Consider the following 57,671-nt stretch of genomic DNA (forward strand, 5'->3'; position numbering starts at 1 on the left):
CCGTATATTACGTTTTCCTCATTCAGAGTCAAGCGATTATTTTTGCTTTTCTCTGCCGGCGTTCATCTCTGAAGCCTGCTGTCACGGCGGTTTGTAGTCCGTTGTTCCGTGTCAGTGGAGGCGCATTATAGGGAGTTCTTCGGCAGTGACAAGAGTAAATTTAAAAAAAATAACCAACCGTGCTTTTTTTCACCAAAACACCCGTCTTTAAGCCAAAAATTGCGCTAATTGTCGTTTTACCAACCACAACCATCCTGCAGATGGCATACTTACTAGCATTAAGAATCAAGGAATATGCGTTATGCCTTTGAGCGCGCAACAGCTGGCGGCACAAAAGAACCTTTCATATGTGCTGGCAGAAAAACTGGCACAGCGGATCCTGGCTGGTGAATACATGCCAGGTAGCATCCTGCCGGGCGAACTGGAACTCGGTGAGCAGTTTGGCGTGAGCCGAACCGCTGTGCGTGAGGCCGTGAAAACCTTAACTGCGAAAGGGATGGTGCTTCCTCGTCCGCGTATCGGTACACGCGTGATGCCCCAGAGCAACTGGAACTTCCTCGATCAAGAGTTGCTCTCCTGGTGGATGACGGAAGATAACTTCCATCAGGTTATTGAGCATTTCCTGGTCATGCGCAGCAGCCTGGAGCCTCAGGCCTGCCTGCTGGCCGCCACGATCGGAACGGCAGAGCAAAAAGCGCGGTTAAATACTTTAATGGATGAGATGGTGCATCTGAAAAAGCACTTTAACCGGGAGCGCTGGATAGAAGTAGATATGGCCTGGCACGAGCATATCTATGAGATGAGCGGTAATCCGTTCCTGACCTCTTTCGCCTCGCTCTTTCATTCTGTCTACCACACTTACTTTACGTCTATAACGCAGGACGAGGTGGTGAAGCTGGATTTACACCAGGCTATCGTTGATGCCATTCAGGACAGCGATGGGCTGCGCGCTATGGCGGCCAGCCAGACACTGCTTGCCACACCGGCACGATAGCAATAAACAACAGGAATTCGAATGACAGTAAAAAAAGCACGCAGCATGGCGGGTTTGCCATGGATTGCGGCGATGGCTTTCTTTATGCAGGCGCTGGACGCCACCATCCTTAACACCGCCCTTCCGGCGATTGCCGAAAGCCTTAATCGTTCTCCGCTGGCCATGCAGTCAGCCATCATTAGTTATACCCTGACCGTTGCGATGCTAATCCCGGTGAGCGGCTGGCTGGCCGATCGCTTCGGCACACGCCGTGTCTTTATGCTGGCGGTAACGTTATTTACGCTGGGGTCGCTGGCCTGCGCCCTCTCCAGTTCGCTGGGTGAGCTGGTTATCTTCCGGGTGATTCAGGGCGTAGGCGGTGCAATGATGATGCCGGTCGCGCGCCTGGCACTGTTGAGAGCCTATCCGCGCAGCGAACTGTTACCGGTGCTTAACTTCGTCACCATGCCGGGCCTGGTCGGGCCGATCCTCGGGCCGGTACTGGGGGGCGTTCTGGTTACCTGGGCCAGCTGGCACTGGATATTCCTCATTAATATTCCGATTGGGATCGCCGGTCTTTTCTATGCCCGCAAGTTTATGCCGAACTTCACGACTCCGCGGCGCAAATTCGATATGGGCGGATTCTTCCTGTTTGGCCTGAGCCTGGTGCTATTTTCCAGCGGCATGGAGCTGTTCGGTGAGAAAGTGGTGGCAACCTGGCTGGCCATCTCCATTATCTTCAGCGGCATTCTTCTTTTTCTTCTTTATATACGTCATGCGCGTCGTCACCCTACGCCGCTGATTTCGCTCTCGCTGTTTAACACGCGTACCTTCTCGGTGGGCATTGCCGGAAACATCGCTTCGCGGCTGGGCACAGGCTGTGTTCCCTTCCTTATGCCGCTAATGCTGCAGGTCGGGTTCGGTTATCCGGCGTTGATTGCAGGCTGCATGATGGCGCCTACGGCGGTGGGTTCGATTCTGGCTAAATCCGGGGTGACCCAATTGTTACGGCGGCTGGGATACCGCAGAACCCTGGTCGGAGTGACGGTATTTATCGGCGTGATGATTGCGCAATTCTCACTGCAGTCGGCAGCGCTGCCGGTGTGGATGCTGATCCTGCCGCTGTTTGTGCTGGGGATGGCGATGTCCATCCAGTTCACCTCAATGAACACCATTACCCTTGCCGATCTCAGCGATGAGAATGCCAGCGGCGGTAACAGCATGCTGGCAGTCACGCAGCAGCTTTCAATCAGTCTGGGGGTTGCGGTCAGTGCGGCGGTATTGCGCTTTTACGAAGGGTTCGACAGCAACAACACTGTCGAACAATTTCACTCAACCTTTATCACTATGGGTGTGCTGACGGTTGTCTCTGCACTGGTGTTTATGCTGTTAAAACCGAAAGACGGTCAGAACCTCATAAAAGAACGGCACAAACCTAAACAGAGCCCCGTTCCATCAGAACAGGAGTAAGCTGCAGCCGCTGCTGTTGCAGTGCGGGCTGGGCGATACGATGGATCAATACATCAATCGCCAGCTCGCCCAGTTCATCCTTGGGCTGATGAATGGTAGTGAGCGGCGGCGTCATATACTTCGCCAGTTCGATATCGTCATATCCCACCACGGCGATATCGTCCGGGATACGAAGTCCCGCCTGATAAAGCGCCTGATAAGCCCCCACCGCCATTGCATCATTACCGATAAAGACTGCCTGCGGACGCTCTTTCTGCGCCAGTAACGACTGCATCGCCTCGAAACCACCGCTAAATTCAAAGTCACCGGTAATTTGATATCCGTCCGGGACAGGTAAACCGGCGCGCGCCATGGCCACCAGAAAACCTTCCAGACGCAGACGGGCCGGAGTTTTATCCAGCGGGCCGGTAATGCAGGCGATACGGGTATGGCCTTTATCAATCAGATGCTGCGTCGCCATGTCCCCGCCCAGCAGCGAGTTATCCTGAATCAGGTCGCTGGTACCGTCGAACGGTGCCCAGTCCATCATCACCGTAGGAACGGAGGGGTAGCGCTGCATAATCTCGGGTGAGGGTTGATGCGTTTCGGTACACAGCAGTAATAACCCGTCGACACGCTTTTGCATCAGCGTCTCCAGGTTGCGGTTCATGCGCTGTTCGTCGCCTTCGGTATTACAGAGCACCAGGCTGTAGCCACGCTCGAAGCAGCTGCGCTCCACACCGCGCACCAGCTCAGAGTAAAAGGGGTTGGTACTGGCGGTAATGAGCATGCCGATGGTGCGGGTCTGGTTAAGTTTCAGACTGCGCGCCAGGGCGGAAGGCGCATAATTGAGGGATTTCACTGCGGCTTCGACCTTCTCCCGGATCGCCTCGCTGACGAAGCGATCCTTATTAATGACATGGGAGACCGTCGAAGTAGAGACGCCCGCCACGCGAGCGACATCTTTCATTGTGGCCAAACGCTACCTCTGCTGACTTAAAAATTCATCGATCTCATTGCGCCATGGAACAGAAGGCTGCGCCCCTGGACGGGTCACGGCAATGGCTGCTGCCGCGTGGGCAAAACGAATCGCGTTATCCAGCGGCTCACCTTCCAGCAGCGCCGTAACCAGCGCACCATTAAAGGTATCTCCCGCGGCGATGGTATCGACTGCTTTCACCTTAAAACCAGGAACGCGACGACCTTCTCCCTCGACGCTGGCCCATACGCCACGGCTGCCAAGGGTAATGATGACCTTACTGATGCCTTTCTGGTGCAAGGCTTTCGCCGCGCGCGCCGCATCGTCATCGTTTTCAACGCGAATACCCGTCAGCTTTTCGGCTTCGGTTTCGTTAGGGGTAATGATATCCACCAGCGCCAGCAGCTCGTCTGATAATACACGGGCAGGGGCGGGATTAAGTACGACAGTGGTGTGATTTTTATGAGCAATTTGCGCAGCCGCCAGCACGCTTTCTACCGGCGTCTCCAGTTGCATCAGCAGGGCGTCGGCCTGTGCAATACTCTCCTGCTGCGCCACCACGCGTTCAGAGGTCAACGCCGCATTCGCACCCGCGTGAATACCGATGACATTCTCACCTTCCGCGTTGACAAAAATCAGCGCCACGCCGGTTGATTCGCCTTCCACCACGCTGACCGGCGCAATATCGATGTTGTCGCTTGCCAGCTGTTTGCGCACGCGCTCACCGGTATCATCATCGCCGGTACAGGCGATAAAGGCGATGTTGGCACCGCTGCGTCCGGCGGCAACCGCCTGGTTTGCGCCCTTGCCGCCAAAGGCGACCTGATAGCGGTTACCCGTTACGGTCTCGCCCGGTGTCGGGAAAGCGTCAAGGTTAAGAATGTGATCGGCATTAATACTGCCAAGGACGACGAGCTTACCTGCGGTTTTCATCATTGAAGTGTCCATCAGAGAGTGCCACCGGGATAACCCGGTGGCGTATGCCACTCTTTTCTTTATATGTTGCCCTTCAGGCAACCGTCGGCTGCCTGAATCGCATATTACTGCTTGATGACCAGTTTCAGGTCAACAGGGTATTTAGCCTGAACTTTCTCGCCCTTCAGCACTTTGTCAGCAGTCTGCACGCCAGTCGCGCCAATCTGCTCCGGCAGCTGAGCAATGGTCGCAGCCAGTTTGCCATCGTTTACCGCTTTTTCACCATCCGGCGTACCGTCAAATCCAACCACCATCACATCAGATTTACCTGCGGTCTGCAGTGCACGCAGCGCGCCCAGCGCCATTTCATCGTTCTGTGCGAATACCGCTTTAACGTCCGGGTGAGCAGTCAGCAGGTTCTGCATAACGTTCAGACCCTTAGTGCGGTCAAAGTCTGCTGGCTGGCTGGCCAGCACGTTGAATTTGTGGGCAGCCACAGCCTGCTGGAAGCCTTCGCCACGCTCACGCGCTGCGGAAGTTCCGGCGATGCCCTGCAGTTCGATAACTTTGGCGCCTTCGCCTGCTTTCTTGGCGATGTAGTCACCGGCGATTTTGCCGCCCAGCACGTTATCAGAGGCAATGTGGCTAACCACTTCGCCTTTAGAGGCCTGACGGTCAAGGGTGATCACCGGGATGTTAGCCTGGTTTGCCATCTTCACGGCGTTACCTACCGCGTCGGAATCGGTTGGGTTGATCAGCAGAATTTTGGTGCCGCGAACGGTTAAGTCCTGCACATTAGCCAGCTCTTTTGCCGGGTTGTTCTGGGAATCCAGGATCACCAGGTTGTAGCCCAGTTTGTCGGCTTCTTTCTGCGCGCCATCCTTCAGGGAGACGAAGAACGGGTTGTTGAGGGTAGAAACCACCAGCGCGATGGTATCTTTCGCCATGGCGTTTGCACTCACAGTTGCGCTCAGCGCGACAGCAGAAACCAGGGTAGCCAGTTTTTTCATGTTCATATCAAAGATGTCCTGTAGTGTCGTCAGTTACTGTTTTTTGTTGTCTACCAGTACCGCCAGCAAAATCACTACCGCTTTGACGATCATCTGGTAATAGGAAGAAACACCTAACAAATTCAAACCATTGTTCAGGAAGCCGAGGATCAGCGCACCGATCAGCGTCCCCACGATACGACCTTTACCGCCTGCCAGGCTGGTGCCGCCCAGTACGACCGCAGCGATGGCATCCAGCTCATAACCCGTACCCGCCGTTGGCTGAGCAGAGGAGAGACGTGCCACCTCGATAATGCCCGCCAGCGAAGCCAGCAGGCCGCACAGGGAGTAGACGATAACTTTGACTTTATTGACGCTGATGCCGGACAGACGCGTTGCCGCTTCGTTACCGCCCAGAGCATAGATATAACGGCCCAGGCGGGTGTGATGCAACATGTACCACGCCGCAAGGAACACCAGACCCATGATCCAGACCGGCGTCGGAATACCCAGCGGGCGGCCGATACCGAACCAGCCAAACAGATCGGCGTTGTCGGTAAAGCCAGTGTTCACCGGACTACCGTTGGTGTAGACCATGGTCACACCGCGCAGCAGTAACATCATTACCAGGGTGGCGATAAAGGCCTGCACGCGGCCTTTCGCCACGATCATTCCGGTGACGGCCCCAATTGCGGCTCCCAGCGCCAGCGCCGCTGCTACGGCCACCAGCGCGTTGACTTCAATCCCTACAATTGAAGCAGCAACCGCGCCGGTGAGCGCCAGCAGGGAACCGACGGACAGGTCGATACCCGACGTCAAAATCACCAGCGTCATCCCCACCGCCATAATGGCGTTTACGGACGTTTGCTGAAGAATATTGAACAGGTTATTAACGGTAAAAAAGTTCGGACTCATGGTGGAGACAATCGCGATCAGCACCAGCAGGGCAATCAGCGATTTTTGTTCCAACAGCCATGCCTTAGTGAAATAACGGCGTCCAGAAACAGCCTGGGTAGTCATCTTCTTACTCCTGATCCACGCGATTAAGCTTGCCCACAGCGGCAGCCATCAGAATTTCCTGGGTGGCCTGCTCGCGACTGAATTCACCGCCGAGATGCCCTTCATGCATGACGATAATGCGATCGCTCATGCCTAATACCTCTGGCATCTCGGAAGAGACCAGAATGATGCTCAGCCCGTCAGCCTTAAACTGGTTGATGAGCTGATAAATTTCTTTCTTCGCCCCGACATCCACGCCACGGGTTGGCTCATCGAGGATCAGCACTTTCGGACGGGTCATCAGGCCGCGGGCAATCGCCACTTTCTGCTGGTTGCCGCCGGACAGCAGACCGATAGCCTGTTCCATCGACGGCGTTTTGACGTTAAAGAGGCGGATAAAATCGCTAACGGCCTGCTGCTCGTCTTTATGTTTCAGGCCTCCGCCACTGCGGCTGAAGTAGCGCAGCGCGGTCAAGGACATGTTCTCTTTCACCGACATGCCCAGTACCAGGCCATCGCGCTTACGGTCTTCGGAGATGTAGACGATACCGTTCGCCAGGCCATCCTGCGGCGTACGGGTAACAACCTCATGGCCATCAAGCGTAACGTATCCGCTGGTGCGAGGGCTGGCACCATACAGCACCTTCATCAGCTCGGTACGCCCGGCGCCCATCAGCCCGGCCACGCCGAGGATTTCGCCCTGGCGCAGCGTAAAGGAGACATTATTTACGCCCGGGCCGCACAGGTTATCAACCTTGAGACGAATATCACCCGGCTGCTTATCAATGCGTGGGTACTGATCTTCCAGCTTACGTCCCACCATCATCTCAATCAGCGAGTCTTCGGTCAGCGTCACCACTTCACGCTCGGCAATAAACTGCCCGTCGCGGAATACCGTCACGTCGTCGCAGATCTCGAAGATCTCTTTCATACGGTGGGAGATATAGACAATGCCGCGCCCCTGGGCTTTCAGCTCGCGGATCACGCGGAACAGGGAGTCGGTTTCGGTATCAGTGAGGGCGTCAGTCGGCTCATCCATCACGATAACCCGGGATTCGAAGCTCAGGACTTTCGCGATCTCCACCATCTGCTGATCGCCAATGGAAAGTTCGCCCACCAGCCGATCGCTTTTGAAGCGCAGGTTCAGCTTCGCCAGCAGTTTGTCGGCTTCGGCATACATCTGTTTCCAGTCGATTTTGCCAAAGCGGTTAATGAACTCACGGCCAAGGAAGATGTTCTCCGCAATGGAGAGCTGCGGGATCAGGTTCAACTCCTGGTGGATGATGCCGATCCCGGCTTCCTGAGAGGATTTCGGGCCGTTGAAGGTGGTCTCTTTCCCCAGCCATAACAGCGAACCGGCGTCGCGTTGATAGATGCCGGTCAGCACTTTCATCATCGTGGATTTGCCTGCGCCGTTTTCACCGACCAGCGCCATCACGCGGCCAGCATAAACGTTGAGTGCAGCACCGGAGAGGGCTTTGACGCCCGGGAACGATTTATCGATCCCTTTCAGTTGCAGTAGTGCGTCCATGGTGGCCTCAGAAAGTGACGCCAGCACAGAGAATGATATTCGCATACGGGGAACACTCCCCGCTGCGGATAACCGCCTGGCTTTCAGCGGTATTTTTCTTGAACTGTTCGTGCGTTATATAACTAATTTTTATGGTGTTTCCCTGGTGTTGTTGCAGTTGCTTGATATGGCCAAGCAACGTTTCGTGGAGCTGCGGATTATGTTGTTTGATTTCCGTTGCGAGAATGGCTTCCTCAACCTGCATCTCGGTTGTCACAACATCCAGCACCTGCATAAACGAGGGCACGCCCTGCGTTAAAGCCAGATCAATACGCGTTGTGCTATGAGGGATGGGTAAACCTGCATCACACACGACCAGCGTATCGGTATGCCCGAGACGGGAGATAACCGATGAGACTTCAGAGTTGAGTACCGTGCCTTTCTTCATATTCTTGCTCCACTAGCGAAACGTTTCGCTGAAGCCAGTTTAATCTTACCGATGCGCAGAAAACCATCATGGCGTTGCAGATTTGTGATCGCCGTCGAAACGTTTCGCTAAGTGAAATGCGGGGGAGTTAAATGCAAAACGGTAACCCTCTGGTTACCGTTTTTTATGTTTGCACCCACCCTCTGTTTTGGAGGGTTAAGGTGAGGGCATCAGGCCGTACCAGGACTTAAATCTCGACCTGGGTGCCTAACTCAATCACCCGGTTAGGCGGGATCTCGAACTGGTCGGGCGCACGCAGGGCATTACGCTGGAGGATAAGGTAGAGTTTGCCGCGCAGACGCAGATACCACGGACGTTTGCCAATGATCAGCGACTCGTGCGACATAAAGAACGAGGTCTCCATCATTCGGCAGCTTAAGCCTTCCAGGCCGCAGCGGTGGAACACTTCTTCCACGTTCGGCGTTTCACGCCAGCCGTAGCTTGCCACCACCCGCCAGAAGGTGGGCGACAGTTGCTCTATCTGCACGCGGCGGACGTTGTGGACATAAGGTGCATCTTCGGTACGCAGCGTCAGCAGGATCACCCGCTCATGCAGCACTTTGTTGTGCTTGAGGTTGTGCATCAGGGCAAACGGAATGACGTTCAGCGCACGCGACATATACACGGCGGTGCCCGGTACGCGAACCGGCGGAGATTTCTCCAGCGAGACGATCATCGCATCCAGAGAATTACCGTGTTCGTGCATCCGGCGCAGCAGGCGGAAACGCTCGCTCTTCCAGGTCGTCATGATAATGAACATGACTAAGCCGAGCGTCAGCGGTAGCCAGCCGCCGGAGATAATTTTGTCGAGGTTAGCCGAGAACAGAGGAATATCGATACACAGGAAACCCACCAGAATCATCGCCACCAGGAATTTATTCCAGTGCCAGTTCCGGTACGCCACCGTGGTGGAGAGGATTGAGGTCAGGACCATCGTCCCCGTAACGGCAATACCGTAGGCTGCCGCCAGGTTGCTGGAGTGCTCGAAGCTGACGATAACAATCACCACCGCGAAATAGAGCAGCCAGTTAATGAACGGGATGTAAATCTGGCCGGACTCCATCTCTGAGGTATGAATGATGCGCATCGGCGACAGATAGCCAAGACGCACTGCCTGGCGCGTCAGGGAGAAGACGCCGGAAATCACCGCCTGAGAAGCAATCACGGTTGCCAGCGTCGCGAGGATCAGCATCGGCACCAGCGCCCACTCCGGCGCCAGCAGGAAGAACGGGTTCTTTATCGCTTCCGGGTGTTTGAGCAGCAGCGCCCCCTGGCCAAAGTAGTTCAGCACCAGCGACGGCAGCACCACAATAAACCATGCCACACGAATAGGCAGTTTACCGAAGTGCCCCATATCGGCATACAGCGCCTCCACCCCGGTGATAGACAGCACCACAGCACCCAGCGCGATAAACGACACGGTTTTGTATTCGAGGAAGAAGTGTACTGCCCACATCGGATTCAGGGCATGCAGCACGTCCGGGTTAGCAATAATGCTGCGTAATCCCAGCACCGCCAGGATCAGGAACCAGGCCAGCATAATCGGCGCGAAGAGTTTCCCCACCAGCCCGGTACCGTGTTTCTGGATCACAAACAGCAAGGTCAGCACAATTATGGCCAGCGGAACGACCCACTCTTCAAGCTGCGGCGCAACAATCTCCAGCCCTTCGATTGCCGACAGCACCGAGATAGCCGGCGTGATAACCACTTCGCCATAGAAGAAGCTGCCCCCAATCAGGCCGATAATCACCAGGAAGGAGGTCATTTTGGGCGAGGTGTTGCGCCCGGCCAACGACATTAAGGTCAGGATCCCACCTTCACCGGCGTTATCTGCGCGCATAACGAAGGAGAGATATTTAACGGAGACAACTAAGATCAGGAGCCAAAAGATGAGAGACAAAAAACCAAACACAGCGTCGCGTTCGACGCCAAAACCAAACTGACCGGACAAACATTCACGAAGCGTATAAAGCGGGCTGGTGCCGATATCACCGTAGACAACCCCAATCGCCGCGAGTGTGATTGCGGGTAATGATTGCTTATTATCAGTGCTCATAGACTAGTCTTTTCGTTTATATAACAAATGTGTGCTTAGTCCCTTGGCCCACAAAAAGCGCACAGTATGCACGATTAATCGTAGAATCGTACCCCTAAATGTACCCGCATTAACATAGCGCAAAGAAAATAGCACCGTAGTTCAGGCTATTACCAGCCCAGAACGAAACGTCTATACTCGCTTCAATTAGCCGGGTTTACGGCGAAGGATGCAAAACAATTATGGCTCACACTCATTTATTAGCAGAAAGAATTTCCCGTCTCAGCGGCGCGCTGGAAAAAGGGCTATTTGAACGTAGCCATGCCATCCGCCTTTGTTTACTGGCAGCACTGAGCGGCGAAAGTGTCTTTCTGCTGGGGCCGCCCGGTATCGCAAAAAGCCTGATTGCCCGCAGGCTGAAATTCGCGTTTCAGCATGCCAGAGCTTTTGAGTATCTGATGACCCGCTTTTCCACCCCGGAAGAGGTGTTCGGTCCGCTCTCTATCCAGGCCTTAAAAGATGAAGGACGGTATGAGCGTTTGACGGCAGGTTATCTGCCGGAAGCGGAGATCGTTTTTCTCGATGAAATCTGGAAAGCCGGCCCGGCGATCCTGAACACCCTGCTCACAGCCATCAACGAACGCCGGTTCCGCAACGGCGCGTTTGAGGAGAAAATCCCGATGCGCCTGCTGGTGGCGGCCTCCAACGAACTGCCGGAAGCCGACAGCAGTCTCGAAGCCTTATATGACCGCATGCTGATCCGCCTGTGGCTCGACAAAGTGCAGGACAAAGCGAACTTCCGCTCGCTGCTGATTAGCCAGCAGGATGAAAACGATAACCCGGTGCCCGCCACACTGCAGGTGACGGACGAGGAGTACCAGCAGTGGCAGCAGGACATCGGCAAAATCAAACTGCCAGATGCGGTATTTGACCTTGTCTATATGCTGCGCCAACAGCTTGATGCCCTGCCGGGCGCGCCTTACGTCTCCGATCGTCGCTGGAAGAAAGCCATTCGCCTGCTGCAGGCCAGCGCCCTGTTTAGCGGTCGCGATGCGGTTGCGCCTATTGATTTGATCCTGCTGAAGGATTGCCTGTGGCATGACGCCAACGGTATGCATCTGATGCAGCAGCAGCTGGAAATATTGATGACCGGGCACGCCTGGGGACAGCAGGAGATGCTGAACCAGCTCGGGGCCATCACCCAGCGCCGCCTTCAGCTTCAGCAGCAGCAAAGCGATAAAACTGCCCTGCGCGTTAATCGTCAGAGCGGTATGTTCGCCCGTCGCCCGCATTACGAATTACCGGCCGAACTGAGCGATACCACGCTGACGCTGCTCCTCCAGCAGCCCCTCAAGCTCCATGATATGCAAGTCATTCACATCACGGTTGAGCGTGAAGCCCTGTCGCTGTGGTTGAGTAAAGGTGGCGAGATCCGCGGCAAACTCAACGGCATTGGCTTTGCCCAGCAGCTTAATATGGAAGTGGACGGCAGTCTGCATCTGGTGATCCGCGACATCAGCCTGCAGGGATCGCGCCTTGCGCTGCCCGGCACCGCCTCTGATAGCGTCCCGGAAGAGATCAAACAGCAGCTGGAAGCGCTGGATAATCAGTGGCACCTTCAGCACACCCGCTTTAGCGAGCAGCAAAAATGCCTGTTTATCCACAGCGACTGGCTGGGGAGAATTGAGTCCAGCCTGCAGGACGTAAGCGCGCAGATCAAACAGGCGCGTCAATGCTGACGCTGGACACACTCAACGTTATGCTTGCCGTCGGTGAGGAGGGCATGATCGAAGAGATCATCCTTACCCTGCTGGCTTCGCCGCAACTGGCGATCTTTTTTGAAAAGTTCCCGCGGCTTAAAACCGCCATTACAGACGATCTCCCGCGCTGGCGGGACAATTTACGCAAAAGACTGAAAGAGACCCGCGTACCGCCAGAACTCACCGAAGAGGTGATGTGTTATCAGCAGAGCCAGCTGCTCTCCACGCCTCAGTTGATCGTCCAGCTCCCGCAAATTTTAACCCTGCTGGACAGGCTTCACTCCCCCTACGCCAGCCAGGCGCGACAACTGGTCGTGGATAACGCCACCTTTACGCCCGCCCTGCATACCCTGTTTTTACAGCGCTGGCGGTTGAGCCTGGTGGTGCAGGCTACCTCCCTCAATCAGCAGTTGATGGAAGAAGAGCGCGAACAGCTGCTCAGCGAAGTGCAGGAGCGCATGACCTTAGCCGGTGCGCTGGAACCCGTGCTGGTGGAGAATGAAAACGCGGCCGGACGGCTGTGGGATATGAGCGCCGGTCAGTTAAAGCGTGGGGATTATCAGTTAATTGTCCGCTATGGCGACTTCCTCGCCCAGCAGCCGGAGCTGATGCAGCTCGCGGAACAGCTGGGACGTTCGCGGGAGGCAAAGTCGGTGCCAAAAAAGGATGCCCCGCTGGAAACCTTCCGCACTCTGGTACGCGAACCGGCGACAGTGCCGGAGCAAGTGGACGGACTGCAGCAGAGCGACGATATTCTGCGCCTGCTGCCACCCGAACTGGCCACCCTGGGCATTACGGAACTGGAATATGAATTTTACCGTCGGCTGGTGGAGAAGCAGCTCCTGACCTACCGGCTGCATGGCGATGCCTGGCGAGAGAAGGTCAGCCAACGCCCGGCCGTACATCAGGATTTCGACGAACAGCCGCGTGGGCCGTTTATTGTCTGCGTGGATACCTCCGGTTCGATGGGCGGTTTTAATGAACAGTGCGCCAAAGCCTTTTGCCTGGCGCTGATGCGGGTGGCGCTGGCTGACAGACGGCGCTGTTTCATTATGCTGTTTTCCAGCGAGGTGGTGGGCTACGAGCTGTCGGGCCAGCACGGCCTCGAACAGGCGATCCGCTTCTTAAGCCAGCGCTTTCGCGGCGGAACCGATCTCGCCAGCTGTTTTCGTGCCATCATCGAGCGGATGCAGGGCGGAGAGTGGTATGACGCCGATGCGGTAGTGATCTCGGATTTTATTGCCCAGCGGCTGCCGGATGAGGTGGTGAGTAAAGTGAAGGTGTTGCAGCGGGAACATCAACATCGTTTCCATGCGGTGGCAATGTCCACACATGGAAAACCCGGCATCATGCGCATCTTCGATCATATCTGGCGCTTTGATACCGGGTTGCGTAGCCGCCTGTTGCGGCGCTGGAAACGTTAATTACAGCAGCGCATCCACGCTGTCACGAACCTGTTGCGGCCATACGCCACACTGGACCTGTCCGATATGGGACAGCTGCAGCAGTAACATGGTCAGGCGAGACTGGCCGATGCCGCCGCCGATAGTCTGCGGCATCTCGCCACGCAGCAGCGCCTGGTGCCACTCCAGCTTCAGACGATCTTCATCACCGGTGATAGCCAGCTGACGCTGCAGCGCTTCGGCGTCGACGCGGATCCCCATGGAAGACAGCTCGAACGCATCTTCCAGCACCGGGTTCCACACCAGAATATCCCCGTTCAGACCCGCCAGGCCGCTTTCGTCTTCGCTGCTCCAGTCATCATAATCCGGCGCACGGACGTCATGGCGCTGACCATGAGACAGCTTGCCGCCGATGCCAATCAGGAATACGGCGCCCAGCTCTTTAGCGATCGCACGCTCACGGCCTTTGGCATCCAGATCCGGGAAACGGGTCAGGAGATCCTGGCTATGAACAAACTGGATCGTCTCTGGCAGGAACGGCGTCAGACCAAACTCTTTACTGACTGCCGCTTCGGTTTCTTTAATCCCGGCATAAATTGCTTCTACCGTCGCTTTCAGCGTACGGGTATGACGCTCGCCATCACCCATTACGCGTTCCCAGTCCCACTGGTCAACGTAAACAGAGTGAATAGCAGTAAGACGGTCTTCATCGGGGCGAAGAGCTTTCATGTGCGTGTAAAGCCCTTCGCCCGCGCTGAAGTCGTGTTGTCCCAGGGTTTGACGCTTCCACTTCGCGAGGGAATGAACCACTTCGAACTGGGCATCTGGCAGTGTTTTCACTTTCACCTGTACCGCTTTTTCGCAACCAGACAGGTTGTCCTGCGTCCCGTCGCCCACGCGGCTTAAGATCGGAGCCTGGACTTCAATAAGACCAAGCTTCTCTTCCAGCTGGCGGGAAAAATGGGATTTAACGAAACTGATCTGGCGTTGTTGTGCGATGTAAGCGGTTTTCATTATTTATACTCCTGCGTCCTGTTGGTATTGATTAAGCAACAAAAAAGAACCGCTTTCAATAATCCAACAATAAAACTCTAACTTCACTTTTGATTCGCTAAAATTACCCGCTAAAATAGAGTGATTCATTAATCTTCATAAGAAAAAGCTATGGAAAATTATCAGATCGACAATCTGGACCGCGGCATCCTTGAGGCCCTGATGGCTAATGCCCGTACTGCCTATGCCGAACTGGCCAAACAGTTTGGCGTCAGCCCGGGCACTATTCATGTGCGCGTAGAGAAGATGAAGCAGGCGGGGATCATCACCGGGGCACATATCGACGTCAGCCCGAAACAGCTGGGTTACGACGTCTGCTGCTTTATCGGCATCATTCTGAAGAGCGCCAAAGACTATCCCTCGGCGCTGGCAAAACTGAATGCGCTGGATGAGGTGACCGAGGCCTACTACACCACCGGCCACTACAGCATCTTTATTAAGGTGATGTGCCGATCCATCGACGCCCTGCAGCAGGTACTTATCAACAAGATCCAAACAATTGATGAAATTCAGTCCACCGAGACGCTGATCTCCCTGCAGAACCCGATCATGCGTACCATCCGCCCCTGATCGGGCAAATTCATTCCCACATTTTCCACAGGTAGATCCCAGCTCGCTCACAGCGTACAATGATCCCTCTTTATATGAGCGAGCGATCTATGGCAGATATTACTCTTATCAGTGGCAGCACCCTTGGCGGGGCTGAATATGTAGCGGAACACCTGGCTGAAAAGCTGGAAGACGCGGGTTTTTCCACTGAAACGCTGCACGGGCCGTTATTAGAAGATCTGCCGATCGACGGGATCTGGCTGTTGATCACCTCCACCCACGGTGCGGGCGATCTCCCGGACAACCTTCTTCCTTTATATGAAGAGCTAAAAGAACAGCAGCCCAACCTGGCGAACGTCCGGTTTGGGGCGATTGGCATCGGCAGCCGGGAATATGACACCTTTTGCGGTGCCGTAGAGAAAGTCGAGACCGAACTGAAGTCCTGTGGGGCACAACAGATCGGCGAGACGCTGAAGATCAACATCCTTGATCACGATATTCCGGAAGATCCAGCGGAGCTTTGGCTGGGTGAATGGAAAAATTTACTCAAAAACGATTAAAGATCGTGCGATCAGATGTGGATAACTCTGGTTAAAAGCTTGGATCAACCGGTAGTTATCCCAAGAATAACCTTTGATGACTTTTTGTGCTGTGTATAACATCGCGATCTGATCCCAGCTTATACGTCACAGGATCACCGATCATTCACAGCAAACGATCCTTTCTAAACGCATGATCTTCTTCGGGAGATCCGGCTTATCCACAGAAACCCGCGATCCTAATAAGAGATCACAATAAAACAGATCTCTAAATAAAAAGATCTTCTTTTTAATAGCCAGGATCCCAGTGCTTTCTCGAACGACTAAAGTTGAGTAGAATCCACGGCCCGGGCTTCAATCCATTTTCTTACCGCTTTACGCGAGGCAGACCACCATGTTTTATCAGGATCCTTTTGACGTCATCATCATTGGCGGGGGTCATGCAGGCACCGAGGCCGCAATGGCCGCGGCGCGAATGGGTCAACAGACCCTGCTTTTGACACACAATATCGACACGCTAGGACAGATGTCCTGTAATCCGGCGATTGGCGGCATTGGGAAAGGACACCTGGTAAAAGAAGTGGATGCGCTTGGCGGCCTGATGGCAACCGCGATCGATCATGCCGGCATCCAGTTTAGGATACTAAACGCGAGCAAAGGCCCTGCCGTTCGTGCCACCCGTGCACAGGCAGACCGTGTGCTCTATCGTCAGGCGGTGCGTACTGCTCTGGAGAATCAGCCGAACCTGATGATCTTCCAGCAGGCGGTTGAGGATCTGATCGTCGAGAACGATCGTGTCGTTGGGGCTGTGACCCAGATGGGTCTGAAGTTCCGCGCTAAAGCCGTCGTGCTGACCGTCGGGACCTTCCTCGATGGCAAAATTCATATCGGACTGGATAACTACAGCGGTGGCCGTGCTGGCGATCCGCCGTCCATTCCGCTGTCGCGCCGTCTGCGCGAGCTGCCGCTGCGCGTCAGCCGCCTGAAAACCGGCACGCCACCACGTATCGACGCCCGCACCATTGATTTCAGCGTGCTGGCACAACAGCATGGCGACAATCCGATGCCGGTCTTCTCGTTCATGGGCAACGTGGCTCAACATCCGCGTCAGGTGCCGTGCTATGTCACGCACACCAACGAGAAAACCCATGATGTGATCCGCAGTAACCTCGATCGCAGCCCGATGTATGCCGGGGTGATCGAAGGGATCGGCCCACGCTATTGCCCGTCGATCGAAGACAAGGTGATGCGCTTTGCCGATCGTAACCAGCACCAGATCTTCCTCGAGCCGGAGGGGCTGACCTCCAACGAGATCTACCCGAACGGTATTTCCACCAGCCTGCCTTTCGACGTACAGATGCAGATCGTCCGTTCGATGCAGGGGATGGAAAATGCGAAGATCGTCCGTCCTGGCTATGCCATTGAGTACGACTTCTTCGATCCGCGTGACCTGAAGCCGACCCTGGAAAGCAAATTTATCCACGGGCTGTTCTTCGCAGGCCAGATCAACGGCACTACCGGTTACGAAGAAGCTGCTGCGCAGGGACTGCTGGCCGGTCTTAACGCTGCCCGCTTCTCTGCCGAGAAAGAGGGCTGGGCACCGGGTCGTTCTCAGGCTTACCTTGGCGTGCTGGTGGACGACCTCTGCACCCTGGGCACCAAAGAGCCGTACCGTATGTTTACCTCTCGTGCGGAATATCGTCTGATGCTGCGTGAAGACAACGCCGATCTGCGCCTGACCGAAATCGGTCGTGAGCTGGGGCTGGTGGATGATGCGCGCTGGGCGCGTTTCAACGAGAAGCTGGAAAACATCGAGCGTGAACGTCAGCGCCTGAAGTCCACCTGGGTTAACCCAACCACCGAATCTGTAGACGAAGTGAATGCTCACCTGTCAGCGCCACTCTCACGTGAAGCCAGCGGCGAAGATCTGCTCCGTCGCCCGGAGATGACCTACGACCAGCTGATCCAGATGACACCGTTCGCGCCGGGTCTGGACGACGTACAGGCTGCCGAGCAGGTCGAAATCCAGGTGAAATACGAAGGCTATATCGCCCGTCAGCAGGATGAGATCGAGAAACAGCAGCGCAACGAAAATACGCTGCTGCCGGAAATGCTGGACTATCGTCAAGTGTCGGGTCTTTCCAACGAAGTGATCGCGAAGCTGAACGATCACAAACCTGTGTCGATCGGCCAGGCTTCACGTATTTCTGGCGTCACGCCTGCGGCCATCTCCATTCTGCTGGTCTGGCTGAAAAAACAGGGTATGTTGCGCCGCAGCGCGTAATCCCCGCCAAACATTTCGTCGGCCCGGTAAGCGGTAGCGCTACCGGGCAATTCTTTTTAAACAGGTATTCACCGTGCTCAACAAACTCACTCGTCTGCTGGATCAAGCCGGTATTTCGCTCACCGATCACCAGAAAAATCAGCTGGTGGGGTATGTCGATATGCTGCACAAATGGAACAAGGCCTATAACCTCACCTCGGTTCGCGACCCGAATGAGATGCTGGTGCGTCATATTCTCGACAGCATCGTGGTAGCTCCTCACCTCCAGGGTGAGCGGTTTATCGATGTCGGCACCGGCCCTGGCCTGCCAGGTATCCCGCTCTCAATCGTGCGTCCTGAGTGCCAGTTCACGCTGCTGGACAGCCTGGGTAAGCGTGTGCGCTTCCTGCGCCAGGTTCAGCATGAACTGAAGTTGGAAAATATTCATCCGGTGCAGAGTAGGGTAGAGGAGTTTCCTGCCGAGCCGCCGTTCGACGGCGTGATCAGCCGGGCGTTTGCTTCACTCAATGACATGATCAGCTGGTGCAAGCATCTGCCTGCGCAGAACGGACGATTCTATGCCCTGAAAGGGATACTGCCGGAAGACGAAATCGCGCAATTGCCGGAAGGGTTCACCGTGGAGTCTGCCATCAAATTGCGTGTTCCACAGCTGGAAGGTGAGCGCCACCTGGTGATCGTTAAGCCAAACAATTTTTAAAATAATAATAAAAAATGTGGAATTTGTGCTGTTCATAGTATGTTAAAAAGCGGGCGGTCGATTAAGAAATAGCCAGTCTTAATTTAACCGCTTTTTTACTATGGATTTTCTTTGGGTTAACGTGAGGGTGTAGTTAACCCACAATATAATAAACTTTGAAAATATCAGCTTGCTAAAAGTAGGATCGGGTAACCAGATTGCAATGTTAAATATTTATTATAAATGTCAATAAAAGGTTTCCGATGTATACAGGGCTGTTTTGAAAATAGTTACCGAAATTACTCTGTAATATCAAAAAGATGAAATATAACGATTTACTGAATTAATTTATTCAACCTTATCGTAAATGTGTATTTTGTGATCTCGTGCACGCTTTATCGCCAACGTTTCCGCGTGGTTTGCAGTTTTGACGAGTCATTCACAGTTTGACGAAAAGTTAAGAAATAGCGCCGGGGAAAAATATTTAAACATTTATTCACCTTTTCGCTACTTATTGTTTGAAATCACGAGGCCGCACCGTATAATTTGACCGCTTTTTGCTGCTTGACTCTGAGCCTTAAAGGAAGTTTTATACGACACGCGACATACCTCGAAGTGAGCAGGAGTAAAAACGTGATGTCTGTGTCGCTCTTGAGTCGAAACGTTGCTCGTAAGCTTCTGTTCATTCAGTTTCTGGCGGTGATAGCAAGCGGATTGCTGTTCTGCCTCAAAGACCCCTTCTGGGGCATCTCTGCGGTAAGCGGAGGTTTGGCAGTCGTTGTGCCGAATATGTTGTTTATGATTTTTGCCTGGCGTCATCAGGCGCATACACCTGCCAAAGGCCGCATGGCCTGGTCCTTCGCTCTGGGCGAAGTGTGTAAGGTGTTGCTGACCTTTGTCCTTCTGGTGATGGCGCTGGCTGTTTTTAAAGTGGTATTTCTGCCGCTGATAGTGACGTGGGTTTTGGTGCTGGTGGTACAAGTTCTGGCGCCAGCTGTAATCAATAACAAAGGGTAAAAGGCATCATGGCTTCAGAAAATATGACGCCGCAGGATTACATAGGTCACCATCTGAACAACCTTCAGTTGGACCTGCGTACATTCTCGCTGGTGGATCCGCATAACCCCCCAGCCACCTTCTGGACGATCAATATCGACTCCATGTTCTTCTCGGTGGCACTGGGTCTGTTGTTCCTGGCCATTTTCCGCGGCGTTGCCAAACGTGCAACCAGCGGCGTTCCAGGAAAATTCCAGACCTTCATCGAAATGATCATTGGCTTCGTCCATGGCAGCGTCAAAGACATGTACCACGGCAAGAGCAAGGTGATTGCACCGCTGGCGCTGACCGTCTTTGTATGGGTCTTCCTGATGAACCTGATGGACCTGCTGCCGATCGACCTGCTGCCGTTTATCGGCGAGCATATCTTCGGTCTGCCTGCCCTGCGTGTGGTGCCGTCTGCTGACGTGAACATCACCCTGTCTATGGCACTGGGCGTATTCATCCTGATTCTTTTCTACAGCATCAAAATGAAAGGTGTAGGCGGCTTCGTGAAAGAGCTTACCTTGCAGCCGTTCAACCACTGGGCGTTTATTCCGATCAACCTGATCCTGGAAGGCGTTAGCCTGCTGTCCAAACCGATTTCTCTCGGTCTGCGACTGTTCGGCAACATGTATGCGGGTGAGCTGATTTTCATTCTGATCGCGGGTCTTCTGCCGTGGTGGTCACAGTGGGTTCTGAATGTGCCATGGGCCATTTTCCACATCCTGATCATTACGCTGCAAGCCTTTATCTTCATGGTTCTGACGATTGTCTATCTGTCGATGGCGTCTGAAGAGCACTGATTCTTTACCAACACTACTACGTTTTAACTGAAACAAACTGGAGACTGTCATGGAAAACCTGAATATGGATCTGCTGTACATGGCTGCCGCTGTGATGATGGGTCTGGCGGCGATCGGTGCTGCGATCGGTATCGGCATCCTCGGGGGCAAATTCCTGGAAGGCGCAGCGCGTCAACCGGATCTGATTCCTCTGCTGCGTACTCAGTTCTTTATCGTTATGGGTCTGGTGGATGCTATCCCGATGATCGCTGTAGGTCTGGGTCTGTACGTGATGTTTGCTGTCGCGTAGTAAGTAGATTTAAACCCTAAGCCACAGTTGTAAATTTAAAGAGGTATTGTGCTGTGAACATGAACGCAACAATCCTCGGCCAGGCCATCGCGTTTGTTATCTTTGTCTGGTTCTGCATGAAGTACGTATGGCCGCCTTTAATGGCAGCCATCGAAAAACGTCAGAAAGAAATTTCTGACGGACTGGCTTCTGCAGAACGCGCTAAGAAAGATTTGGACCTTGCACAGGCCAACGCGACCGACCAGCTGAAAAAAGCGAAAGCGGAAGCTCAGGTAATCATCGAACAGGCGAACAAACGTCGTTCTCAGATCCTGGACGAAGCGAAAGCTGAAGCAGAACAGGAACGTACTAAAATCGTGACGCAAGCGCAGGCAGAAATTGATGCCGAGCGTAAACGTGCTCGCGAAGAGCTGCGTAAGCAGGTCGCGATTCTGGCTGTTGCTGGCGCCGAGAAGATCATCGAACGTTCCGTGGATGAAGCTGCTAACAGCGACATCGTGGACAAACTTGTCGCTGAACTGTAAGGAGGGAGGGGCTGATGTCTGAATTTGTTACGGTAGCTCGCCCCTACGCCAAAGCAGCTTTTGACTTTGCTATCGAACACCAAAATGTCGATCGCTGGCAGAACATGCTGGCGTTTGCCGCTGAGGTAACGAAAAACGAACATATGGCTGAGATGCTTTCGGGTGCACTGGCACCGGAAACCCTCGCCAGTTCGTTCATCGCCATTTGCGGTGAGCAGCTGGACACCAACGGTCAGAACCTGATTCGGGTTATGGCAGAAAATGGTCGTCTGAAAGCGCTCCCGGATGTTCTTGAGCAGTTCGAGCACTTGCGTGCCCTCAGTGAAGCCACCGTTGAAGTTCACGTAACTTCTGCGACTGAGCTGAGTAACGAACAGCTTGCGAAAATCACCGCCGCGATGGAAAAACGTCTGTCACGCAAAGTGAAGCTGAATTGCAATATCGATAAGTCTGTAATGGCGGGCGTAATCATCCGTGCGGGTGATATGGTCATTGATGGCAGCGTACGCGGCCGTCTTGAGCGCCTTGCAGACGTCTTGCAGTCTTAAGGGGACTGGAGCATGCAACTGAATTCCACCGAAATCAGCGAACTGATCAAGCAGCGCATTGCTCAGTTCAGTGTTGTGAGTGAAGCTCACAACGAAGGTACTATTGTTTCTGTAAGCGACGGTGTTATCCGCATCCACGGCCTGGCCGATTGTATGCAGGGTGAAATGATCTCCCTGCCGGGTAACCGTTACGCTATCGCACTGAACCTGGAGCGCGACTCCGTAGGTGCAGTTGTGATGGGTCCTTACGCTGACCTCGCCGAAGGCATGAAGGTTAAGTGTACTGGCCGTATTCTTGAAGTTCCAGTTGGCCGCGGCCTGCTGGGTCGCGTGGTGAACACCCTGGGTGCGCCAATCGACGGTAAAGGTCCGGTTGATAACGATGGCTTCTCGCCAATCGAAGTTATCGCACCGGGCGTAATCGACCGTCAGTCAGTCGACCAGCCTGTGCAGACCGGTTATAAATCCGTTGATGCCATGATCCCAATCGGCCGTGGCCAGCGTGAGCTGATCATCGGTGACCGTCAGACCGGTAAAACCGCGATGGCAATCGATGCGATCATCAACCAGCGTGATTCCGGCATCAAATGTGTGTACGTGGCTATCGGCCAGAAAGCGTCCACCATTTCTAACGTGGTTCGTAAACTGGAAGAGCACGGCGCGCTGGCTAACACCATCGTTGTTGTGGCAACCGCTTCTGAATCTGCTGCACTGCAATACCTGGCACCGTATGCCGGTTGCGCAATGGGCGAATACTTCCGTGACCGCGGTGAAGATGCACTGATCGTTTATGATGACCTGTCTAAACAGGCCGTTGCATACCGTCAGGTTTCCCTGCTGCTCCGTCGTCCACCAGGACGTGAAGCATTCCCGGGCGACGTATTCTATCTGCACTCCCGTCTGCTGGAGCGTGCATCCCGCGTTAACGCGGAATACGTTGAGAACTTCACTAAAGGTGAAGTGAAAGGCCAGACCGGTTCTCTGACCGCACTGCCAATCATCGAAACCCAGGCGGGTGACGTTTCTGCGTTCGTTCCGACCAACGTAATCTCCATTACCGATGGTCAGATCTTCCTGGAAACCAACCTGTTTAACTCCGGTATTCGTCCGGCAGTTAACCCGGGTATCTCTGTATCCCGTGTTGGTGGCGCAGCGCAGACCAAGATCATCAAGAAACTGTCCGGTGGTATCCGTACCGCGCTGGCACAGTATCGTGAACTGGCAGCGTTCTCCCAGTTTGCATCCGACCTTGACGATGCAACCCGTAAACAGCTGGACCACGGTCAGAAAGTGACTGAACTGCTGAAACAGAAACAGTATGCCCCTATGTCAGTAGCACAGCAGGGTCTGGTACTGTTCGCAGCAGAACGTGGTTATCTGGGAGATGTAGAACTGGCGAAAATCGGTAGCTTCGAAGCCGCTCTGCTGGCTTACGCTGACCGTGACCACGCTCCGTTAATGCAAGAGATCAACCAGTCCGGTGGCTATAACGATGAAATCGAAGGCAAGCTGAAGAGCCTGCTCGATTCCTTCAAAGCAACCCAGTCCTGGTAACGTCTGGCGGTCTGTCTTAGGGCAGACCGCAAGGCATTGAGGAGAAGCTCATGGCCGGCGCAAAAGAGATACGTAGTAAGATCGCAAGCGTCCAGAACACGCAAAAGATCACTAAAGCGATGGAGATGGTCGCCGCTTCCAAAATGCGTAAATCGCAGGAGCGTATGGCGGCCAGCCGTCCTTATGCAGATACCATGCGCAAAGTGATTGGTCACCTTGCGAGCGGTAATCTGGAATATAAGCACCCTTACCTGGAAGAACGCGACGTTAAGCGCGTGGGCTACCTGGTGGTGTCTACCGACCGTGGTTTGTGCGGTGGCTTGAACATTAACCTGTTCAAAAAGCTGCTGGCGGATATGAAAGCATGGTCCGATAAAGGCGTTCAGAGCGATATCGCGATGATCGGCTCTAAGGGCGTCTCTTTCTTCAATTCCGTAGGTGGCAATATTGTCGCCCAGGTGACCGGTATGGGTGATAACCCGTCCCTGTCCGAGCTGATCGGCCCGGTAAAAGTGATGTTGCAGGCCTATGATGAAGGCCGTCTGGACAGGCTGTACGTTGTCAGCAACAAATTTATTAACACCATGTCTCAGGCTCCAACCATCACTCAGCTGCTGCCATTACCGGCATCAGACGAGCCAGAGTTGAAGCATAAAGCCTGGGATTACCTGTATGAACCGGATCCAAAACCGCTGCTGGATACCCTGCTGCGTCGTTATGTTGAATCCCAGGTTTATCAGGGCGTGGTAGAAAACCTGGCCAGCGAGCAGGCCGCACGTATGGTGGCGATGAAAGCCGCGACCGACAATGGCGGCAGCCTGATTAAAGAGCTGCAGTTGGTATACAACAAAGCTCGTCAGGCCAGCATTACTCAGGAACTCACCGAGATCGTCGGTGGTGCATCCGCGGTATAACCAGGTTAATTCGTAGAGGATTCAAGATGGCTACTGGAAAAATTGTCCAGGTAATCGGCGCCGTGGTTGACGTCGAATTCCCTCAGGATGCCGTACCGCGCGTGTACGATGCTCTTGAGGTTCAGAATGGTAATGAGAGCCTGGTGCTGGAAGTTCAGCAGCAGCTCGGCGGCGGTATTGTGCGTACCATCGCCATGGGTTCTTCCGACGGTCTGCGTCGTGGTCTGGAAGTTAAAGACCTCGAGCACCCAATCGAAGTACCAGTAGGTAAAGCAACCCTGGGCCGTATCATGAACGTCCTGGGTCAGCCGATCGACATGAAAGGCGACATCGGCGAAGAAGAGCGTTGGGCTATCCACCGTTCAGCACCTTCCTATGAAGAGCTGTCCAGCTCTCAGGAACTGCTGGAAACCGGCATCAAAGTTATCGACCTGATGTGTCCGTTCGCGAAGGGCGGTAAAGTTGGTCTGTTCGGCGGTGCGGGTGTAGGTAAAACCGTAAACATGATGGAGCTGATCCGTAACATCGCGATCGAGCACTCCGGTTACTCCGTGTTTGCAGGCGTGGGTGAGCGTACTCGTGAGGGTAACGACTTCTACCACGAAATGACCGACTCCAACGTTCTGGACAAAGTATCCCTGGTTTACGGCCAGATGAACGAGCCACCAGGAAACCGTCTGCGCGTTGCGCTGACCGGCCTGACCATGGCTGAGAAGTTCCGTGACGAAGGTCGTGACGTACTGCTGTTCGTTGACAACATCTACCGTTACACCCTGGCCGGTACGGAAGTATCCGCACTGCTGGGTCGTATGCCATCAGCAGTAGGCTACCAGCCGACCCTGGCGGAAGAGATGGGTGTTCTGCAGGAACGTATCACCTCTACCAAAACCGGTTCTATCACCTCCGTTCAGGCGGTATACGTACCTGCGGATGACTTGACTGACCCATCACCAGCCACCACCTTTGCTCACTTAGATGCAACCGTGGTACTGAGCCGTCAGATCGCGTCTCTGGGTATCTACCCGGCCGTTGACCCGCTGGACTCCACCAGCCGTCAGCTGGATCCACTGGTAGTAGGTCAGGAACACTACGACACCGCGCGTGGCGTACAGTCCCTGCTGCAGCGTTATCAGGAACTGAAAGACATCATCGCCATCCTGGGTATGGATGAACTGTCTGAAGAAGACAAACTGGTGGTAGCACGCGCACGTAAGATCCAGCGCTTCCTGTCCCAGCCATTCTTCGTAGCAGAAGTATTTACCGGTTCCCCGGGCAAATACGTTGCGCTGAAAGACACCATCCGTGGCTTTAAAGGCATCATGGAAGGCGAATACGATCACCTGCCGGAGCAGGCGTTCTATATGGTGGGTTCCATCGACGAAGCCGTGGAAAAAGCCAAAAAACTTTAACGCCTTAATCGGAGGGTGATATGGCAATGACTTACCACCTGGACGTCGTCAGCGCAGAGCAACAAATGTTCTCTGGTCTGGTCGAGAAAATCCAGGTAACGGGTAGCGAAGGTGAACTGGGTATTTTCCCGGGACACGCCCCGCTGCTCACCGCCATTAAGCCTGGTATGATCCGCATCGTTAAACAGTTCGGTCATGAAGAGTTTATCTATCTGTCTGGTGGCATTATTGAAGTGCAACCTGGCAGCGTGACCGTACTGGCTGATACCGCAATTCGTGGCCAGGATCTCGACGAAGCGCGAGCTCTGGAAGCGAAGCGTAAAGCAGAAGAGCACATTAAGAGCTCTCATGGCGACGTGGATTACGCTCAGGCGTCTGCAGAGCTGGCCAAAGCGATCGCGAAACTGCGCGTTATCGAGTTGACCAAAAAAGCGATGTAACACCGGCTTGAAAGTACGAAAGCCAGTCTGGATCCCAGGCTGGCTTTTTTTATGGCTCTGTTTCACTAAAAATGAAACTAAAACGATGTTTTATTATTTTGTGATTTAGCTCACAAAAAGATTGATCGGCAAAATGTTGAGGAGTAGACTCGTTTTTGTGATGAATGTCACATAACTGAACTCCAAAAACATCAGGATGCCATCATGAAAACCATCAACAAAATCATCGCCCTCTTCAGCAACATGAACGTCTCTTTCGGCACGTTCAATCTGTAATTGCTGACCTGCCGGGTGGCGCCACGCTTACTGTAGTGTGATAAGCGAAGCGCCGCTCAGGTTACAGGGCCTTAACCTGAGTCTTGTCTAACACCTTCCCGTCTGTATTCATGCTTTCACCCTTCACGATAAAGTAATTCGTGTTATCAATGTTTCCCACGACCGCATCATCATACTCACCTGGCTGATTACGGATCGACAGGTTGCCGGTAAACGTCCCCTGTGTTGTTACGTCTCCGTAAGGACTCGGGCGGAAGATATAGTTGAAGCGCTGGTTATCCACCGCAAGGTTGTTCTCCACCACCAGTTTGCCCGGGTTAAAGTTATCGGTGAAGCCGTCCAGATGATTGCCCGTCGCTTTGCTGTTGCGGATCTGGTGCGCCACTGGCTGCCCTTCCCCGCCAAGCTTGAAGCCGTTACTGGTATTGTTGCTGGCGACCGAGTTCTCAATCACCACCACGCCGTTTGCCCCATCTTCAATCTTATTAAACAGATCAAAACCGTCGTCGACGTTGTCGTGGGCATAGCAATTCTCCAGCCGGTTACCTTCCCCCACCCGCATCTTCACCGCAAAGCCATCGGCGTTAATCTTGCCGGGATCTTCATTGGCATATGATTCAGAATCCACCACCCGGTTATAGCTTGCCCACAACGGGCGACCGATCTTCTCAGGGGATGATATCTGGATGCCTGTGTCGTCATTGCGATACGCCGTGACGCGCGCGATCAGGTTATGGCTACCCTGGACCCGCAGGCTTTTGTCCGTGACATCGATTCCCTCGATGTGCCAGTAACTAGCGTCGAGCAGCAGACCATGGATCACCACTTTACCCTCAGCCTGCAGCGTTTTGATCTTATCGCGGCTGCCGCTGGCAGAGAGTGGGATCTCGCTGCGAGGGTAATCGCCGCTTTTCAGCACCAGCTTACCGTCAGGGGCCAGCAGCGCGATGGCAGTGGCGAGATCCAGCGGCGCATCGGGTGTGCCTTTCGCATCTGCTTTGCCGTCTGGTGCGGCATAGAGAAGCGCCGTATTCCTGTTCGCGACGCGTTCCACGGTAAGCTGCTGATTTACCGGCGTGCCCTGAGAGGGGGTAAAGGCCACCGTAAAGGTGCTGGTCTGCTCAAGACGGGTGGGCAGGGTGTACATCTCTCCTGCTTTTACCGCTTTCTCATTACCGATCACCACTTCGTTTTGCCGGACGCTGAATACCCCGTCTTCATTGGCGCGCGCCTGCAACAGGTAATCCCCGGAAGCGCTGACGTTACCGGAAGCCAGCTGCACCAGGAGCGGCAGCGGCTCTGCCTGCCACGGCGTTGAAGGCACGGTATGGGCAGGGGTTGTCGTCAGCGAGGCCTGGGTGACCGTGATTTTGGCATTACGTGATGCGAAGAAGCCAACATAATAGTGCTCCTGGTTTTGCACCGAAATCAGATCGGCGCGTGGCACGCTCTTGCTCACCCAATTGTCGCTGCCCAGCGGTGCCCACGCGGTAATAAACCCGTCGTCCGTTCGCTGGAGTTTGAGGCGAAACTCGGGGGTCTGGCTCAGATCCACCTCTTCTTTATAACTCTGTTTTTTAATCGCAGCCCCGGCATCGCCCCACGGATGGCGAATCCCCTCGCGGGTGATGGCCTGCATTTTTACTCGCTGATGATCTTTTTTATCCTGGGTCATGATAGCGTTCATCACCAGGTTCGACGCCGCCGGGAACTCTTCATATCCGGTTTTTAGCGGCTGTTGACGCGGGTTGCCGAGAACATCGCGCACCAGCAGCCCGGCACCTTCCTGTGCAGCGGGTTTTGCGCCATTCTCAGGTCCAAACTGATCGACCCGGATGTTGGCCTGTAAAACGAAATTCTCGTCTGTCGGTAGCTCGGTATAGAAAAAGGTTAATCCGTCGTGGGAGTTAGCTATTTTTCCGCCACGACTCTCCAGCGTAATCGCTTTTGCCAGATCGGCACTCTCCTGCGGCAGAAGTTTTTTGCCGTCGATAGTGACATCATTGACGCCAATTTTTTCGGGCAGCACGTTGGAAGAAAAATTCACATCGGTTGATTGCCCAAATGCAATGGCTTTCCAGATATGAGGCTGGTCGTTAGCCGTTGCGGAAAAGGCGCTACACATCATCAGGGCCAGAGGTATTTTAGACTTCATCTTATTCTCCTGAGTAATAATTGAGCGCTATTATCATCAGAATAAAACGGTGTTTCTTTTTTACATGTCACATATTTCAATAATTAAAACAGCGTTTTGATTAGGAAGGGCTTTATTCATGACGCGAAAGAATAGCTAACATGCTGTGTGGGCTGGAGACTTCTCTAAAGGACGCTATATTCCATAGGCAAAGTCCTTTACTCTGCTGTAAAAAGAACCGTTAAACTGCCCGCAACCGGTGAGGTTGCCTGTTTTACCGCCTCTCCATTTTATGGCGCAAAATATGTAGAATTTTCAACGCCAAAGGGTTTTACTTTTCACTCAAATTACAGTCAGGACGTGTATGTTGAACAATGCAATGAGCGTGGTCATTCTTGCCGCAGGCAAAGGCACCCGCATGTATTCCGATCTTCCAAAAGTGCTGCACACCCTGGCAGGGAAAGCGATGGTGCAGCATGTTATTGATGCTGCTAATGAAATGGGTGCCAGTCAGGTCCACCTGGTCTACGGCCACGGTGGCGATCTGCTGAAGCAGACGCTGCGTGACGACAATCTTAACTGGGTGCTACAGGCAGAACAGCTGGGTACCGGTCACGCTATGCAGCAGGCGGCCCCGTTCTTCTCCGACGATGAAGATATCCTGATGCTTTACGGCGATGTGCCATTGATCTCCGTCGAGACGCTGGCCCGCCTGCGTGCTGCGAAGCCGCAGGGCGGTATTGGTCTGCTGACCGTTAAGCTGGACGATCCTTCCGGTTATGGCCGTATCACCCGTGAAAACGGCAAAGTGACGGGCATCGTTGAGCATAAAGATGCGACCGACGCACAGCGTGAAATCCAGGAAATTAATACCGGTATTCTGATCGCCAATGGCGCAGACATGAAACGCTGGCTGTCGCAGTTGAACAACAACAATGCGCAGGGCGAATACTACATCACCGACATCATCGCGATGGCGTATCAGGAAGGGCGTGAAATTGCTGCCGTTCATCCGGCGCGTATCAGCGAAACGGATGGCGTGAATAACCGTCTGCAGCTGTCCCGCCTGGAGCGTATTTATCAGGCCGAGCAGGCAGAAAAATTACTGCTGGCGGGCGTGATGCTGCGCGATCCGGCGCGTTTCGATCTGCGTGGGGTGCTCAATCATGGGCGCGACGTCGAGATCGATACTAACGTTATTCTGGAAGGCAACGTCACGCTGGGTAATCGCGTCAAAATTGGCACCGGTTGCGTGATCAAAAACAGCGTGATTGGCGACGATTGTGAAATCAGCCCTTACAGCGTGGTAGAAGATGCCCACCTTGAAGCCGCCTGCACGATCGGGCCATTCGCCCGTTTGCGCCCAGGGGCAGAGCTGCTGGAAGGCGCACACGTCGGCAACTTCGTCGAAATGAAAAAAGCGCGTCTGGGCAAAGGCTCTAAAGCCGGACATCTGACCTATCTGGGCGATGCAGAGATTGGCGACAACGTAAATATCGGTGCCGGTACGATCACCTGCAACTACGATGGCGCGAACAAGTTTAAAACCATTATTGGTGACGACGTGTTTGTAGGATCCGATTCGCAGCTGGTGGCGCCGGTGACTATCGGCAACGGTGTAACCATTGCCGCAGGCACTACCGTTACGCGCGATGTCGCGGAAAACGAGCTGGTCATCAGCCGTGTGCCGCAGGTTCATAAGCAGGGCTGGAAACGCCCTGTGAAGAAGAAGTAAGAGATTTACCCCTCACCTTAACTCGCTCCCCAAAGGGGAGAGAGGATCGTGCGGTATTTGGGGCGAGGGGATAACATAATCCCCCGCCCAAAGGCAGTATCTAATAAATATAACCCCACTCTCTACAAGGCTCGGGGCGCCCAAAAAGGGCACATACAGGTCAGCGACAACGCAGGCGAAAGCCTCTATTCGGAATCTAAAACTATGTGTGGAATTGTTGGCGCAGTCGCGCAGCGTGATATTGCTGAAATCCTTCTCGAAGGGTTACGTCGTCTGGAATACCGTGGTTATGACTCTGCCGGTCTGGCAGTGGTCGATGCAGAAGGGCACATGACCCGTCTGCGTCGCCTCGGTAAAGTAAACATGCTGGCACAAGCCGCGGAAGAAACCCCGCTGCACGGCGGCACAGGCATTGCCCATACCCGTTGGGCGACCCACGGTGAACCTTCGGAAGGCAACGCGCACCCGCATGTCTCTGAACACATTGTGGTGGTGCATAACGGCATCATCGAAAACCACGAGCCGCTGCGCGAAGAACTCACTGCACGCGGGTACACCTTCGTTTCTGAAACTGACACCGAAGTGATCGCCCACCTGGTTCACTGGGAACTGGCGCAGGGCGGTACGCTGCGTGAAGCCGTACTGCGTGCTATCCCTCAGCTGCGCGGCGCCTACGGCACCGTGATCATGGACAGCCGCGACCCGTCCACCCTGCTGGCAGCCCGTTCGGGCAGCCCGATGGTTATCGGTCTGGGAATGGGCGAGAACTTTATCGCCTCCGATCAGCTGGCGCTGCTGCCGGTGACCCGTCGCTTTATCTTCATGGAAGAGGGCGACATTGCCGAAGTGACCCGCCGCGACGTGACGATCTTTGATAAAGCAGGCGAGCCGGTGAAGCGTCAGGATATCGAATCCAGCCTGCAGTACGATGCGGGTGACAAAGGTGCTTACCGTCACTACATGCAGAAAGAGATCTACGAACAGCCTAACGCCATCAAAAACACCCTGACTGGGCGCATCAGCCATGGTGAGGTGGATCTGAGCGAGCTGGGGGCAAACGCCAACGAGATGCTGGCTAACGTCGAGCATATTCAGATCGTGGCCTGCGGCACCTCTTACAACTCCGGTATGGTTTCTCGCTACTGGTTTGAAGCGCTGGCTGGCGTGCCGTGCGACGTGGAAATCGCCTCTGAATTCCGCTATCGCAAATCGGCTGTGCGCCGTAACAGCCTGATGATCACCCTGTCCCAGTCCGGCGAAACCGCTGACACCCTGGCGGCACTGCGTCTGTCCAAAGAGCTGGGTTACCTCGGTTCGCTGGCGATCTGTAACGTACCAGGTTCCTCACTGGTGCGTGAATCCGATCTGGCGCTGATGACCAAAGCGGGCACCGAAATCGGTGTGGCCTCAACTAAAGCGTTCACCACCCAATTGACGGTTCTGCTGATGCTGGTGGCGAAACTGGCTCGTCTGAAAGGCCAGGATGCGGCGATTGAGCACGACATCGTTCACGGTCTGCAGGCACTGCCGAGCCGTATTGAGCAGATGCTCTCTCAGGACAAACGCATTGAAGCGCTGGCGGAAGATTTCTCCGACAAGCATCACGCCCTGTTCCTCGGTCGTGGCGATCAGTACCCAATCGCACTGGAAGGCGCGCTGAAGCTTAAAGAAATCTCTTACATTCACGCGGAAGCCTACGCCGCAGGCGAGCTGAAACACGGCCCGCTGGCGCTGATCGACGCGGATATGCCGGTTATCGTGGTGGCACCTAACAACGAACTGCTGGAAAAACTGAAATCCAACATCGAAGAGGTGCGCGCCCGTGGCGGTGTGCTGTATGTCTTCGCCGATCGGGATGCCGGCTTTACCAGCAGCGACAACATGCACATCATCGAGATGCCGCATGTAGAAGAGGTGATTGCGCCAATCTTCTATACCGTACCGCTGCAACTGCTGGCGTACCACGTGGCGCTGATTAAAGGCACCGACGTTGACCAGCCGCGTAACCTGGCGAAGTCCGTTACCGTAGAGTAATCCCCTCAGGCTCCACCTTCGGGTGGAGCTTTTTTAACCTGCCCCCGCTCGCTTTTTCATCCGTTTTTTCCCGCTTCCGTATATGACAATCCGTCATCTTCAGCTACTTTTTGCTTTGTCACAGAAAGAAAATTTTTCTGAAAAAAATCTGTCATGTTGTTATCTAACTTGCTGATATTAAATCTTTATTTTGCTAAATTCCTGGTGCAAATTTCACTGTCATAAAACTGTCATATTTCGTACATTTGTCTGTCACCTGTTTGTCCTATTTTGCTCATCGTAGCCACTAAACAATGATTTACGAAAATCTTGCAGGAGACATTATGAAAGTTATGCGTACCACTGTCGCAACTGTTGTCGCCGCGACCTTATCGATGAGCGCGTTCTCTGTGTTTGCAGAGGCAAGCCTGACTGGTGCTGGTGCAACCTTCCCTGCGCCGGTGTATGCCAAATGGGCTGATACCTACCAGAAAGAGACTGGTAACAAGGTGAACTACCAGGGTATCGGCTCCTCCGGTGGCGTTAAACAAATTACCGCAAATACCGTTGATTTCGGTGCATCTGACGCTCCGCTGTCTGATGAAAAACTGACGCAGGAAGGCCTGTTCCAGTTCCCGACCGTTATCGGTGGTGTTGTGCTGGCCGTGAATATCCCTGGCCTGAAGTCCGGCGAGCTGGTGCTGGATGGCAAAACTCTGGGTGATATCTACCTCGGAAAAATCAAGAAATGGGATGACGAAGCCATCACTAAACTGAACCCGGGCGTGAAACTGCCTTCGCAGAACATCGCTGTGGTTCGTCGTGCTGACGGTTCCGGTACCTCCTTCGTCTTCACCAGCTACCTGGCGAAAGTGAACGAAGAGTGGAAATCCAAAGTCGGTTCCGGCTCTACCGTTAACTGGCCAACCGGTCTGGGTGGTAAAGGTAACGACGGTATCGCCGCCTTCGTACAGCGTCTGCCTGGCTCAATCGGCTACGTAGAATACGCTTACGCTAAGCAGAACAACCTGGCGTACACCAAGCTGGTCTCTGCTGATGGCAAACCGGTAAGCCCGACGGAAGAGAACTTTGCCAACGCCGCTAAAGGCGCTGACTGGAGCAAATCTTTCGCTCAGGACCTGACGAACCAGAAAGGTGACGACGCGTGGCCAATCACCTCCACCACCTTCATCCTGGTTCACAAAGATCAGAAGAAACCAGAGCAGGGCACTGAAGTGCTGAAGTTCTTCGACTGGGCATACAAAAATGGCGGCAAACAGGCTAACGACCTGGATTACGCGAGCCTGCCGGACAGCGTGGTTGAGCAGATTCGTGCTGCATGGAAAACCAACGTGAAAGACAGCAGCGGTAAAGCGCTGTACTAACAGGATATTTTTGACGAAGATGGCGGGTGGCGCTGGCGCTAACCCGCCCTACGGCTCCACCTGTAGGCCCGGTAAGCGTTAGCGCCACCGGGCATATTCGTAAGACGTCTCAAACAGAAGAGTAATTTATGGCTGCAACCAAGCCTGCATTTAACCCTCCGGGTAAAAAAGGTGACATGATTTTCAGCGCGCTGGTAAAACTGGCTGCGCTGATTGTGCTATTGCTGCTGGGCGGCATTATCGTGTCTCTGATTTTCTCCTCCTGGCCAAGCATCCAGAAATTCGGTTTCTCCTTCCTGTGGACCAAAGAGTGGGATGCGCCGAACGATATCTACGGTGCGCTGGTGCCGATCTACGGCACGCTGGTGACCTCATTTATCGCCCTGCTGATTGCCGTACCGGTGAGCTTTGGTATCGCCCTGTTCCTGACTGAACTGGCACCAAACTGGCTGAAACGTCCGCTGGGTATCGCCATCGAGCTGCTGGCTGCGATCCCGAGTATCGTTTACGGCATGTGGGGCCTGTTTATCTTTGCGCCGCTGTTCGCGACTTACTTCCAGGAGCCGGTAGGCAACGTCCTTTCCGCCATCCCGTTTGTGGGCGCCCTCTTCTCCGGTCCGGCATTCGGTATCGGGATTCTGGCCGCAGGCGTGATCCTCGCCATCATGATTATTCCGTACATCGCGGCGGTAATGCGCGATGTCTTCGAACAAACCCCGGTGATGATGAAAGAGTCGGCCTACGGCATCGGCTGCACCACCTGGGAAGTTATCTGGCGCATCGTTCTGCCGTTCACCAAAAATGGGGTGATTGGCGGCATTATGCTGGGCCTGGGTCGTGCGCTGGGTGAAACCATGGCCGTGACCTTTATCATCGGTAACACTTACCAGCTCGACAGCGCCTCGCTCTACATGCCGGGTAACAGCATTACCTCGGCGCTGGCTAACGAATTCGCTGAAGCGGAATCGGGCCTGCACGTTGCCGCGCTGATGGAACTGGGCTTAATTCTGTTTGTTATCACCTTCATCGTGCTGGCGATCTCCAAAGTGATGATCATGCGCCTCGCGAAAAATGAGGGGGCACGCTAATGGCAACGCTTGAAATGCAAAACACCGTGGAGCTGGCAGAATCTCGCCGCAAAATGCAGGCCAGACGGCGCATGAAAAACCGCATCGCCCTGACGCTGTCGATGGCAACCATGGCATTTGGTCTGTTCTGGCTGATCTGGATCCTGTTCTCCACCGTGACGCGCGGTATCGACGGCATGTCGCTGGCGCTGTTCACGGAGATGACCCCACCACCGAACACGGCGGGCGGCGGTCTGGCAAACGCCCTGGCGGGCAGCGGCCTGCTGATCCTGTGGGCGACCGTTTTCGGTACGCCGCTGGGCATCATGGCGGGGATCTATCTGGCGGAGTACGGCCGTAAGTCCTGGATTGCAGAAGTGATTCGCTTCATTAACGACATTCTGCTCTCTGCCCCCTCGATTGTGGTCGGTCTGTTCGTTTACACCATCGTGGTGGCGCAGATGGAACACTTCTCCGGCTGGGCTGGGGTGATTGCGCTGGCGCTGCTGCAGGTGCCTATCGTCATCCGTACTACCGAGAACATGCTGAAACTGGTGCCGGACAGCCTGCGTGAAGCGGCCTACGCACTGGGAACGCCTAAGTGGAAGATGATTTCTGCCATCACCCTGAAAGCGTCCGTTTCCGGGATCCTGACCGGCGTACTGCTGGCCGTGGCCCGTATTGCCGGTGAAACCGCACCGCTGCTCTTTACCGCGCTCTCTAATCAGTTCTGGAGCACGGACATGATGCAGCCGATCGCCAACCTGCCGGTGACGATCTTTAAATTTGCGATGAGCCCGTTTGCCGAATGGCAGTCACTGGCCTGGGCCGGGGTACTGATTATTACCCTGTGCGTACTGTTACTGAACATTCTGGCGCGCGTTATTTTCGCGAAGAAGAAACACGGTTAATTATTTACGGCGTGGCACTCAGCGGCGCCGGATGAGGAAATGAGTCAATGAGTATGGTCGATACTGCCCCAGGTATTCTTTCGGTTCGTGATCTGAACTTCTACTACGGCAAGTTCCATGCCCTGAAAAACATCAACCTGGATATCGCCAGGAACCAGGTCACGGCATTCATCGGTCCGTCGGGCTGCGGGAAATCCACGCTGCTGCGTACCTTTAACAAGATGTATTCGCTCTATCCAGAGCAGCGCGCCGAAGGCGAAATCCTGCTCGATGGCGACAACATTCTGACCAATACCCAGGATATCGCCCTGCTGCGTGCGAAAGTGGGTATGGTGTTCCAGAAACCGACACCGTTCCCGATGTCCATCTATGACAACATCGCCTTTGGCGTGCGCCTGTTTGAAAAGCTCTCCCGTGCCGACATGGACGAGCGTGTACAGTGGGCTTTGACCAAGGCCGCATTATGGAACGAAACCAAAGATAAACTTCACCAGAGCGGATACTCTCTCTCCGGTGGTCAGCAGCAGCGTCTGTGCATTGCGCGTGGTATCGCCATTCGCCCGGAAGTGTTATTGCTGGATGAGCCGTGCTCAGCGTTGGATCCGATCTCTACCGGTCGTATCGAAGAGCTGATCACCGAGTTAAAACAGGATTACACCGTGGTGATCGTTACCCACAACATGCAGCAGGCTGCACGTTGTTCAGACCATACGGCGTTTATGTACCTGGGCGAGTTGATTGAGTTCAGTAACACGGACGATCTGTTCACCAAGCCCGCGAAGAAACAAACAGAAGACTACATCACCGGACGCTACGGCTGATTCAGGAGTGCGCAATGGATAATCTCAATCTTAATAAACACATTTCCGGCCAGTTCAACGCAGAGCTGGAAAGTATCCGCACCCAGGTGATGACCATGGGCGGAATGGTAGAGCAGCAGCTTTCTGATGCCATCACCGCGATGCACAACCAGGACAGCGAGCTGGCGAAGCGTGTGGTGGAAGGCGACAAACACGTCAACATGATGGAAGTGGCGATTGACGAAGCCTGCGTGCGCATCATCGCCAAGCGTCAGCCGACGGCGAGCGACCTGCGTCTGGTCATGGCGATCATCAAGACCATCGCCGAGCTGGAACGTATTGGCGACGTGGCGGACAAAATCTGCCGCACCGCGCTGGAGAAGTTCTCCCAGCAGCACCAGCCGCTGCTGGTGAGTCTGGAGTCGCTGGGCCGTCACACCGTGCAGATGCTGCACGACGTGCTGGATGCCTTTGCGCGAATGGATCTGGATGAAGCCATACGTATCTACCGTGAAGACAAGAAGGTCGATCAGGAGTACGAAGGCATTGTGCGTCAGCTGATGACCTACATGATGGAAGACACGCGCACCATTCCAAGCGTCCTGACTGCTCTGTTCTGCGCCCGCTCTATCGAGCGTATCGGTGACCGATGCCAGAACATTTGCGAATACATCTTCTACTTCGTGAAGGGCCAGGATTTCCGTCACGTTGGCGGGGATGAACTGGACAAAATGCTCGCCGGAAAAGATCCGAAAGAGTAATGCCTCCCGTAACGCCAGCTAAGCTGGCGTTATATTTAAATATCTAAATATTTCCCCTGCGAATAACTCTTTTCTCTCTCGTGCAATAATATTGCCGACAGTCACATTTCAATATTTTTCCGGTTGTTTTCTTTTCTCTTCTCCCTTAAAACATTCCGACGTTAACGCAAGCCCCAGAAATACGTTAATGCGCTAATTACGTTATTAAGCAAAACTGGATTGTTACCGCTATTAAGCGGGCAAAACCTGAAAGTGATTATCTCCATGCGGAGGTGAATCGCTTTCAGGTTTTTTTATTTTTAAAATAAATAAACAGGAACGCGTATTATGTTCAGGAGAACCCTTATTACCTCGGCCATTTTAATGATGACCCCTCTCGCTCAGGCTGGCGCGGCGTCGTTAACGGTGGAGCAGCGCCTTGAATTGCTGGAAAAGGCGTTAAAAGAGACCCAGGCAGAGCTTCAGCAATATAAGGATAAGGAGATCGTCAAAACACAGGTCACCAGCCCGGCGAAAAAGCCCGATGCTGTACTGGTTAAAACGGAGGACACCCATACCGGGGATATTTATTCCTCTGTCACCCTGAAAGACTTCAGTAAATTCGTGAAGGATGAAATTGGTTTCAGCTATAACGGCTACTTTCGCTCCGGATGGGGCACCGCATCCCATGGTGCCCCAAAATCCTGGGCTATTGGCTCGCTGGGGCGATTGGGCAACGAATATTCCGGCTGGTTCGACTTACAGCTTAAGCAGCGGGTCTATCACGAAGGCAATAAACGCGTCGATGCTATTGTGATGCTGGATGGCAACGTGAGTCAGCAGTACTCCACCGGCTGGTTTGGCGATAACGCGGGCGGAGAGAACTATTTGCAGTTCTCCGATATGTACGTCACCACCCAGGGCTTCCTGCCGTTTGCCCCGGAGGCGGATTTTTGGGTCGGGAAGCATGGCGCGCCGAAGATCGAAATCCAGATGCTGGACTGGAAAACCCAACGAACGGATGCCGCCGCGGGCGTCGGGCTGGAAAACTGGAAAGTGGGTCCAGGCAAGGTGGATATTGCGCTGGTGCGTGAAGACGTGGATGACTATGACCGCCAGCTTAAAAACAAGCAGCAGCTGAATACGAATACCATCGACCTGCGTTATAAGGAGTTGCCGCTGTGGGACAAAGCCTCGCTGATGGTTAGCGGGCGCTACGTCGCGGCCAATCAAAGCTCCAGCGAGAAGTATAATCAGGACAATAACGGCTATTATCCGTGGAAAGACACCTGGATGGTCGGCACCACTTTAACGCAAAAACTGGATACGGGCGGTTTCAACGAGTTTTCCGTCCTGCTGGCGAATAACTCCATTGCCAGCAGCTTCTCGCGTTATGCCGGTTCCAGCCCCTTTACCACTTTCAACGGCAGATATTACGGCGATCACACCAACGGGACGGCGGTACGGGTAGCCTCGCAGGGGGAGATGTATCTGCGGGATGACATCATCATGGCCAATGCGCTGGTCTACTCCTTCGGCAATGACATTTACAGCTATGAAACCGGTGCCCATTCCGATTTCGAGTCCATTCGCGCCGTTGTTCGCCCGGCCTATATCTGGGATCAATATAATCAAACCGGCGTTGAGCTGGGTTATTTCAGACAGCAAAATACCGATCTGACCGGCAATAAATATTATGAGTCCGGCTATAAAGCCACGCTGTTCCATACCTTCAAAGTAAATACCAGTATGTTGACCTCCCGCCCGGAACTGCGTTTTTATGGAACGTATATTAAAGCGGACGAGACGGATTTAGATAATTTCACCTTTGAAGACCAAAAAAAGGATCAGTTTGCCATTGGCGCGCAGGCTGAAATCTGGTGGTAACCGGATCGCATTAAGGAATTTATTAATGAAACGCATGAAAACAGCTTTATCCGTTATTACGCTCTGTTTATCTCTCGGGTCATCGGCGTTTGCGGCAGATCTCCCTGCTGCCCCGAATCCTGCTCATCCACTGAGCCAATATGTCACTCAGGTGAATGCCGACAATACGGTGACGTTTCGCTACTTCGCTCCGGCAGCAAAAAGCGTATCGGTGGTAGTGGGGGTTCCGACCCCGGAAAATATCCATCCGATGACCAAAGACGCCTCGGGACTCTGGAGCTGGCAAGGACCGGTAATGCAGCCCAATCTGTATGAATACTTCTTCAACGTCGACGGTGTGCGCAGCATTGATACCGGCACGGCGATGACCAAGCCGCAGCGCCAGGTGAACACCAGCATGGTGTTGGTACCGGGCAGTATTCTGGATGTTAACCCAGTGCCGCATGGCGATCTGATTACCCTGACCTATCATTCGTCGGCGCTCAAATCGGAGCGTCAGCTGTTCGTCTGGACGCCGCCGGGCTACAGCGGAAAAGAAAAGCCGCTGCCGGTGCTCTACTTCTATCATGGCTTCGGTGATACGGGACGTTCGGCTATCGATCAGGGTCGTATCGCGCAGATCATGGATAACCTGCTCGCGGCCGGAAAGATTAAACCAATGCTGGTGGTGGTACCTGACACGGAAACCGATGCTGAAGGGATTGTTCCTGAAACCTTCGTACCGAATGAGCGTCGCAAAGCGTTCTACCCGCTAAATGCTCAGGCTGCCGATCGGGAGCTAATGAACGACATCATTCCGCTGATAAGCCAGCGGTTTAACGTGCGCGATGATGCCGAAGGGCGCGCGCTGGCAGGACTGTCGCAGGGTGGCTATCAGGCGCTGGTTTCCGGGATGAATCATCTTGAGCACTTTGGCTGGCTGGCCACGTTTAGCGGCGTGACCACCACTACGGTGCCGGATGCGGGGGTCAGCGCACGACTTAACGATCCTCAGGCCATCAATAAGCAGCTACGCAATTTCACCGTCGTGGTGGGCGAGAAAGATGTGGTGACGGGTAAGGATATCGCCGGGCTGAAGCAGGAGCTGGAGAAACGCCAGATTGCATTCAATTATCACGAGTATCCGGGTCTGAACCATGAGATGGATGTCTGGCGACCTGCCTACGCGGAATTCGTCCAGAAGCTGTTTAAATAGCAAAAAGCCGTAAAGCGACTCGCTTTACGGCTTATTCGTTTTAGCGGGTAAGGTGCCAGCCGCGTGCTTTCCACAGTTCTGGCAACTGGGCCAGATCGGTAAAGGTGGTCACTTTCGGATGGTCAAGCGGCGGGTTGTGCGGATCGGCGCAGAAGTAAAACACCTCCATGCCCGCCGCGATCCCCGCCTGCGCCCCTGCGCTGGAGTCATCCACCAGGATGCAATTCTCCACGTTGACGTTCATGGCTTTCGCCGCGTGGAACATCATGGCCGGATCGGGTTTCCAGCGCTGGATATCGTAGCCGCTGAACAGTTTTTCCGGGAAATGGTGCAGCATTTGTAACTTGCCAAGGGAGTGCTGCATTTTGCTCACCGGGCCGTTAGAGACCACGCACATCGGCACAGCCATAGCATCCAGCAAGGCGCTGGCCCCGGCGATTGCTTCCAGTTCTGAGTCGAAGAGGCGCGCGACCTCGGCGCGGTAAACAGGCTCCAGATCCGCTTTCGCGAGGCTGACGCCGTGTTCGGCGTTAATAATGTCGATGATTTCGTAGAGCTTCACGCCTTTAAAACGTTTGAACGTCTCTTCGAGATCGAGCGTGATACCAAATTCCTGGAACATGGTGACATACGCCCGGGAACAGATGACCTCACTGTCGACCAACGTACCATCGCAGTCGAAAAATACCGCATCAATCTGAGACATGCATTTCCCTTTCTTAACAAGTTTAACGTTTACGTACCGCATTACGTTGAGACGCAATCGTTGCCGTATAAGCAAATTCAATGAAAAAAAGTGCTTCTCAACCACCCCTATTGTCGCATTTTGGTATAGGATAGCGACGGATTTTCCCTCCTTGTTCGGAAATAGATAATGAGTCAACAACACACTACCCAGTCTTCTGGCGCGGGTTTGCTTGAGCGCGTGTTTAAACTGCGCGAACACGGCACAACGGCACGCACCGAAGTGATCGCGGGTTTCACTACCTTCCTGACGATGGTCTATATCGTTTTCGTGAACCCACAAATTCTGGGCGTTGCTGGCATGGATACCAGCGCCGTCTTCGTGACTACCTGTCTGATCGCCGCCTTCGGCAGCATCCTGATGGGGCTGTTCGCTAACCTGCCGGTTGCTCTGGCACCTGCGATGGGTCTGAATGCTTTCTTCGCCTTCGTGGTGGTTCAGGCTATGGGCCTGCCGTGGCAGGTGGGTATGGGCGCGATCTTCTGGGGCGCGGTTGGCCTGCTGATCCTGACCATTTTCCGCGTGCGTTACTGGATGATTGCCAATATCCCGGTCAGCCTGCGTGTGGGCATCACCAGCGGTATCGGTCTTTTCATTGGCATGATGGGGCTGAAAAATGCCGGTGTGATCGTGGCAAACCCGGAAACGCTGGTCAGCATCGGTAAACTGACCTCTCACAGCGTGCTGCTGGGCGTGCTGGGCTTCTTTATCATTGCGATTCTGGCCTCACGCAATATCCACGCGGCGGTTTTAGTCTCCATTATCGTTACCACCCTTCTGGGCTGGATGCTGGGCGATGTGCACTACAACGGCATTGTCTCTGCGCCGCCAAGCGTGACTACCGTGATTGGCCATGTCGATCTGGCAGGTTCGCTGAACCTGGGTCTGGCCGGGGTGATCTTCTCCTTCATGCTGGTAAACCTGTTTGACTCCTCCGGGACGCTGATTGGCGTGACCGACAAAGCCGGTCTGGCGGATGAGAAGGGCAAATTCCCGCGCATGAAGCAGGCGCTGTTCGTGGACAGTATCTCTTCCGTAACCGGCTCCTTTATCGGCACCTCGTCCGTGACCGCTTATATCGAGTCCTCTTCCGGGGTTTCCGTTGGTGGCCGTACCGGTCTGACCGCGGTGGTCGTGGGTCTGCTGTTCCTGCTGGTGATCTTCCTTTCACCGCTGGCGGGCATGGTGCCGCCGTACGCGGCCGCTGGCGCGCTGATCTACGTGGGCGTGCTGATGACTTCCAGTCTGTCGCGCGTGAAGTGGGACGACCTGACCGAAGCGGTTCCGGCATTTATTACCGCCGTGATGATGCCGTTTAGCTTCTCCATCACCGAAGGGATTGCGCTGGGCTTTATCTCTTACTGCGTGATGAAGGCGGGCACCGGACGCTGGCGTGAAATCAGCCCGTGCGTGATGGTTGTTGCGCTGCTGTTCGTGCTGAAAATTGCGTTTATTGATGCGTAATAAAATTAAAAACAGCAACTTAGGTTGCTGTTTTTAGTGTTTGCATCCTCTCCCTGAGGGAGAGGACCGGGGTGAGGGCGCTAGCCGCACTCACCCTGAACTCTTCCCCTACGCTTTAACCCGCTGAATATACTTCCCAAACGCGCTCAACTGACCGGTCAGATGGTCCAGCGTGCTCTGATCGATCACTTCACCCGTCTGTGGGTCCACCTTGTTCTGAATCACGCCGCCCATAAATTCCGGCTTGTTCATCACCATCGCATCCAGGAACACCAGGATCTGGCGCAGATGATACTGACAACGCGCGCCGCCAATCGCCCCCATTGAGCTGGTCTGGATCAGCACCGGTTTACCGGCCAGCGGCTGCTCTGGCAGGCGAGAAAGCCAGTCAATGGCGTTCTTCAGGCCACCCGGCACCGAGTAGTTATATTCCGGGGTGACAATCACCACGCCGTCCGCTTCGCGGATCTGCGCTGCCAGCGCTTCTACGGCAGCCGGGAAACCCTCTTCCTGCTGCACATCCGCGTCATACAGCGGAATATCGCCAATCGACGGCAGGGGGGTAACTTCCATGCCCTCAGGCGCCAGTTTCGGCAGCGTGCGGGCAACCATCCCGTTAAATGAACCCTTGCGCAGGCTTCCCAGTAACGTAACAACCTTCAACGTTTCAGACATCACGACTCCTTTATGAAAGGTCAGGTGAGAATAATGGCTTTTTCTGCCGGAAGACTGGTCAGACGCATCAGGCGTGCGGCCGGTTCGTTCGCCCGGGCGGGAACGTCCGGCAGACTGTGCCATCCGAGGCGGCTGTCAAACTCCCAAATTTTTAACCGTTCAATGCCCGGAGTAACGGCGATAGACCAGATCAGGAAGTCTTCGGCGTCGCTTAAAGCTTCTACCTGTCCGGCTCTGGAGGCCCGCAGACGGCCGGAGCCAGGTAACAGTTGCAGCAGGCTGGCGCAATCACTGGCCTCGCCTGAAAGCTTAAGTATGCTCTGACGCAGGGTGATCAGCTGCGCTCTGGCTTCGTAGGGATCGTTCTGGTTACGCACCCATAAGTTCTCGTTGCTGGAGAGCGGGTAGACGTCATGGGCATGGGATCCATCCGGGGCGCGAAACGCGCGTTGTAGTTCCATATCCAGACCACAATCGCCCTCTGTCGTCAGCGCCAGGCCCACGATATTGCCGGCATAGGCAATGGAAAAACGGGGAAGCTCGGGATCGGCAAAAACAGGGCGACCCTCGGGTTCGGTTATCACCTTCGGCAGCTCGCTGGTGCCATAAAGCATAAACAAGAGTTCAGCGAGCAGCGCCCGGGAAGCCAAAAATCGTGTTCGGCGATGTTCAGGAAGCTTCCGCGCTTCGTTATGACAGGATGAAGAGAGTCTGGATGAAATCTGCAGCCCCTCGGTCAGTGTCCCTCGTGCAAAATGCGTAGCCATTTTTCGCTCCATGATAATGGTCAGTAGTTAGGTTAAACGGTTACATCATTATCGCTTAACTCACTTATTGTTTTAATGGCTAAATGGAAGTAAGGAAAGTTTTGCGGCGGAACTTTACATTTTCTCACGCGAAAACAGGTGCCTGGCGTAGCGGCGGGCTATACAGCGTCTTGATCGTCTCTCTCAGCCAGAGCGTTTTCGGGTTATGGCTATTCCGCTTATGCCAGATCAGCGTAAAAGGCACGGTAAGTTTCTGGGCCTGCGCTTCATCAATGGGGATCGGCAGGGTGACCAGCTTTCGCTGGTGGAGCTGATTGTAGTGATGGCAGTAGTGCGGGGCAGTGGCAATGTAGTTATGACCCGGCTGCGCCGCCATAAACATGGACTGCTCGAATCCGGGCAGGCTCATGGCGATATTACGGGTTCGCCCCATCTCTCTTAGCACTTCATCCAGCGCCCAGGTGTCGCTGCGCTCCCAGAAGATGCTGATATGCGGGTAACGCAGAAAAGTTTCGAGGTTCCACTCCTCCTGAAGCGCGGGATGGTCTTCACGCAGATAGACGCAGGGGCGGTCGCTGAACAGAATTTCGTAGTCGATAAACCATGGCATGAGCTTTAACAGCTCCCGGGAGCGGGGGTGCGTTTCGCGCCCTGTAAAACCGAGATCGACTTCTCCGCGAGTGATGGCGTCCAGCGAATCGTAATCCCAGTGGCGCATCTTTACCGTGGCCTGCGGATAACGCTGGTTCACCTGCGTCAGCAGGGCATTAAAACGGATCAGCATTAACGGCGTTTCTGCCGCCAGTTCAAAGGTAAGGCCGCCGGGAGAGTCATGGTGGAATTTATCGAGGATCTGGTTGCCAATCTGCATCCAGTCGGCCAGGTCCTGCTCCAGGCTTACCGTCAGCGGTGTTGGCAGCAGCCCCAGCGGGGTCTTCACAAACAGCGGATCGTCAAACCAGTCGCGCAGCTTCGCCAGCGATTTACTCACCGCGGACGGGGTGACGTTCATCCGTTTCGCGGCTTTCGTTACGCTGCGTTCCTGCAGCAACAGCTGCAGGCACAACAGGAGATTAAGATCGAGACTGCTGAGGGGCTTCTTCATGATGCGCTGCCGGTCGGATAAGCAAAAGGAGGAGAATGCAGAGCATGCTACAACCAATCAGCACCCCGATCAGCATATTCAGCGCATTGAGTCCCATTATGGCCGCCAGCCAAATCCACAGCGAAGAGCCGCAGACCTGGGCGATACCCAGCACCGAGCTTGCCACCCCGGCGCGCAGGGCGAACGGGCCAAGCGCCTGGCTCATCGCCACACCAAAGCCTACCGAGAATCCGGCGCAGATGAGCGTAATACCCGCCAGCATCAGGGCGTGGGTACTGGCCGTCGCCAGAATCACCCCGGCCACCAGGAACAGCACCTGTGAAGTGAGCATCAATGTACGCTGTTTAAAGAGATTCAGGGCAAAGGGGGTCGAGAACGACACGGCCATACTGACCAGCGCGGTTAAGGCCATCACCATGGAATACTCCCCGCGATCGAAGCCCATGGTCTCCATCAGCAACACCGGGGAAACGTTTACATAGGTGAGGATCACCGCCACGCTCAGGGTGGTGATCAACAACCGGCTGATAAAGAAGCGGTTGAGCAGCTTTTCGTCCGGGGGAATCGACGCGGTATGACCCCTGTTTTGTGCCCCGGGATGGGTTTCTCTCAGTACCGTGATCGACAGGATAAAGACCAGCATTCCCATCGCCGCCATCGTCCAGAAGAGGCTCTGCCACGGGAATTTCAGCATGATCAGGTAGCCCACCACTGGCGCAAGCACCGGGATAATACAGGTGATGCCATTCATCATGGAGAGAACTTTGGCGCGGCGCTGGGCGCTTAAGGTATCGCGCAGGATCGCAAAGGCCACCACGTAGCACCCGCCCGCGCCGACACCCTGGATAAAGCGCCCGGTGAGGAACAGCGAACTCTCTTCTGCCAGCGAGCACAGCACGGAGGAGAGCGCAAAAATCACTGCCCCGGTAATGGCGACCGGCTGCCGCCCGGCTTTGTCAGCAACCTTCCCGGCAAACACCATCGACGACGCCATCCCCGCGAGGTAGGCCGAAAACGCGATATGCAGCTGCGCCTCGCTGGCGCCCAGATCGCGGGCGATGTGCGGCAATCCCACCAGATACATATCAATGCCTGATGGATAAAGCAGCACCAGCGCAAAACTACAAAACAGAAAACGAGCCATAAAACCCCCATAAAGACAGGCATGAAGCATAGGGGGAGAAAGGAAATGTGGCGAGTTGCCATTTGGACAAAGGTGATTTCCTTACAGGAAATCACCTCAGAATAGACCGCGTGTAAACGTCAGGCTGGCTCAACCAAAGCGCGGCAGGAAATTAAAGATATTCCCGAACCAGCAAATAATGACCGCGACACCAAACAGGATCACCAGTGAAGGGATCATCATACCGCCCCAGACGGTGAACATCTGATTCGGGAATTTCTTCCGCGCTTTCAACGCCAGAACCGCAGGAATAATCACCGCCCAGATGGTCGCACACAGTCCTGCACCGCCAATGCCGTAGATAAACCCATTCGGGAAGATCAGATAGAGAGTCGTGGGGGGCAGGAAGGTCAGCATGATCGTTTTCAGACGACCGGACGGTGAATTGTCGAGCTTAAAGAGGTCGGCAAGATAGTCGAACAACCCCAGTGTGACGCCAAAAAAGGAGCTGGCCACGGCTAGATTAGAGAAAACCAGTAAGCAAAATTCGATAACGCCGTGCTGCCGGGTGCCGAGGAAGGATTTTACCAGTGAATCGACGTTCCCCCCTGACGAGATGATCTCGTTGAAGCTGTCGCGGGTAATGTTCCCCATCGTGCAATACAGCCAGAACAGATAGATAAACAGCGCCAGCAGTGAGCCAAACACCAGGCTTTTAATCAGCTTATCTTTCCGCTTCCCATAGCAGATGATGAGGCTGGGAATGTTGCCGTGAAAACCAAACGATGCCAGACAGACGGGCAGGGCCATGAAGATATAGGGGAAGTAGTTGGTATGACTGGCTGATGTGACGTTGATATCTCTTAATATGCCGTAATCAACCTGAAAGAAGAATGATCCAAATACAACGATAAAGGCGATGATCTTAATGCCTAAAAACAGCGAGGTAATTCTGCTGGCGGCTAATGAGCTAAACCACAACACGGCCGCGACAAAGAGCGCTGTACACACACCCACGATGCGGGGATTGACGTGCGTCCCCTGATTCATGGCGATAGTTTCACTTATTATTGCGCCATTGGCAGAGATATAGGCATACGTCAGGATATAAAGAACAAATGCAACCGTTAGACCGCTTACGATATTCCATCTGTTACCAATCAGATCTTTTGTAACCGTATTAAAACTGGAACCGACAGGATAGTTTAAATTAGCTTCCAGTAATAACAGCCCGGAGTGAAGCATCGAAAACCAGGCAATAATTAAAATAAACGCACCCCAAAAAAACCATGCCCCTGCCAAATCTACGGGTAAAGCAAACATCCCCCCGCCAATAACTGTACCTGCTATAACCATGACACCCCATACCGAGGAGTGTTTAGTTTCTAACTCTAAACTTTGTTCCATGTTGCCCCCATCAATGTGGCAAGCTTGATGTTGTTGATATAGTTTTTTTTCGGGTGGCTAAAATTATTTAGCCACCCAGGGAGTGAAGTTAAACTTCTTTGAGTTTGGCAGTGAAGTGGCGTAATACTTTCGGTTCGTAGGTAAAGGTTAATCCTTTAATATTCATCGCATTTTCTTTGACGTGCTTAAAGGCTTCGACGATGAAATCCATATGGGATTGCGTATAGGTTGCGCGTGGAATGGTTAAACGCAGTAATTCTGCGGGGCAAGGTAACTGCTTGCCCGTTTTCGGATCGCGGCCTAACAGGAATGAACCAATTTCCACTGCGCGAATGCCTGCGACTTTATAAAGCTCACATGCCAGCGCCTGCGCCGGGAACTGCTCCGCTGGAATATGCGGTAAAAGCTTGCCCGCATCCACAAAGGCAGCATGGCCGCCCGCCTGCTGGCAAACCACGCCGATTGCTTCCAGGCCGTCTACCAGGTATTGCACCTGATTAATCCGGTATGCCAGCCAGTCCTGGCCCATGCCGTCATGCAGGCCGACAGCCAGGCGTTCCATGGCACCCCCTTCCAGGCCGCCGTAAGTCGGGAAACCTTCCTGGACGACGCACAAGGTTCTGCACTCGGTATAAACATCGAAATAATCGTCATTCTTGATGCACAGCAGCCCACCCATCGGCACCATGGCATCCTTTTTCGCCGACATGGCCAGCATATCCGCGTACTTGTAGGTCTCGCGGGTGATTTCTGCAATGCTCCAGTCTTTATATTCCGCCTCACGTTTTTGAATAAAGTAGGCGTTCTCTGCAAAGCGCGCGGAATCCATGACGACCGGGATATCGTATTTTCTGGCAATCGCATACATCGCCTTCAGGTTCGCCAGTGACACCGGCTGCCCACCGGCAGAGTTGCTGGTGATGGTCGCGACAATATAAGGCACATTGCTCGCACCCACTTCCTCGATGCCGTTTTCCAGTCCCTGCAGGTCAAAATTGCCTTTAAAATCGTAACGGACGCCGGTATCAAACGCTTCCTTAATATAGACGTTGCGCACGGTGCAGCCATTTATCTGGCTATGACCCTGGGTGGTATCAAAGAAGTAGTTTGAGAAGGCGACCATTTTCGTGCGATCTAAGCCTTTTTCCTGTTCGCGTTTTTTGATTAAGACAGGAATATAGATCTGCTCAGCGCCGCGTCCCTGGTGTGTTGGGATGGTATATTGATAGCCGAAAATCTCCTTCACGGCGTTGGACAGTGCATAGTAGCTACGGCTTCCACTGTAGGCTTCGTCACCGCGCAGCATAGCGGCCTGCATATTTTGAGTGACTGCGCCGGTGCCGCTGTCGGTCAGTAAATCAATAAACACGTCCTCGCTATCCAGCAGGAAGGGGTTCATGCCTGATTGAATAATCGCGTTTTCGCGATGCTCCCTTGTAGTGCGCTTAACCGGCTCAATAACTCTGATGCGAAAGGGTTCTGGTAAATGTTTGAAGTTTTCCATTATATAATTCCTGTTTTTATCGCAGCGGTGCTGGTGGTTATTTTTAATAACCATAAAAAGCGGCAAACCTGAGCCATTTATAACGCCACGCAGTCGCGAGATTAATTCTCAACAATACAGGCGTGCAGAGGCACTATTGCGGTTTTATAAGCGCAATGATTTCAGGCATACCGGATAAACAGACTATGAGTCTGTTCAGGTTGCATAGAGAAAAAGAGGCGAAGGGAGATTACGGATGGTGATTGACAATTTTATTGTCAATATTGAACCACTTAGACGTGATGTATGTATTTAAGATAATCATCATTGATTTATCCTCATTAGACACGTTACTACACTATTCTAATGAGAATATTTGTCTATGTGCAGAGATATTAATTGTGATTGTAATCACAGAGAATATAACCGATATATTTACTATTTATTCAGAGAATATAAAAAAGAAAAAGCCACAATAACAGGAGTGTTATGCGGCTTTTTAACAGCTGGCAAAACGGGCTTATTTCCCGATACAGAAGCTCGAGAAAATGCGGCCCAGCAGATCATCCGAAGTGAACTCCCCGGTGATCTCGCTTAACGCCTGCTGCGCCAGACGCAGCTCTTCCGCCAGCAGTTCTCCGGCCCAGGCACCAAGCAGTTGTGCTTTGCCCTGATCCAGATGTTGTGCCGCCTCTTCCAGCGCCTGAAGATGGCGACGACGGGCAAGGAAACCGCCCTCCATGCTGGTATCAAAGCCCATGCTCTGCTTCAGATGGTCGCGCAGCTCATCTACGCCCTCGCCGGTACGCGCCGACAGGCGAATAAGTGAGTGACCATTCACATCGCTGAGGCCCAGCGTTTCACCCGTGACGTCGGCTTTGTTACGTACCACGGTGATCGGCAGATTGGCTGGCAGACGGGCAATAAAGTCCGGCCAGATCGCCGCCGGGTCGACCGCCGCCGTAGTGGTGCCATCTACCATAAACAGCACGCGGTCAGCCTGCTCGATCTCCTGCCAGGCGCGCTCGATACCGATGCGCTCCACTTCGTCGCTGGCATCGCGTAAGCCCGCGGTGTCGATGATATGCAGCGGCATACCGTCGATATGAATATGTTCCCGCAGTACGTCGCGAGTGGTGCCGGCAATGTCGGTCACAATTGCGGCTTCACGACCCGCCAGAGCATTCAGCAGGCTCGATTTCCCGGCATTTGGACGCCCGGCAATGACCACTTTCATCCCTTCGCGCAGCAGGCTGCCCTGACGCGCTTCGGCGCGTACCGCGTCGAGATCGTTCATCACAGCGTTAAGCTGGGCTTCGATTTTGCCATCGGAGAGGAAGTCGATCTCCTCATCCGGGAAATCAATTGCCGCTTCTACGTAGATCCGCAGGTGAGTAAGTGCTTCCACAAGATGATTCACGCGGGCGGAAAAAGCACCCTGCAGTGAGTTCAGGGCGGAGCGTGCGGCTTGCTCGGAGCTGGCATCGATCAGGTCGGCAATCGCCTCGGCTTGCGCCAGGTCGAGCTTATCGTTCAGGAAGGCGCGCTCGGAGAACTCGCCCGGCCTGGCAATACGCAGCCCTGGCAAAGTCAGAATGCGTTTCAGCAGCAGGTCGAGGATCACCGGCCCGCCGTGGCCCTGCAGTTCGAGCACGTCTTCGCCAGTGAAGGAGTTCGGGCCGGGGAACCACAGCGCGATGCCCTGATCCAGCGCAGTTCCGTCAGTATCTTTAAACGGCAGATAGTCGGCGTAGCGCGGCTTTGGCAATTTACCCAGTACCGCTTCTGCCACCTCGCGCGCCTTCTGGCCGGAGATACGCAGAATGCCCACACCACCGCGTCCCGGTGGGGTTGCCTGGGCGACGATAGTGTCGTTATGGCTCATGGTTTATCTCTTCTTAATGCAATAAAAAAGGCGGTCAATAGACCGCCCTGTCATCACTGCTCTTTTTGCCGGGTGGCGCTTCGCTTACCCGGCCTACTCAGAATCAGGAGCTTTTCTTCTCGCGGCTATGCAGACCACGTTTTTCCAGACCACGGTAGATCAGCTGCTGCTGAAGGATGGTGACCAGGTTGCTGACGATATAGTACAGCACCAGACCTGACGGGAACCACAGGAAGAACACGGTGAAGATGACCGGCATAAAGGTCATGATCTTCTGCTGCATCGGGTCGGTCACGGTGGTTGGTGACATCTTCTGGATGAAGAACATCGTCACGCCCATCAGGATCGGCAGGATGTAGTACGGGTCCTGTGCAGACAGGTCATGGATCCACAGGGCGAACGGCGCATGGCGCAGCTCAACGGAACCCATCAGCATGTAGTACAGCGCAAGGAAGATTGGCATCTGGATCAGCAGCGGGAAGCAGCCACCCAGTGGATTCACTTTCTCGGCTTTATACAGGGCCATCATCTCCTGGCTCTGACGCTGTTTGTCATCGCCCAGACGCTCACGCATAGCCTGAATCTTCGGCTGCAGCATACGCATCTTCGCCATGGAGGTGTACTGCGCTTTGGTCAGCGGGTACATGATGCCACGAACGATAAAGGTGATAACAATGATGGAGAAGCCCCAGTTACCCAGGAAGCTGTGGATCCACTTCAGCAGCTTAAACAGCGGCTGGGAGATGAACCACAACCAACCGTAATCTACGGTCAGATCCAGGTGCGGTGCTACAGCGGCCATCTTGTCCTGGATTTCCGGGCCGACCCACAGGGTGCTGCCCAGCGTACCGGTTTGACCCGGCTGAACCAGAACCGGCTCAGACTTATAGCCGATAGCGGCAACGCCGTTCAGGTTTGCGGTATAGAAGTTGTTGGAACCGGCGTTATTTGGCACCCATGCAGTCGCGAAATACTGTTGCAGCATTGCCACCCAACCGCCTTTTGAGCTGACGTTCAGGTTTTCGTTATCGGCAATGGTGTCGAATTTGTATTTCTCGTACTTAGTATCTGGCGTGGAGTACGCTGCGCCACGGAAGGTATGCAACGCGAAGTTGTTGCTTCCGGTGTCACGGTGCGACGGCAGATCGATGGTTTGCTTAAGCTGGCCAAAGGTGGAGATTTCCAGCGGTTTCGCGCTGGCGTTCTGCACGTTATAGCCCACGTTCACCGCATACTCACCGCGTTTCAGGGTGAAGGTTTTGGTGAAGGTGTTGCCCGCAGCATCGGTGTAAGTCATCGGGATCGCGAGTTCGTTCTGGCCATCAGCCAGCACAAACGCATCTTTATCGACGTTATACAGCGGACGTGCGCCGTTAGCCGGGTTATCCGGGCCATCACGACCGGTCAGGCCGCTCTGTGCCTGGTAGATAAACTGCGGCGTGGTTTCCAGTAACTGGAACGGCTCGTTAGAACCGAGCTCTTTCGGGTAAGTTACCAGTTGTGCCTGCTCAACATCACCACCACGGGTGTTGATAGTCAGCTCAAGCACATCGGTCTTAACCGTAATCAGTTTACCCTGGCCACTGGCCGGTACGCCCTGGTCGGCGGCGCTACCCGCTGCGGTGGTCGTTGTCTGCGTGACCTGCTGCTGAGGTTGAGGATTTTTATCCTGCTCCCAAGCCTGGAAGATCATGAAAGACACGAACAACAAAGCGATGATAAGAAGATTGCGTTGCGAATCCATCGTTAGTGTTCTCTGGTATCAAAAGGTCCTGGAGGGACGGGATCGTCTCCACCTGGGTGTAAAGGGTGGCATTTTAATACGCGTTTCACCGTCAACCAACTGCCTTTTATCACTCCAAACCTGCGCAATGCCTCAATTCCGTAGCTTGAGCATGTTGGCGTGAAACGGCAGTGTGGCCCGAGTAGCGGACTAATCAGGCGTTGATAGACCCGGATAAGGCCGATCAGGACCCGTGAGCCAGGCGACAGTGGCGGCGCCATAATTTTTCCAACGCTTCCGAGAGAGCACGGTTATCGAGGTCGGCAACCCCTTTTTTTGCCACCACCACGAAATCCATTGAAGGCAGTTCATGTTGACGTAAACGGAAGCTTTCACGCGTCAGACGTTTAATCCGATTGCGTTCATGCGCACGCTTAACATTTTTTTTGGCGACAGTGAGACCGATACGGGGATGCCCCAGCGAATTTTGGCGGCCGAGGATGGTGATTTGCGGCGTGCCAGCCCGTTGTGGCTGCTGGAAGACGAAAGTGAAATGAGTGGGAGTTAACAAACGTAACTCCCTGGGAAATGCTAGCTTAACCACGCAGGGGTTAGCTTAATTACTTGGAAACGGTCAGACGTGAACGGCCTTTAGCACGACGACGTGCCAGAACCTGACGACCATTTTTAGTAGCCATACGAGCACGGAAGCCGTGAGAACGGTTGCGCTTCAGTACAGACGGTTGAAAAGTGCGTTTCATGGCGATTTCTACCTAAACTTGAATAAATTCAATGACTTTTTGTGGAGTCCGAACGAATAACGAACAATGGACGCCGAAGCCATGGGTGATTAAAGAGGCCGGATTGTAATAATTGTACACTCCAGAGTCAATTCTCTTTCCTTATTTCCCGCGTCTTTCCGCACGTTTTTAGCGTGCAAATTGAACAGCGTCAGACGCAGGTCTTAGAGTCCCACGCGCCGGGTGGGGAATTATACGGCCTCCAGGGCAAATCGCAAGGATCGTCCAGGATCTTCGTTAGATCATTTCAGCAAAAAATCGTCTTTACTCATTAATTTTTCCAATATGCGGCCTAAATCGTGGGGGCGTATCCTCAGGATCGTTTACACTTACCCCGTTTCGATCCTCCTGTGGATAAATCGGGAAGAAACTGTGAGAAACAGAAGATCTCTGGCTCAGTTTAAGCTATGATCCGCGGTCCTGATCGGATCCCAGGATCCTGGTCGGGCAAAAACCGCAAATAGCGGTTCGCACGTCCCCCTTAACGCCGGGTCTTTTCGACGTGTGTCTACAATCATGACTATTCAATAGCTTTCTTTTTATGTTCGAGTGGAGTCCGCCGTGTCACTTTCGCTTTGGCAGCAGTGTCTTGCCCGATTGCAGGATGAGTTACCAGCCACAGAATTCAGTATGTGGATCCGCCCGTTGCAGGCGGAGCTGAGCGATAACACGCTGGCTTTGTATGCGCCAAACCGTTTTGTGCTCGATTGGGTAAGGGACAAATACCTTAATAACATCAATGGACTGCTGAACGAATTTTGCGGTACCGATGCCCCACAGCTGCGTTTTGAAGTGGGCACAAAGCCGGTCACCCAAACCCTTAAAGAGACCGTTAACGTCGCCGCAGCACCCGCGCAAACCGCGCAGGTTCACATGCCGCGCGTCGCTCCTGCACCGCGTTCAGGCTGGGACAACGTGCCGGCCCCGGCTGAGCCGACATACCGCTCCAACGTTAACGTCAAACACACTTTCGATAACTTCGTCGAGGGTAAATCGAACCAGCTGGCCCGCGCGGCGGCCCGTCAGGTGGCGGATAACCCGGGCGGCGCCTATAACCCGCTGTTCCTTTATGGCGGCACCGGTCTGGGTAAAACGCACCTGCTGCACGCGGTTGGCAATGGCATCGTGGCGCGTAAGCCGAATGCCAAAGTCGTGTATATGCACTCCGAGCGCTTCGTTCAGGACATGGTTAAAGCCCTGCAAAACAACGCGATCGAAGAGTTTAAACGCTACTACCGTTCCGTTGATGCGCTGCTGATCGATGACATTCAATTCTTTGCTAATAAAGAACGATCTCAGGAAGAGTTTTTCCACACCTTCAATGCCCTGCTGGAAGGCAATCAGCAGATCATTTTGACCTCGGATCGTTATCCGAAAGAGATCAATGGGGTTGAGGATCGTCTGAAATCCCGCTTCGGCTGGGGCCTGACCGTGGCGATCGAGCCGCCGGAACTGGAAACCCGCGTAGCGATCCTGATGAAAAAGGCCGACGAGAACGACATTCGTCTGCCGGGTGAGGTGGCGTTCTTTATTGCCAAGCGTCTGCGTTCCAACGTCCGTGAGCTGGAAGGCGCACTGAACCGCGTCATCGCCAATGCCAACTTCACCGGACGGGCGATCACCATCGATTTCGTGCGTGAAGCGCTGCGCGATCTGCTGGCATTGCAGGAAAAACTGGTCACCATCGACAATATTCAGAAGACGGTGGCGGAGTACTACAAAATTAAAGTGGCGGATTTGCTGTCCAAACGTCGATCCCGCTCAGTGGCGAGACCGCGTCAGATGGCGATGGCGCTGGCAAAGGAACTCACCAACCACAGCCTGCCGGAAATCGGTGATGCCTTTGGTGGCCGTGACCATACCACCGTGCTGCACGCCTGTCGTAAGATCGAGCAGCTGCGTGAAGAAAGCCACGACATAAAAGAAGACTTCTCCAATTTAATCAGAACATTATCTTCGTGACGCTATGAAATTTACCGTTGAACGTGAACACTTATTAAAACCGCTGCAACAGGTGAGTGGCCCCTTAGGCGGCCGCCCGACGCTGCCTATTCTCGGTAACCTGCTGCTACAGGTCGCAGACGGCACGCTGTCGCTGACCGGCACCGATCTCGAGATGGAAATGGTCGCACGCGTGACGCTTTCTCAGCCTCACGAAGCGGGCGCTACCACTGTTCCAGCGCGTAAGTTCTTTGATATCTGCCGTGGCCTGCCTGAAGGGGCAGAGATTGCCGTGCAGCTGGAAGGCGATCGCATGTTAGTGCGCTCCGGCCGCAGCCGCTTCTCGCTCTCCACGCTCCCGGCTATCGACTTCCCGAACCTCGATGACTGGCAGAGCGAAGTCGAATTCACCCTGCCGCAGGCAACCATGAAGCGCCTGATTGAAGCCACCCAGTTCTCGATGGCGCATCAGGACGTTCGCTACTACTTAAACGGCATGCTGTTCGAAACCGAAGGTGAAGAGCTGCGTACCGTCGCCACCGACGGCCACCGTCTGGCGGTCTGCTCCATGCCGATTGGCGTGAGCTTGCCAAACCATTCGGTGATCGTGCCGCGTAAAGGCGTGATTGAGCTGATGCGTATGCTCGACGGCGGCGAAACCCCGCTGCGCGTGCAGATTGGCAGCAACAACATTCGCGCGCATGTCGGTGACTTTATCTTCACTTCTAAGTTGGTGGATGGTCGCTTCCCGGACTATCGCCGCGTATTGCCGAAGAACCCGGACAAAACGCTGGAAGCGGGCTGCGATATCCTCAAGCAGGCCTTTGCTCGTGCGGCGATCCTCTCTAACGAGAAGTTCCGCGGCGTGCGCCTGTATGTCAGCGAAAACCAGCTGAAGATTACGGCTAACAACCCGGAGCAGGAAGAAGCCGAAGAGATCCTCGATGTCACCTATGCGGCGGGCACCGAAATGGAAATCGGCTTTAACGTCAGTTACGTGCTGGATGTGCTGAATGCACTGAAGTGCGAAAACGTGCGTATTCTGCTGACGGATTCCGTGTCGAGTGTACAGATTGAAGATGCTGCATCACAGTCGGCAGCCTATGTTGTTATGCCAATGAGACTGTAGTGAAAAATATCGGGCTATCTTACTTGCCACTTTCAACCTGGGCTGTGCTCGCCCCTGTCACGTACTCCGTGTACGCTTCAGGGTCTGTGCGCAGTCCGCGTTGAAACTGGCTGCGCCGATTACGCCCTGGCCGAAGAAACCCAGATATGTCACTGACGCGCCTTTTAATTAAAGATTTCCGCAATATCGAAAGCGCGGATCTTGCTTTATCTCCCGGCTTTAATTTCCTGGTTGGCGCCAACGGCAGCGGCAAAACCAGCGTCCTGGAAGCCATCTATACGCTCGGCCATGGTCGGGCGTTTCGCAGTTTGCAGATTGGCCGCGTCATTCGCCACGAGCAGGAAGCGTTCATTTTACATGGGCGTTTGCAGGGCCAGGATCACGAAACGGCTATCGGTCTGACCAAAGACAAGCATGGCGACAGCAAGGTGCGCATCGACGGCACCGACGGGCACAAAGTGGCCGAACTGGCACTGATGATGCCGATGCAGCTGATCACCCCCGAGGGGTTTACTTTACTCAACGGCGGCCCCAAATACAGAAGAGCCTTCCTCGACTGGGGATGCTTCCATAACGAAGCAGGCTTCTTTACCGCCTGGAGCAACCTTAAACGGCTGCTCAAGCAGCGCAATGCCGCGCTACGCCAGGTAACCCGCTATGCCCAACTGCGGGCGTGGGACAAAGAGCTGATCCCACTGGCGGAGCAGATCAGCCGCTGGCGCGCCGAGTACAGCGCCGGGATCGCGCAGGACATGGCAGATACCTGCCAACAGTTTTTACCCGAGTTCTCTTTAAGCTTCTCCTTCCAGCGCGGCTGGGAGAAGGAGACCGACTATGCCGAGGTGCTGGAGCGAAGCTTCGAGCGCGATCGCATGTTGACCTACACGGCACACGGCCCGCACAAGGCGGATTTCCGCATTCGTGCCGACGGTGCGCCGGTAGAAGACACCTTATCACGCGGGCAGCTCAAACTCCTGATGTGCGCGCTGCGCCTGGCGCAGGGCGAGTTTTTAACCCGTGAGAGTGGGCGACGCTGCCTGTACCTGATTGATGATTTTGCCTCGGAACTTGACGACGCGCGGCGCGGACTGCTTGCCAGCCGCTTAAAAGCCACGCAGTCACAAGTTTTCGTCAGTGCGATTAGCGCTGAACACGTAATGGA

Annotated in this window: 52 protein-coding genes (1 of these 52 running past the window's edge); 30 read left to right on the top strand and 22 right to left on the bottom strand. The window is 54.1% G+C overall.

Annotated features, from left to right (window positions below):
• Window positions 1-301: 301 nt before the first annotated feature.
• A complete protein-coding gene (locus ACF8PE_RS08895; RefSeq protein ID WP_164541168.1) occupies window positions 302-994 on the top strand; it encodes a FadR/GntR family transcriptional regulator in 693 nt (230 codons plus the stop codon).
• Window positions 995-1,015: 21 nt separating this feature from the next.
• Window positions 1,016-2,443, top strand: a complete 1,428-nt coding sequence (gene mdtD / locus ACF8PE_RS08900) for a multidrug transporter subunit MdtD (protein ID WP_392494782.1) — start codon at window positions 1,016-1,018, stop codon at window positions 2,441-2,443.
• On the opposite strand, the gene rbsR is transcribed toward mdtD, so the two are convergent.
• From rbsR to kup, 7 genes are all read right to left on the bottom strand, one after another.
• Window positions 2,409-3,401, bottom strand: a complete 993-nt coding sequence (gene rbsR, locus ACF8PE_RS08905; RefSeq protein ID WP_072250849.1) for a ribose operon transcriptional repressor RbsR — start codon at window positions 3,399-3,401, stop codon at window positions 2,409-2,411. The two genes, mdtD and rbsR, sit on opposite strands and share 35 nt — an antisense overlap.
• A gap of 3 nt (window positions 3,402-3,404) precedes the next feature.
• Window positions 3,405-4,334, bottom strand: coding sequence for a ribokinase (gene rbsK / locus ACF8PE_RS08910; RefSeq protein WP_059309057.1), 930 nt, complete (start codon window positions 4,332-4,334; stop codon window positions 3,405-3,407).
• Window positions 4,335-4,441: 107 nt separating this feature from the next.
• On the bottom strand, window positions 4,442-5,332 hold the full coding sequence (gene rbsB / locus ACF8PE_RS08915) for a ribose ABC transporter substrate-binding protein RbsB (protein WP_032615470.1): 891 nt from the start codon (window positions 5,330-5,332) through the stop codon (window positions 4,442-4,444).
• A gap of 27 nt (window positions 5,333-5,359) precedes the next feature.
• Complete coding sequence (rbsC, locus tag ACF8PE_RS08920) at window positions 5,360-6,325, bottom strand: ribose ABC transporter permease (RefSeq protein WP_032615473.1); 966 nt, start codon at window positions 6,323-6,325, stop codon at window positions 5,360-5,362.
• A 4-nt stretch (window positions 6,326-6,329) separates the two neighbouring features.
• Window positions 6,330-7,835, bottom strand: a complete 1,506-nt coding sequence (gene rbsA, locus ACF8PE_RS08925; protein ID WP_117386669.1) for a ribose ABC transporter ATP-binding protein RbsA — start codon at window positions 7,833-7,835, stop codon at window positions 6,330-6,332.
• A gap of 7 nt (window positions 7,836-7,842) precedes the next feature.
• Complete coding sequence (gene rbsD, locus ACF8PE_RS08930; RefSeq protein WP_032615478.1) at window positions 7,843-8,262, bottom strand: D-ribose pyranase; 420 nt, start codon at window positions 8,260-8,262, stop codon at window positions 7,843-7,845.
• Between the two features lie 226 nt (window positions 8,263-8,488).
• On the bottom strand, window positions 8,489-10,357 hold the full coding sequence (kup, locus tag ACF8PE_RS08935; protein ID WP_059306918.1) for a low affinity potassium transporter Kup: 1,869 nt from the start codon (window positions 10,355-10,357) through the stop codon (window positions 8,489-8,491).
• 221 nt (window positions 10,358-10,578) lie between these two features.
• Here kup and ravA point away from each other — a divergent pair, with 221 nt between their 5' ends.
• Both ravA and viaA read left to right on the top strand, forming a co-directional pair.
• Window positions 10,579-12,075: an ATPase RavA gene (ravA, locus tag ACF8PE_RS08940; protein WP_032615482.1), complete on the top strand. Its 1,497-nt coding sequence runs from the start codon at window positions 10,579-10,581 to the stop codon at window positions 12,073-12,075.
• The gene (viaA, locus tag ACF8PE_RS08945) at window positions 12,069-13,520 is read left to right on the top strand and encodes an ATPase RavA stimulator ViaA (protein WP_059306917.1); all 1,452 of its coding nucleotides are present in this window, start codon (window positions 12,069-12,071) and stop codon (window positions 13,518-13,520) included. The genes ravA and viaA overlap by 7 nt, the downstream gene beginning before the upstream one ends.
• On the opposite strand, the gene asnA is transcribed toward viaA, so the two are convergent.
• Window positions 13,521-14,513, bottom strand: coding sequence for an aspartate--ammonia ligase (asnA, locus tag ACF8PE_RS08950; RefSeq protein ID WP_059306916.1), 993 nt, complete (start codon window positions 14,511-14,513; stop codon window positions 13,521-13,523). It lies immediately after the preceding gene.
• Between the two features lie 150 nt (window positions 14,514-14,663).
• Between asnA and asnC the strand changes: the two genes are divergently transcribed.
• The 13 genes from asnC to ACF8PE_RS09015 all read left to right on the top strand — a co-directional run bounded on the left by asnC (window position 14,664) and on the right by ACF8PE_RS09015 (window position 26,119).
• Window positions 14,664-15,122 carry a transcriptional regulator AsnC gene (gene asnC / locus ACF8PE_RS08955; protein WP_032615488.1) on the top strand — a complete coding sequence of 153 codons (459 nt, stop codon included), beginning with the start codon at window positions 14,664-14,666 and terminating at the stop codon, window positions 15,120-15,122.
• Window positions 15,123-15,211: 89 nt separating this feature from the next.
• Window positions 15,212-15,661, top strand: a complete 450-nt coding sequence (gene mioC, locus ACF8PE_RS08960; protein WP_130588052.1) for an FMN-binding protein MioC — start codon at window positions 15,212-15,214, stop codon at window positions 15,659-15,661.
• Between the two features lie 373 nt (window positions 15,662-16,034).
• On the top strand, window positions 16,035-17,924 hold the full coding sequence (gene mnmG / locus ACF8PE_RS08965) for a tRNA uridine-5-carboxymethylaminomethyl(34) synthesis enzyme MnmG (protein WP_032615490.1): 1,890 nt from the start codon (window positions 16,035-16,037) through the stop codon (window positions 17,922-17,924).
• A gap of 73 nt (window positions 17,925-17,997) precedes the next feature.
• Window positions 17,998-18,621, top strand: a complete 624-nt coding sequence (rsmG, locus tag ACF8PE_RS08970; RefSeq protein ID WP_032615492.1) for a 16S rRNA (guanine(527)-N(7))-methyltransferase RsmG — start codon at window positions 17,998-18,000, stop codon at window positions 18,619-18,621.
• Window positions 18,622-19,236: 615 nt separating this feature from the next.
• Window positions 19,237-19,617, top strand: a complete 381-nt coding sequence (atpI, locus tag ACF8PE_RS08975) for a F0F1 ATP synthase subunit I (RefSeq protein ID WP_059306914.1) — start codon at window positions 19,237-19,239, stop codon at window positions 19,615-19,617.
• An 8-nt stretch (window positions 19,618-19,625) separates the two neighbouring features.
• Window positions 19,626-20,441, top strand: a complete 816-nt coding sequence (gene atpB, locus ACF8PE_RS08980; protein ID WP_032615496.1) for a F0F1 ATP synthase subunit A — start codon at window positions 19,626-19,628, stop codon at window positions 20,439-20,441.
• A gap of 49 nt (window positions 20,442-20,490) precedes the next feature.
• A complete protein-coding gene (gene atpE, locus ACF8PE_RS08985) occupies window positions 20,491-20,730 on the top strand; it encodes a F0F1 ATP synthase subunit C (protein WP_000429386.1) in 240 nt (79 codons plus the stop codon).
• Between the two features lie 53 nt (window positions 20,731-20,783).
• Window positions 20,784-21,254, top strand: coding sequence for a F0F1 ATP synthase subunit B (gene atpF, locus ACF8PE_RS08990; RefSeq protein WP_032615498.1), 471 nt, complete (start codon window positions 20,784-20,786; stop codon window positions 21,252-21,254).
• Window positions 21,255-21,268: 14 nt separating this feature from the next.
• Window positions 21,269-21,802: a F0F1 ATP synthase subunit delta gene (gene atpH, locus ACF8PE_RS08995; RefSeq protein ID WP_032615500.1), complete on the top strand. Its 534-nt coding sequence runs from the start codon at window positions 21,269-21,271 to the stop codon at window positions 21,800-21,802.
• 12 nt (window positions 21,803-21,814) lie between these two features.
• Window positions 21,815-23,356 carry a F0F1 ATP synthase subunit alpha gene (atpA, locus tag ACF8PE_RS09000; protein ID WP_032615502.1) on the top strand — a complete coding sequence of 514 codons (1,542 nt, stop codon included), beginning with the start codon at window positions 21,815-21,817 and terminating at the stop codon, window positions 23,354-23,356.
• 50 nt (window positions 23,357-23,406) lie between these two features.
• Window positions 23,407-24,270 (top strand): F0F1 ATP synthase subunit gamma, encoded by an 864-nt coding sequence (gene atpG, locus ACF8PE_RS09005; protein ID WP_032615504.1) that lies wholly within the window; start codon window positions 23,407-23,409, stop codon window positions 24,268-24,270.
• A 26-nt stretch (window positions 24,271-24,296) separates the two neighbouring features.
• Entirely contained in the window at window positions 24,297-25,679 is a 1,383-nt protein-coding gene (gene atpD / locus ACF8PE_RS09010) for a F0F1 ATP synthase subunit beta (protein WP_032615506.1), read from the top strand.
• Between the two features lie 20 nt (window positions 25,680-25,699).
• Window positions 25,700-26,119: a F0F1 ATP synthase subunit epsilon gene (locus tag ACF8PE_RS09015; protein WP_032615508.1), complete on the top strand. Its 420-nt coding sequence runs from the start codon at window positions 25,700-25,702 to the stop codon at window positions 26,117-26,119.
• 337 nt (window positions 26,120-26,456) lie between these two features.
• Here ACF8PE_RS09015 and ACF8PE_RS09020 read toward each other — a convergent pair whose 3' ends face one another.
• Window positions 26,457-28,550, bottom strand: a complete 2,094-nt coding sequence (locus tag ACF8PE_RS09020) for a right-handed parallel beta-helix repeat-containing protein (RefSeq protein WP_392494783.1) — start codon at window positions 28,548-28,550, stop codon at window positions 26,457-26,459.
• Between the two features lie 343 nt (window positions 28,551-28,893).
• On the opposite strand from ACF8PE_RS09020, the gene glmU reads away from it, so the two are divergent.
• The 9 genes from glmU to ACF8PE_RS09065 all read left to right on the top strand — a co-directional run bounded on the left by glmU (window position 28,894) and on the right by ACF8PE_RS09065 (window position 40,262).
• Window positions 28,894-30,264 carry a bifunctional UDP-N-acetylglucosamine diphosphorylase/glucosamine-1-phosphate N-acetyltransferase GlmU gene (glmU, locus tag ACF8PE_RS09025; RefSeq protein WP_032615512.1) on the top strand — a complete coding sequence of 457 codons (1,371 nt, stop codon included), beginning with the start codon at window positions 28,894-28,896 and terminating at the stop codon, window positions 30,262-30,264.
• 204 nt (window positions 30,265-30,468) lie between these two features.
• Window positions 30,469-32,298 carry a glutamine--fructose-6-phosphate transaminase (isomerizing) gene (gene glmS, locus ACF8PE_RS09030; protein ID WP_032615513.1) on the top strand — a complete coding sequence of 610 codons (1,830 nt, stop codon included), beginning with the start codon at window positions 30,469-30,471 and terminating at the stop codon, window positions 32,296-32,298.
• Between the two features lie 323 nt (window positions 32,299-32,621).
• Window positions 32,622-33,662 carry a phosphate ABC transporter substrate-binding protein PstS gene (pstS, locus tag ACF8PE_RS09035; protein ID WP_032615514.1) on the top strand — a complete coding sequence of 347 codons (1,041 nt, stop codon included), beginning with the start codon at window positions 32,622-32,624 and terminating at the stop codon, window positions 33,660-33,662.
• A 128-nt stretch (window positions 33,663-33,790) separates the two neighbouring features.
• Complete coding sequence (gene pstC, locus ACF8PE_RS09040) at window positions 33,791-34,750, top strand: phosphate ABC transporter permease PstC (RefSeq protein ID WP_032615515.1); 960 nt, start codon at window positions 33,791-33,793, stop codon at window positions 34,748-34,750.
• Window positions 34,750-35,640 carry a phosphate ABC transporter permease PstA gene (gene pstA / locus ACF8PE_RS09045; protein ID WP_032615516.1) on the top strand — a complete coding sequence of 297 codons (891 nt, stop codon included), beginning with the start codon at window positions 34,750-34,752 and terminating at the stop codon, window positions 35,638-35,640. Before pstC ends, pstA begins: the two co-directional genes overlap by 1 nt.
• 47 nt (window positions 35,641-35,687) lie before the next feature.
• The gene (gene pstB, locus ACF8PE_RS09050; protein WP_032615517.1) at window positions 35,688-36,461 is read left to right on the top strand and encodes a phosphate ABC transporter ATP-binding protein PstB; all 774 of its coding nucleotides are present in this window, start codon (window positions 35,688-35,690) and stop codon (window positions 36,459-36,461) included.
• A 14-nt stretch (window positions 36,462-36,475) separates the two neighbouring features.
• Window positions 36,476-37,201, top strand: coding sequence for a phosphate signaling complex protein PhoU (gene phoU, locus ACF8PE_RS09055; RefSeq protein WP_032615518.1), 726 nt, complete (start codon window positions 36,476-36,478; stop codon window positions 37,199-37,201).
• 327 nt (window positions 37,202-37,528) lie between these two features.
• A complete protein-coding gene (locus tag ACF8PE_RS09060) occupies window positions 37,529-39,067 on the top strand; it encodes a carbohydrate porin (protein WP_144839844.1) in 1,539 nt (512 codons plus the stop codon).
• Between the two features lie 25 nt (window positions 39,068-39,092).
• The gene (locus ACF8PE_RS09065) at window positions 39,093-40,262 is read left to right on the top strand and encodes an alpha/beta hydrolase-fold protein (protein WP_392494784.1); all 1,170 of its coding nucleotides are present in this window, start codon (window positions 39,093-39,095) and stop codon (window positions 40,260-40,262) included.
• A gap of 40 nt (window positions 40,263-40,302) precedes the next feature.
• Here the strand turns inward: ACF8PE_RS09065 and yieH are convergent, their stop codons facing one another.
• Window positions 40,303-40,968, bottom strand: coding sequence for a 6-phosphogluconate phosphatase (yieH, locus tag ACF8PE_RS09070; RefSeq protein ID WP_032615520.1), 666 nt, complete (start codon window positions 40,966-40,968; stop codon window positions 40,303-40,305).
• A gap of 168 nt (window positions 40,969-41,136) precedes the next feature.
• On the opposite strand from yieH, the gene ACF8PE_RS09075 reads away from it, so the two are divergent.
• Complete coding sequence (locus ACF8PE_RS09075) at window positions 41,137-42,471, top strand: NCS2 family permease (RefSeq protein ID WP_141242333.1); 1,335 nt, start codon at window positions 41,137-41,139, stop codon at window positions 42,469-42,471.
• 108 nt (window positions 42,472-42,579) lie between these two features.
• Here ACF8PE_RS09075 and ACF8PE_RS09080 read toward each other — a convergent pair whose 3' ends face one another.
• From ACF8PE_RS09080 to rpmH, 12 genes are all read right to left on the bottom strand, one after another.
• On the bottom strand, window positions 42,580-43,146 hold the full coding sequence (locus ACF8PE_RS09080; RefSeq protein WP_032615522.1) for an NADPH-dependent FMN reductase: 567 nt from the start codon (window positions 43,144-43,146) through the stop codon (window positions 42,580-42,582).
• Window positions 43,147-43,166: 20 nt separating this feature from the next.
• Window positions 43,167-43,913, bottom strand: coding sequence for a 4'-phosphopantetheinyl transferase superfamily protein (locus tag ACF8PE_RS09085; RefSeq protein WP_032615523.1), 747 nt, complete (start codon window positions 43,911-43,913; stop codon window positions 43,167-43,169).
• A gap of 124 nt (window positions 43,914-44,037) precedes the next feature.
• The gene (gene yidZ / locus ACF8PE_RS09090) at window positions 44,038-45,018 is read right to left on the bottom strand and encodes an HTH-type transcriptional regulator YidZ (protein ID WP_059309049.1); all 981 of its coding nucleotides are present in this window, start codon (window positions 45,016-45,018) and stop codon (window positions 44,038-44,040) included.
• On the bottom strand, window positions 44,987-46,162 hold the full coding sequence (locus ACF8PE_RS09095; protein WP_032615526.1) for an MFS transporter: 1,176 nt from the start codon (window positions 46,160-46,162) through the stop codon (window positions 44,987-44,989). The genes yidZ and ACF8PE_RS09095 overlap by 32 nt, the downstream gene beginning before the upstream one ends.
• Before the next feature lie 129 nt (window positions 46,163-46,291).
• On the bottom strand, window positions 46,292-47,548 hold the full coding sequence (gene tnaB, locus ACF8PE_RS09100) for a low affinity tryptophan permease TnaB (protein ID WP_148569679.1): 1,257 nt from the start codon (window positions 47,546-47,548) through the stop codon (window positions 46,292-46,294).
• A gap of 88 nt (window positions 47,549-47,636) precedes the next feature.
• Window positions 47,637-49,052: a tryptophanase gene (gene tnaA, locus ACF8PE_RS09105; protein WP_032615529.1), complete on the bottom strand. Its 1,416-nt coding sequence runs from the start codon at window positions 49,050-49,052 to the stop codon at window positions 47,637-47,639.
• 229 nt (window positions 49,053-49,281) lie between these two features.
• Window positions 49,282-49,359 carry a tryptophanase leader peptide gene (gene tnaC / locus ACF8PE_RS09110; RefSeq protein WP_350028380.1) on the bottom strand — a complete coding sequence of 26 codons (78 nt, stop codon included), beginning with the start codon at window positions 49,357-49,359 and terminating at the stop codon, window positions 49,282-49,284.
• Between the two features lie 192 nt (window positions 49,360-49,551).
• Window positions 49,552-50,916 carry a tRNA uridine-5-carboxymethylaminomethyl(34) synthesis GTPase MnmE gene (gene mnmE, locus ACF8PE_RS09115; RefSeq protein WP_059309047.1) on the bottom strand — a complete coding sequence of 455 codons (1,365 nt, stop codon included), beginning with the start codon at window positions 50,914-50,916 and terminating at the stop codon, window positions 49,552-49,554.
• Window positions 50,917-51,019: 103 nt separating this feature from the next.
• Window positions 51,020-52,660, bottom strand: a complete 1,641-nt coding sequence (yidC, locus tag ACF8PE_RS09120) for a membrane protein insertase YidC (RefSeq protein WP_032615531.1) — start codon at window positions 52,658-52,660, stop codon at window positions 51,020-51,022.
• A 2-nt stretch (window positions 52,661-52,662) separates the two neighbouring features.
• Window positions 52,663-52,920 carry a membrane protein insertion efficiency factor YidD gene (gene yidD / locus ACF8PE_RS09125; RefSeq protein WP_015585463.1) on the bottom strand — a complete coding sequence of 86 codons (258 nt, stop codon included), beginning with the start codon at window positions 52,918-52,920 and terminating at the stop codon, window positions 52,663-52,665.
• The gene (rnpA, locus tag ACF8PE_RS09130) at window positions 52,884-53,243 is read right to left on the bottom strand and encodes a ribonuclease P protein component (protein WP_014072458.1); all 360 of its coding nucleotides are present in this window, start codon (window positions 53,241-53,243) and stop codon (window positions 52,884-52,886) included. The genes yidD and rnpA overlap by 37 nt, the downstream gene beginning before the upstream one ends.
• Before the next feature lie 16 nt (window positions 53,244-53,259).
• Window positions 53,260-53,400 (bottom strand): 50S ribosomal protein L34, encoded by a 141-nt coding sequence (gene rpmH, locus ACF8PE_RS09135; RefSeq protein ID WP_003849659.1) that lies wholly within the window; start codon window positions 53,398-53,400, stop codon window positions 53,260-53,262.
• Between the two features lie 600 nt (window positions 53,401-54,000).
• Here rpmH and dnaA point away from each other — a divergent pair.
• From dnaA to recF, 3 genes are all read left to right on the top strand, one after another.
• Complete coding sequence (gene dnaA / locus ACF8PE_RS09140; protein ID WP_032615537.1) at window positions 54,001-55,401, top strand: chromosomal replication initiator protein DnaA; 1,401 nt, start codon at window positions 54,001-54,003, stop codon at window positions 55,399-55,401.
• A 4-nt stretch (window positions 55,402-55,405) separates the two neighbouring features.
• Window positions 55,406-56,509, top strand: coding sequence for a DNA polymerase III subunit beta (gene dnaN, locus ACF8PE_RS09145; RefSeq protein WP_032615539.1), 1,104 nt, complete (start codon window positions 55,406-55,408; stop codon window positions 56,507-56,509).
• Between the two features lie 146 nt (window positions 56,510-56,655).
• A protein-coding gene (recF, locus tag ACF8PE_RS09150) for a DNA replication/repair protein RecF (protein WP_032615541.1) crosses the window boundary here: on the top strand, window positions 56,656-57,671 show its 5' portion. Its footprint extends 58 nt past the window's final position; only the first 1,016 of its 1,074 coding nucleotides appear in the window; it begins with the start codon at window positions 56,656-56,658; its stop codon lies beyond the right edge, outside the window.

The organism is Leclercia sp. GLN_9 (assembly GCF_043105735.1).
Lineage (GTDB): Bacteria > Pseudomonadota > Gammaproteobacteria > Enterobacterales > Enterobacteriaceae > Enterobacter > Enterobacter adecarboxylatus.

Bases quoted from the DNA above. Each gene is read 5' to 3' on its own strand.
- ACF8PE_RS08895 (WP_164541168.1), top strand. From the start codon at position 302: ATGCCTTTGAGCGCGCAACAGCTGGCGGCACAAAAGAACCTTTCATAT.
- mdtD (WP_392494782.1), top strand. From the start codon at position 1,016: ATGACAGTAAAAAAAGCACGCAGCATGGCGGGTTTGCCATGGATTGCG.
- rbsK (WP_059309057.1), bottom strand. From the start codon at position 4,334: ATGAAAACCGCAGGTAAGCTCGTCGTCCTTGGCAGTATTAATGCCGAT.
- rbsB (WP_032615470.1), bottom strand. From the start codon at position 5,332: ATGAACATGAAAAAACTGGCTACCCTGGTTTCTGCTGTCGCGCTGAGC.
- rbsC (WP_032615473.1), bottom strand. From the start codon at position 6,325: ATGACTACCCAGGCTGTTTCTGGACGCCGTTATTTCACTAAGGCATGG.
- rbsA (WP_117386669.1), bottom strand. From the start codon at position 7,835: ATGGACGCACTACTGCAACTGAAAGGGATCGATAAATCGTTCCCGGGC.
- rbsD (WP_032615478.1), bottom strand. From the start codon at position 8,262: ATGAAGAAAGGCACGGTACTCAACTCTGAAGTCTCATCGGTTATCTCC.
- kup (WP_059306918.1), bottom strand. From the start codon at position 10,357: ATGAGCACTGATAATAAGCAATCATTACCCGCAATCACACTCGCGGCG.
- ravA (WP_032615482.1), top strand. From the start codon at position 10,579: ATGGCTCACACTCATTTATTAGCAGAAAGAATTTCCCGTCTCAGCGGC.
- viaA (WP_059306917.1), top strand. From the start codon at position 12,069: ATGCTGACGCTGGACACACTCAACGTTATGCTTGCCGTCGGTGAGGAG.
- asnA (WP_059306916.1), bottom strand. From the start codon at position 14,513: ATGAAAACCGCTTACATCGCACAACAACGCCAGATCAGTTTCGTTAAA.
- asnC (WP_032615488.1), top strand. From the start codon at position 14,664: ATGGAAAATTATCAGATCGACAATCTGGACCGCGGCATCCTTGAGGCC.
- mioC (WP_130588052.1), top strand. From the start codon at position 15,212: ATGGCAGATATTACTCTTATCAGTGGCAGCACCCTTGGCGGGGCTGAA.
- mnmG (WP_032615490.1), top strand. From the start codon at position 16,035: ATGTTTTATCAGGATCCTTTTGACGTCATCATCATTGGCGGGGGTCAT.
- atpI (WP_059306914.1), top strand. From the start codon at position 19,237: ATGTCTGTGTCGCTCTTGAGTCGAAACGTTGCTCGTAAGCTTCTGTTC.
- atpB (WP_032615496.1), top strand. From the start codon at position 19,626: ATGGCTTCAGAAAATATGACGCCGCAGGATTACATAGGTCACCATCTG.
- atpE (WP_000429386.1), top strand. From the start codon at position 20,491: ATGGAAAACCTGAATATGGATCTGCTGTACATGGCTGCCGCTGTGATG.
- atpH (WP_032615500.1), top strand. From the start codon at position 21,269: ATGTCTGAATTTGTTACGGTAGCTCGCCCCTACGCCAAAGCAGCTTTT.
- atpA (WP_032615502.1), top strand. From the start codon at position 21,815: ATGCAACTGAATTCCACCGAAATCAGCGAACTGATCAAGCAGCGCATT.
- atpG (WP_032615504.1), top strand. From the start codon at position 23,407: ATGGCCGGCGCAAAAGAGATACGTAGTAAGATCGCAAGCGTCCAGAAC.
- atpD (WP_032615506.1), top strand. From the start codon at position 24,297: ATGGCTACTGGAAAAATTGTCCAGGTAATCGGCGCCGTGGTTGACGTC.
- ACF8PE_RS09015 (WP_032615508.1), top strand. From the start codon at position 25,700: ATGGCAATGACTTACCACCTGGACGTCGTCAGCGCAGAGCAACAAATG.
- ACF8PE_RS09020 (WP_392494783.1), bottom strand. From the start codon at position 28,550: ATGAAGTCTAAAATACCTCTGGCCCTGATGATGTGTAGCGCCTTTTCC.
- glmU (WP_032615512.1), top strand. From the start codon at position 28,894: ATGTTGAACAATGCAATGAGCGTGGTCATTCTTGCCGCAGGCAAAGGC.
- glmS (WP_032615513.1), top strand. From the start codon at position 30,469: ATGTGTGGAATTGTTGGCGCAGTCGCGCAGCGTGATATTGCTGAAATC.
- pstS (WP_032615514.1), top strand. From the start codon at position 32,622: ATGAAAGTTATGCGTACCACTGTCGCAACTGTTGTCGCCGCGACCTTA.
- pstC (WP_032615515.1), top strand. From the start codon at position 33,791: ATGGCTGCAACCAAGCCTGCATTTAACCCTCCGGGTAAAAAAGGTGAC.
- pstA (WP_032615516.1), top strand. From the start codon at position 34,750: ATGGCAACGCTTGAAATGCAAAACACCGTGGAGCTGGCAGAATCTCGC.
- pstB (WP_032615517.1), top strand. From the start codon at position 35,688: ATGAGTATGGTCGATACTGCCCCAGGTATTCTTTCGGTTCGTGATCTG.
- phoU (WP_032615518.1), top strand. From the start codon at position 36,476: ATGGATAATCTCAATCTTAATAAACACATTTCCGGCCAGTTCAACGCA.
- ACF8PE_RS09060 (WP_144839844.1), top strand. From the start codon at position 37,529: ATGTTCAGGAGAACCCTTATTACCTCGGCCATTTTAATGATGACCCCT.
- ACF8PE_RS09065 (WP_392494784.1), top strand. From the start codon at position 39,093: ATGAAACGCATGAAAACAGCTTTATCCGTTATTACGCTCTGTTTATCT.
- yieH (WP_032615520.1), bottom strand. From the start codon at position 40,968: ATGTCTCAGATTGATGCGGTATTTTTCGACTGCGATGGTACGTTGGTC.
- ACF8PE_RS09075 (WP_141242333.1), top strand. From the start codon at position 41,137: ATGAGTCAACAACACACTACCCAGTCTTCTGGCGCGGGTTTGCTTGAG.
- ACF8PE_RS09080 (WP_032615522.1), bottom strand. From the start codon at position 43,146: ATGTCTGAAACGTTGAAGGTTGTTACGTTACTGGGAAGCCTGCGCAAG.
- ACF8PE_RS09085 (WP_032615523.1), bottom strand. From the start codon at position 43,913: ATGGCTACGCATTTTGCACGAGGGACACTGACCGAGGGGCTGCAGATT.
- yidZ (WP_059309049.1), bottom strand. From the start codon at position 45,018: ATGAAGAAGCCCCTCAGCAGTCTCGATCTTAATCTCCTGTTGTGCCTG.
- ACF8PE_RS09095 (WP_032615526.1), bottom strand. From the start codon at position 46,162: ATGGCTCGTTTTCTGTTTTGTAGTTTTGCGCTGGTGCTGCTTTATCCA.
- tnaB (WP_148569679.1), bottom strand. From the start codon at position 47,548: ATGGAACAAAGTTTAGAGTTAGAAACTAAACACTCCTCGGTATGGGGT.
- tnaA (WP_032615529.1), bottom strand. From the start codon at position 49,052: ATGGAAAACTTCAAACATTTACCAGAACCCTTTCGCATCAGAGTTATT.
- tnaC (WP_350028380.1), bottom strand. From the start codon at position 49,359: ATGATGATTATCTTAAATACATACATCACGTCTAAGTGGTTCAATATT.
- mnmE (WP_059309047.1), bottom strand. From the start codon at position 50,916: ATGAGCCATAACGACACTATCGTCGCCCAGGCAACCCCACCGGGACGC.
- yidC (WP_032615531.1), bottom strand. From the start codon at position 52,660: ATGGATTCGCAACGCAATCTTCTTATCATCGCTTTGTTGTTCGTGTCT.
- yidD (WP_015585463.1), bottom strand. From the start codon at position 52,920: ATGGCGCCGCCACTGTCGCCTGGCTCACGGGTCCTGATCGGCCTTATC.
- rpmH (WP_003849659.1), bottom strand. From the start codon at position 53,400: ATGAAACGCACTTTTCAACCGTCTGTACTGAAGCGCAACCGTTCTCAC.
- dnaN (WP_032615539.1), top strand. From the start codon at position 55,406: ATGAAATTTACCGTTGAACGTGAACACTTATTAAAACCGCTGCAACAG.